39 protein-coding genes are annotated in these 44,902 nt (G+C 68.3%); 24 read left to right on the plus strand and 15 right to left on the minus strand.

Annotation, left to right across the window (positions count from 1 at the left end):
- The first annotated feature begins 26 nt into the window (after window positions 1–26).
- Window positions 27–1,114, plus strand: a protein-coding gene (locus GQ57_RS32965; protein WP_152603422.1) for an IS3 family transposase whose coding sequence is annotated in 2 segments (ribosomal slippage) — window positions 27–288 and window positions 288–1,114 — 1,089 coding nt in all. Because the reading frame shifts where the segments join, the coding sequence is not laid out codon by codon here.
- A gap of 625 nt (window positions 1,115–1,739) precedes the next feature.
- Here GQ57_RS32965 and GQ57_RS32970 read toward each other — a convergent pair.
- Both GQ57_RS32970 and GQ57_RS32975 read right to left on the minus strand, forming a co-directional pair.
- Window positions 1,740–2,519: an ABC transporter substrate-binding protein gene (locus tag GQ57_RS32970; RefSeq protein WP_031399285.1), complete on the minus strand. Its 780-nt coding sequence runs from the start codon at window positions 2,517–2,519 to the stop codon at window positions 1,740–1,742.
- Window positions 2,520–2,632: 113 nt separating this feature from the next.
- Window positions 2,633–3,811 carry a M20 aminoacylase family protein gene (locus GQ57_RS32975; RefSeq protein WP_152603423.1) on the minus strand — a complete coding sequence of 393 codons (1,179 nt, stop codon included), beginning with the start codon at window positions 3,809–3,811 and terminating at the stop codon, window positions 2,633–2,635.
- A 126-nt stretch (window positions 3,812–3,937) separates the two neighbouring features.
- On the opposite strand from GQ57_RS32975, the gene GQ57_RS32980 reads away from it, so the two are divergent.
- Together GQ57_RS32980 and GQ57_RS32985 are read left to right on the plus strand one after the other, a co-directional pair.
- The gene (locus GQ57_RS32980) at window positions 3,938–4,891 is read left to right on the plus strand and encodes a LysR substrate-binding domain-containing protein (protein ID WP_034200074.1); all 954 of its coding nucleotides are present in this window, start codon (window positions 3,938–3,940) and stop codon (window positions 4,889–4,891) included.
- Between the two features lie 323 nt (window positions 4,892–5,214).
- On the plus strand, window positions 5,215–7,149 hold the full coding sequence (locus GQ57_RS32985; RefSeq protein ID WP_034200075.1) for a SurA N-terminal domain-containing protein: 1,935 nt from the start codon (window positions 5,215–5,217) through the stop codon (window positions 7,147–7,149).
- Window positions 7,150–7,219: 70 nt separating this feature from the next.
- Here GQ57_RS32985 and GQ57_RS32990 read toward each other — a convergent pair whose 3' ends face one another.
- Window positions 7,220–7,891: an arylesterase gene (locus GQ57_RS32990; protein ID WP_034200076.1), complete on the minus strand. Its 672-nt coding sequence runs from the start codon at window positions 7,889–7,891 to the stop codon at window positions 7,220–7,222.
- On the opposite strand from GQ57_RS32990, the gene GQ57_RS32995 reads away from it, so the two are divergent.
- The gene (locus GQ57_RS32995; protein ID WP_031399280.1) at window positions 7,890–8,603 is read left to right on the plus strand and encodes an ABC transporter ATP-binding protein; all 714 of its coding nucleotides are present in this window, start codon (window positions 7,890–7,892) and stop codon (window positions 8,601–8,603) included. The genes GQ57_RS32990 and GQ57_RS32995 overlap by 2 nt on opposite strands.
- 60 nt (window positions 8,604–8,663) lie before the next feature.
- On the opposite strand, the gene pgi is transcribed toward GQ57_RS32995, so the two are convergent.
- From pgi to GQ57_RS33010, 3 genes are all read right to left on the minus strand, one after another.
- A complete protein-coding gene (gene pgi, locus GQ57_RS33000) occupies window positions 8,664–10,286 on the minus strand; it encodes a glucose-6-phosphate isomerase (RefSeq protein ID WP_034200077.1) in 1,623 nt (540 codons plus the stop codon).
- A 108-nt stretch (window positions 10,287–10,394) separates the two neighbouring features.
- Entirely contained in the window at window positions 10,395–11,939 is a 1,545-nt protein-coding gene (locus GQ57_RS33005; protein ID WP_034200078.1) for an NAD(P)H-hydrate dehydratase, read from the minus strand.
- Window positions 11,940–11,991: 52 nt separating this feature from the next.
- Entirely contained in the window at window positions 11,992–13,293 is a 1,302-nt protein-coding gene (locus GQ57_RS33010) for an FAD-dependent oxidoreductase (RefSeq protein ID WP_034200079.1), read from the minus strand.
- A 330-nt stretch (window positions 13,294–13,623) separates the two neighbouring features.
- Between GQ57_RS33010 and purL the strand changes: the two genes are divergently transcribed.
- Both purL and GQ57_RS33020 read left to right on the plus strand, forming a co-directional pair.
- Window positions 13,624–17,688 (plus strand): phosphoribosylformylglycinamidine synthase, encoded by a 4,065-nt coding sequence (gene purL / locus GQ57_RS33015; protein ID WP_031399276.1) that lies wholly within the window; start codon window positions 13,624–13,626, stop codon window positions 17,686–17,688.
- 5 nt (window positions 17,689–17,693) lie between these two features.
- On the plus strand, window positions 17,694–18,239 hold the full coding sequence (locus GQ57_RS33020; protein ID WP_031399275.1) for a GNAT family N-acetyltransferase: 546 nt from the start codon (window positions 17,694–17,696) through the stop codon (window positions 18,237–18,239).
- Between the two features lie 167 nt (window positions 18,240–18,406).
- Here GQ57_RS33020 and GQ57_RS33025 read toward each other — a convergent pair whose 3' ends face one another.
- The 5 genes from GQ57_RS33025 to GQ57_RS33045 all read right to left on the minus strand — a co-directional run bounded on the left by GQ57_RS33025 (window position 18,407) and on the right by GQ57_RS33045 (window position 22,220).
- Entirely contained in the window at window positions 18,407–19,189 is a 783-nt protein-coding gene (locus tag GQ57_RS33025) for a peptidylprolyl isomerase (RefSeq protein WP_031399274.1), read from the minus strand.
- An 18-nt stretch (window positions 19,190–19,207) separates the two neighbouring features.
- Window positions 19,208–19,516: a BolA family protein gene (locus tag GQ57_RS33030; RefSeq protein ID WP_031399273.1), complete on the minus strand. Its 309-nt coding sequence runs from the start codon at window positions 19,514–19,516 to the stop codon at window positions 19,208–19,210.
- 1 nt (window position 19,517) lies between these two features.
- Window positions 19,518–20,048 carry a septation protein A gene (locus tag GQ57_RS33035; protein ID WP_011352350.1) on the minus strand — a complete coding sequence of 177 codons (531 nt, stop codon included), beginning with the start codon at window positions 20,046–20,048 and terminating at the stop codon, window positions 19,518–19,520.
- Window positions 20,049–20,177: 129 nt separating this feature from the next.
- Window positions 20,178–20,609: a peptide-methionine (R)-S-oxide reductase MsrB gene (msrB, locus tag GQ57_RS33040; RefSeq protein WP_031399272.1), complete on the minus strand. Its 432-nt coding sequence runs from the start codon at window positions 20,607–20,609 to the stop codon at window positions 20,178–20,180.
- A 42-nt stretch (window positions 20,610–20,651) separates the two neighbouring features.
- Window positions 20,652–22,220, minus strand: coding sequence for a protein adenylyltransferase SelO (locus tag GQ57_RS33045; RefSeq protein WP_031399271.1), 1,569 nt, complete (start codon window positions 22,218–22,220; stop codon window positions 20,652–20,654).
- A gap of 152 nt (window positions 22,221–22,372) precedes the next feature.
- On the opposite strand from GQ57_RS33045, the gene GQ57_RS33050 reads away from it, so the two are divergent.
- The 9 genes from GQ57_RS33050 to GQ57_RS33090 all read left to right on the plus strand — a co-directional run bounded on the left by GQ57_RS33050 (window position 22,373) and on the right by GQ57_RS33090 (window position 32,731).
- The gene (locus tag GQ57_RS33050) at window positions 22,373–24,016 is read left to right on the plus strand and encodes a 3-(methylthio)propionyl-CoA ligase (RefSeq protein ID WP_031399270.1); all 1,644 of its coding nucleotides are present in this window, start codon (window positions 22,373–22,375) and stop codon (window positions 24,014–24,016) included.
- 190 nt (window positions 24,017–24,206) lie between these two features.
- Complete coding sequence (locus GQ57_RS33055) at window positions 24,207–26,291, plus strand: 3-hydroxyacyl-CoA dehydrogenase NAD-binding domain-containing protein (RefSeq protein WP_031399269.1); 2,085 nt, start codon at window positions 24,207–24,209, stop codon at window positions 26,289–26,291.
- Window positions 26,292–26,334: 43 nt separating this feature from the next.
- Window positions 26,335–26,967 carry a bifunctional nicotinamidase/pyrazinamidase gene (pncA, locus tag GQ57_RS33060; RefSeq protein WP_031399268.1) on the plus strand — a complete coding sequence of 211 codons (633 nt, stop codon included), beginning with the start codon at window positions 26,335–26,337 and terminating at the stop codon, window positions 26,965–26,967.
- 51 nt (window positions 26,968–27,018) lie between these two features.
- The gene (locus GQ57_RS33065) at window positions 27,019–28,197 is read left to right on the plus strand and encodes an acetyl-CoA C-acyltransferase (protein WP_034200080.1); all 1,179 of its coding nucleotides are present in this window, start codon (window positions 27,019–27,021) and stop codon (window positions 28,195–28,197) included.
- A gap of 261 nt (window positions 28,198–28,458) precedes the next feature.
- On the plus strand, window positions 28,459–29,859 hold the full coding sequence (locus GQ57_RS33070; protein WP_034200081.1) for a sensor domain-containing diguanylate cyclase: 1,401 nt from the start codon (window positions 28,459–28,461) through the stop codon (window positions 29,857–29,859).
- A 434-nt stretch (window positions 29,860–30,293) separates the two neighbouring features.
- Complete coding sequence (locus GQ57_RS33075) at window positions 30,294–30,608, plus strand: Dabb family protein (RefSeq protein ID WP_034200082.1); 315 nt, start codon at window positions 30,294–30,296, stop codon at window positions 30,606–30,608.
- The gene (locus tag GQ57_RS33080; protein ID WP_031399264.1) at window positions 30,605–31,084 is read left to right on the plus strand and encodes a PaaI family thioesterase; all 480 of its coding nucleotides are present in this window, start codon (window positions 30,605–30,607) and stop codon (window positions 31,082–31,084) included. Before GQ57_RS33075 ends, GQ57_RS33080 begins: the two co-directional genes overlap by 4 nt.
- A gap of 204 nt (window positions 31,085–31,288) precedes the next feature.
- Complete coding sequence (locus GQ57_RS33085) at window positions 31,289–32,248, plus strand: alpha/beta hydrolase (RefSeq protein WP_034200083.1); 960 nt, start codon at window positions 31,289–31,291, stop codon at window positions 32,246–32,248.
- A gap of 42 nt (window positions 32,249–32,290) precedes the next feature.
- The gene (locus GQ57_RS33090; RefSeq protein ID WP_034200084.1) at window positions 32,291–32,731 is read left to right on the plus strand and encodes a GNAT family N-acetyltransferase; all 441 of its coding nucleotides are present in this window, start codon (window positions 32,291–32,293) and stop codon (window positions 32,729–32,731) included.
- 33 nt (window positions 32,732–32,764) lie between these two features.
- Here the strand turns inward: GQ57_RS33090 and GQ57_RS33095 are convergent, their stop codons facing one another.
- Complete coding sequence (locus GQ57_RS33095) at window positions 32,765–33,610, minus strand: NRDE family protein (protein WP_031399261.1); 846 nt, start codon at window positions 33,608–33,610, stop codon at window positions 32,765–32,767.
- Window positions 33,611–33,686: 76 nt separating this feature from the next.
- On the minus strand, window positions 33,687–34,721 hold the full coding sequence (gene ygfZ / locus GQ57_RS33100; RefSeq protein WP_034200085.1) for a CAF17-like 4Fe-4S cluster assembly/insertion protein YgfZ: 1,035 nt from the start codon (window positions 34,719–34,721) through the stop codon (window positions 33,687–33,689).
- 77 nt (window positions 34,722–34,798) lie between these two features.
- On the opposite strand from ygfZ, the gene mltG reads away from it, so the two are divergent.
- The 9 genes from mltG to GQ57_RS33145 all read left to right on the plus strand — a co-directional run bounded on the left by mltG (window position 34,799) and on the right by GQ57_RS33145 (window position 43,364).
- Window positions 34,799–35,818 carry an endolytic transglycosylase MltG gene (mltG, locus tag GQ57_RS33105; RefSeq protein WP_031399259.1) on the plus strand — a complete coding sequence of 340 codons (1,020 nt, stop codon included), beginning with the start codon at window positions 34,799–34,801 and terminating at the stop codon, window positions 35,816–35,818.
- Window positions 35,818–36,438: a dTMP kinase gene (tmk, locus tag GQ57_RS33110; protein WP_031399258.1), complete on the plus strand. Its 621-nt coding sequence runs from the start codon at window positions 35,818–35,820 to the stop codon at window positions 36,436–36,438. The genes mltG and tmk overlap by 1 nt, the downstream gene beginning before the upstream one ends.
- A gap of 19 nt (window positions 36,439–36,457) precedes the next feature.
- A complete protein-coding gene (locus tag GQ57_RS33115) occupies window positions 36,458–37,486 on the plus strand; it encodes a DNA polymerase III subunit delta' (protein ID WP_031399257.1) in 1,029 nt (342 codons plus the stop codon).
- Window positions 37,487–37,610: 124 nt separating this feature from the next.
- On the plus strand, window positions 37,611–38,390 hold the full coding sequence (locus GQ57_RS33120; protein WP_031399256.1) for a TatD family hydrolase: 780 nt from the start codon (window positions 37,611–37,613) through the stop codon (window positions 38,388–38,390).
- A 43-nt stretch (window positions 38,391–38,433) separates the two neighbouring features.
- Entirely contained in the window at window positions 38,434–39,144 is a 711-nt protein-coding gene (locus tag GQ57_RS33125; protein ID WP_034200086.1) for an ankyrin repeat domain-containing protein, read from the plus strand.
- 130 nt (window positions 39,145–39,274) lie between these two features.
- On the plus strand, window positions 39,275–39,631 hold the full coding sequence (locus GQ57_RS33130) for a Rap1a/Tai family immunity protein (RefSeq protein ID WP_031399254.1): 357 nt from the start codon (window positions 39,275–39,277) through the stop codon (window positions 39,629–39,631).
- Window positions 39,632–39,721: 90 nt separating this feature from the next.
- Window positions 39,722–40,894: a mechanosensitive ion channel family protein gene (locus tag GQ57_RS33135; protein ID WP_031399253.1), complete on the plus strand. Its 1,173-nt coding sequence runs from the start codon at window positions 39,722–39,724 to the stop codon at window positions 40,892–40,894.
- A 35-nt stretch (window positions 40,895–40,929) separates the two neighbouring features.
- A complete protein-coding gene (locus GQ57_RS33140; RefSeq protein ID WP_031399252.1) occupies window positions 40,930–42,105 on the plus strand; it encodes an AAA family ATPase in 1,176 nt (391 codons plus the stop codon).
- A 194-nt stretch (window positions 42,106–42,299) separates the two neighbouring features.
- Window positions 42,300–43,364, plus strand: coding sequence for a glycosyltransferase family 4 protein (locus GQ57_RS33145; protein ID WP_031399251.1), 1,065 nt, complete (start codon window positions 42,300–42,302; stop codon window positions 43,362–43,364).
- A 91-nt stretch (window positions 43,365–43,455) separates the two neighbouring features.
- Here GQ57_RS33145 and GQ57_RS33150 read toward each other — a convergent pair whose 3' ends face one another.
- Both GQ57_RS33150 and GQ57_RS33155 read right to left on the minus strand, forming a co-directional pair.
- Window positions 43,456–44,043, minus strand: a complete 588-nt coding sequence (locus tag GQ57_RS33150; RefSeq protein ID WP_031399250.1) for a BPSL1445 family SYLF domain-containing lipoprotein — start codon at window positions 44,041–44,043, stop codon at window positions 43,456–43,458.
- 254 nt (window positions 44,044–44,297) lie between these two features.
- On the minus strand, window positions 44,298–44,747 hold the full coding sequence (locus GQ57_RS33155; RefSeq protein WP_034200087.1) for a membrane protein: 450 nt from the start codon (window positions 44,745–44,747) through the stop codon (window positions 44,298–44,300).
- Window positions 44,748–44,902: the final 155 nt, after the last annotated feature.

Here is a 44,902-nt window from a genome sequence, read left to right on the forward strand (position 1 = left end):
TTTTCTCGTTGAGGGAGTTCTACAGCATGAAGAAATCGAGATTCACGGACAGCCAGATCATGGACGCGCTCAAGCGCGTGGAATCGGGGCTGTCGGTGCCGGACCTGTGCCGGGAACTGGGCATCAGCACGGCGACGTTCTACAAATGGCGCTCGAAGTACGGTGGCATGGACGTCTCACTGATCGCGCGGATGAAGGAGTTGGAGGCCGAGAATGCTCGGTTGCGCAAGATGTACGTCGAGGAGAAGATCAAGGCCGAGATCGTGGCGGAGGCGCTCGCAAAAAAAGACTGAGGCCATCTTGCCGGCGTGAGATGGCCATGCATGCGGTGTCCAGCCGGGGCATTTCGATCCGGCTGGCATGTGAGGCATTTGGGATCAGCCAGGCCTGTTATCGGTACGTCAGTCGGCGCAGCGCCGAGAACGACGAGATTGCAAACTGGCTGCTGCGCCTGACGGACAACCATCGGAACTGGGGCTTCGGGTTGTGCTTCCTGTACCTGCGCAACGTGAAGGGCTTCTGCTGGAATCACAAGCGCGTGTACCGGATCTATCGCGAACTGGAACTGAACCTGCGGATCAAGCCGCGCAAGCGGCTGGTCAGGCAGGTACCGCAGCCGCTGGCGGTGCCGTGCGCCGTCAACCAGGTCTGGTCGATGGACTTCATGCACGACCAACTGTCCGACGGACGCAGTATCCGGCTGTTCAATGTGATCGACGACTTTAACCGAGAGGCACTCGGTATCGAGATCGACTTCTCATTGCCATCGGAACGCGTGATCCGTGCGTTGCGGCAGATCATCGGATGGCGCGGCAGACCCAAGGCGATTCGGTGCGATAACGGGCCCGAGTACCTGAGCGCAGCGATCATCGAATGGGCCCGACAGTATGGCATCAGGCTCGACTACATCCAGCCGGGCAAGCCGCAGCAAAATGCGTATGTCGAACGATTCAACCGGACCGTGCGGTACGAATGGCTGTCGCAGTACCACTGGGAAGACTTGGACCACGTGCAGCGCTTCGCGACCGATTGGATGTGGACTTACAATCACGACCGCCCGAACATGGCCCTGGGCGGATTTACCCCAAAGCAGCGGTTGGCAATGGCCGCTTAGTTTCTACTTTTGAACCCCGTGGAAAACGGGGGGATTACCTAGACACCGGGGTGCTTGGCTCGCGATACTTGAAGCACGGTGAGCCGATTGAGTGTTCGCATACCAATCTCCTAACTGGTCAAATGACCAGCAAATGGTTCCGAGCTTCCCGTGGCTCTGACAGGATGTTTATGGAATCAGCGCTACCCGGATTCCTTGCTACATCCTTGATGCCAAAGGACTTTTGGAACTCGGTGGAGGTTGGTGGATTTCACAATGTGGGACTCTCTCTCCGCCAGTATTACGTCCGCTCCGCCAGAAAATGAAGAAGCCCGCCTTGTGCGGGCTTTTTCATTTGCGTTTCCGGTTGCGCACGCTGATGGGCAGCGAGGCTGCGGTGTGGAGCAAGCTGCCGACGGGCTGAGCACCTGCATGCGCAGCCGTAGCCGCTGCCTGCGGGACGCAGGCGAGACTGGCGTCAGGTTCGTCGCGCGTTAGGCACATGCCTGCACGGCATACCCGCTGATCTGTCGTCCGAACACGGCGCGCGAATGCATGGCGCATTTGTCGAGCCGTCCGCCGCATGCCGTGATGGATGCCGCGCTTCGATACCTTCCTTCCGTCGCCCCGAGGGGCGGGCGCCGCCTCAGTTGCCGTAGATGTCGAACGAGAAGTACTTGCGTGCGAGCGTGTCGTACTCGCCGTTCTTGCGAATTGCGGCGATCGCCCGGTTGATCCTGTCGGCCAGCGCCTTGTCGTCCTTGCGGATGCCGATCGCGACGCCGTCTCCCGATGCTCGCCTGTCGTCGATCTCCGCGCCGGCGAACGCAAATGCCTTGCCGCGCGGCGTGCGCAGGAAGCCGATGTCCGCCTGGATCGCCGTCTGGAACGAGGCGTCGAGGCGGCCGGTCGCGAGGTCCTGGTAGAGCTGGTCGGTGCCCGGGTAAGCAATCACCTGGACGCCTTTCGACGCCCATTCGGCCATCGCATAGCTTTCCTGCACCGAGCCTTGCTGTACGCCGATCCGGCGGCCTTTCAGGGATTCCGCCGTCGGTTGCAGGCGGGAGCCCGCGCGGGCGATCAATCGTGGCGCCCCGGAATACAGGCGATCCGAGAAATCGATCTGTTGACGGCGCGCGGGCGTGGCCGTCATCGCCGACAGGATCGCGTCGAACTTGCGCGCCTTCAGCGCAGGAATCATGGCATCGAAACTCTGCTCGACCCAGATGCAGCGCACATGCAGGTTCGCGCAAATCGCGTTGCCGAGATCGACGTCGAAGCCGACGAACGACCCGTCCGGGCGCTTCGATTCGAACGGCGGATACGTCGGGTCGATGCCGAAGCGCAATGTTTGAGGATCGGCGGCCGACGCCATGAGCGGAATGGCGCAGAGCGCCAGCAGGCTGCGAAATATCAGGGATTTCATGGTGTCTCCATACCGGGGGCGCATCGGCCTGTGTTTCCCGGATAGCTTGCCGTCGACGCTTGGCACAACCGCAAGCAGGCGACGGCGTCTGCCTGCGTCGTTCGTGTCCGGGGTTAGCCGAGGAAGCGCTCGACGAGGCGAACCCAGTAACTTGCACCGATCGTCAGGATGTCGTCGTTGAAGTCGTAGCCCGGGTTGTGCACCATGCATCCTCCCTTGCCTTCACCGTTGCCGATCAGCAGGTAACATCCGGGGCAGCGTTCGAGCACGTACGCGAAATCCTCGCTGTTCGTGATCGGATTCATGTCGCCGACGAGGCCGTCCGCGTCGAGCCAGTTGCGTGCGACCGATTCCGCCAGGCGGGTAGGCTCGGGATGGTTGACGAGCACCGGGTAGCCGCGCGCGTAATCGACTTCCGCCCGTGCGCCGTAACCCTCCGCATGAGCATGGGCCAGTGCCGTGATGCGCGCTTGCAGCAAGTCGCGTATGCCCGGGTCGAGGGCGCGCACCGATAGCTCGATGGCGGCAGTGTCGGGAACGATGTTCGGTGCGCTACCGGCATGAATCGACCCGACCGTCACGATGGCGGTTGCGAGCGGATCGACGTTTCGGGCGACGACCGTTTGCAGGGCCATGACCAGTGACGCGGCCGCGACGACCGGATCGATCGTCTTGTGCGGAACGGCGCCGTGCCCGCCGTAGCCGACGATTCTGATCCTGACCGTATCGGCCGACGCCATGAACGCGCCGCTCCGGAAGCCGAAGCGACCGGCCGGCAGCCCGGGCATGTTGTGCATCGCGAATATCGCGTCGCACGGGAATCGGTCGAGCAATCCGTCTTCCAGCATCCGTAGCGCGCCGCCGCCGCTTTCCTCGGCCGGCTGGAAAATCATGCAAACGGTGCCGGCGAAGCCGCGGTTCCGCGCGAGGTATTGCGCGGCGGCGAGCAGCATCGCCGTATGGCCGTCGTGACCGCATGCATGCATGACGCCGACGTTGGTGCTCGCATAGGGCAACCCGGTGGCCTCCACGATCGGCAGCGCATCCATGTCGGCGCGCAGGCCGATCGTGCGGCCTGCGCCGTTGCGCAGCATGCCGACCACCCCGGTGCCGCCGATGCCTTCGTGCACTTCGTATCCCCAGCGCGTCAGGCATTCCGCGACCAGCCGGCTCGTATCGAATTCCTCGAAACTCAATTCGGGACGCGAGTGAATCAGCCTGCGCAAGGCGATCATCTCGTGTTCGATGTCGCGCATGCCTTGCGGCACGAATTCGTCGATCGGGGTAGGCATGGCGTTTCCGGATGCGTTGGAGGGTCGAGACGGCGCCCATCATAGGCAGCGCGCTTTTCCGCCGGAAGCCGCAATATGGTTATATAGACAACCAATAGTTATCACCGTGATTTGCGCGGACGTCGTATGAAAATTCACCAGATCCAGGCGTTGGTGGCGGTTGCCGACGCAGGCAGCATCCGGGCGGCCTCCAGGCTGCTCGGGGTGTCCCAGGCGGCGGCGACCAAGGCGTTGCGGGAGCTCGAGAACGAGCAGAAGCTCACGCTGCTCTCGCGCAGCTCGAGCGGCGTGAGCTTCACCGACGCCGGGCATGCGCTGCTGCGCCACGCACGGCTGATCGTCGGGCAGCTCGACCGGGCGGACGACGAGCTGGCCCGGCTGCGGGGCGACCAGTCCGGCAAGCTGACGGTCGCGGTGACGCCGCTGGTCATGCTGACGTTCATGAGCGAGGCGGTCAGGCTGTTTCGCGCGCAGATGCCGCGGGTGCAGCTCGAGATGTTCGAGGGCCTGACGGCCGTCGCGTTGCCGCGGCTCCGGGAGGGCACGCTGGATCTGTCGGTCGTGCCGCTCACGTCGGTGGTGTCGAGTCGGGAGTTCGATCACGAACGGCTGTTCTCGTACGAATCGTGCGTGGTCGCCCGACGCGGGCATCCGCTGGCGGACCGGCGCTCGATTCACGACCTGCTCGATCACGACTGGGCCGTGAACTATACGGCGAGCAGCTACGACGGCATGATGCACAGCATCTTCTGGCAGCACGGCGCCGCGATTGACCGCTCCCGCCTGTATTGCGCGCATTCGAATTCGTTGCTGCTGCAGCTGGTTCGCCACAACGACATGCTCAGCCATTGCCCCAGGCCGTTGCTGCTCACCGATACGATGCATGGCTGGGCGCAGCCGCTCGAACTGGGCGAGCGCTTCGAGGCCAACCAGGTCGCGATCATCGGTCTGCATAACGCCATGCGCAGCACGGCAAGCCAGTGTTTCGTCGACTGTCTGTCCCAGGCCATCCGCAAGCGCAGCCGTTCCGCGGCGCTCGAGAACCGAAGGCTCTTCGAGCATATCGAATTGCTTTTCTGAGCGGGCGGCGGGCGGCGGGCGACGCCGGCGCGCCCCGGATTCCCGGCTACGCCCTTGATGCCAAAGGATTTCAGGGCGCGACGGCGGTCGGTGGCGTGGAGGATGCGAGGCGTGCGCCGTGCCGGTATCGCCGTGGCTCCGGCGGACCTCGGGGCCGCGACCGCCTCGCGCGGGCACGTTCTTTGGCGTCCCATCCCGTCGTGCGCGAACCCGTTGCCGGGCCGCCGCGCGGCGCCGGTCGCCGGGCGGCGGGGCAGTCCGTTTCGCTTTTTGGGGGCCTGCTGTTGTAATATCAGGCGTTTTGTCCAAATTACCCGTCACGCATGCTCGATTTCTTTCGTAACCACCAGCGCCTGATGATGGCTCTCCTGCTCCTGATCGTGTTGCCGGGGTTGGGTTTCGTCGGGATTCAAGGCTTCCGCGGCTTCTTCGACGACAGCGCGAACGTCGCGGCAGTCAACGGGCACAAGATCACGCGGGTCGAATTCGACGGCGCCTTCCGTCAGCAGATCGACCAGGCGCGTCAGGCGCTCGGCGGGCAGTTCGACATCAAGATGCTCGACACGCCCGAACACCGCAAGCAGGTGCTCGACGGCCTGATCCAGCAACGCGTGCTGGCCGACGAGACCCAGCGCCTGCACCTGACCGCCTCCGACAATGCCGTGCGCGAAGCGCTGATGAGCGACCCGATGATCGCGTCGCTGAAGAAGCCCGACGGTTCGATCGACGTCGAGCGCTACGCCCAGTTGCTGTCGTTCCAGGGGATGACGCCCGAGCAGTACCAGGAGCGCGTGCGCTACAGCCTCGCGCTGCAGCAGATTCCGGCCAGCATCGTGTCGAGCGCGTTCACGCCTAAGAGCCTCGCGCAACGCCTGTCCGAACTCGCCGCGCAGCAGCGCGAAGTGCAGGCGCTCGTGCTGAAGACGAGCGATTTCGCTGCGAAGGTCCAGCCGACCGACGCGCAGCTCGCCGCATACTATGACGCGCACAAGCAGAGCTTCGCGACGCCCGAGACGGCAACGATCCAGTACCTCGTCTATTCGCCGGCCGCGGCGGCCGCCGGTGCGCAGCCGACCGATGCGGACATCAAGAAGTTCTACGACGACAATCCGACGCACTTCCGCACCGAAGCGCAGGTTCGCGTGAGCCACATCTTCATCGCCGCGCCCGGCAGCGCCAGCGCGGCCGACAAGGCTGCGGCGAAGGCCAAGGCCGATCAGCTGCTGGCCGACGTGAAGGCGCATCCGGACCAGTTCGCGCAGATCGCGCAGAAGAACTCGCAGGACGCGCCGTCGGCCGCGAAGGGCGGCGACCTCGGCTTCATCGCGCGTGGCTCGACCGCGGGCGGCAAGGCGTTCGACGACGCCGCGTTCGCGCTCAAGCAGGGCGACGTGAGCGGTGTCGTGCAGTCGGATCTCGGCTTCCATATCCTGAAGGCGACCGAAGTGAAGCCGGCGGCCGTCAAGCCGTTCGCGGACGTGAAGGACCAGATCGCAGCCGACCTGAAGCAGCAGTACGCGGCGAAGGCGTTCTCGGACAACGCGGAAGGCTTCACGTCGACCGTCTATGAAAAGGCGAAGACGCTGCAGCCGGCCGCGGACAAGTACAAGCTGACGATCCAGACGGCCACCGTCACGCCGACGCCGAATCCGCAGTTGCCGCCGACGAGCCCGCTGAACTATCCGAAGTTCCTGGCCGCGGTGTTCGCGAACGACGCGGTGAAGGGCCAGAACAACACGCAGGCGATCGACGTCGGCAACAACACGCTGATCTCGGCGCGCGTGACCGACTACAAGCCGGCAGCCGTGCCCGCGCTCGACGCGATCAAGGATGCCGTGCGCCAGAAGGTCGTCGCCGAGCAGGCCGCTGTGCTCGCGAAGAAGGACGGTGTCGCGAAGCTCGCCGAGCTGCAGAAGTCGAAGTCGGCCGACGGGTTTGCCGCCGCGCAGAAGGTATCCCGCACGCAGTCGCAGGGCCTGACGCCGGCTGCGCTGAGCGCCGTGTACAAGGTCGATGCGAAGACGCTGCCGGCCTATGTCGGCGTCGATCTCGGCGCGGACGGCTATGCGATCTACCGCGTGAACGCAGTGATCCCGGGCTCGGCGGTCGATCCGCAGCAACTGGCGGCCGCGCAGCAGCAGATGGCGCAGGTCGATGCGCAGAGCGAAGGTGAGGCGTACCTTGCCGCGCTGCGCGATCGCTCGAAGGTGAAGCTGTACGGTTCGACGGCCAGCCAGTCGCAGGACGGCGACAACTGAGCCGCGTTTCGCACGCAACGAAAAGCCCCGCTTCGCGCGGGGCTTTTTGTTTTTGGGCGGCGCGGTGCGCTCAGCCGCGCGGCTTGCCGAGCAGCGGCTTCAGCGCCGGCCAGACGTTGTCGAGCAGGATGCCCTGTGCCTGTTGCGCGGGATGCATCTGGTCGGCCTGGAACATCTCGGGCCTGTTCTCGATGCCGGCCAGCAGGAACGGCACGAGTGGCACGGCAAGGTCCTTCGACAGCCGCGCGTAGACGGCATGGAACTTCTGCGTGTAGTCGGGGCCGTAATTGGGCGGCACGTACATGCCGACCAGCACGACCCTGGCCTGCGCCTGCCGTGCGCCGGCGATGATGTCGCGCAGGTTCTGCTCGGTGGTCGCGAGCGGCACGCCGCGCAGCGCATCGTTCGAGCCGAGCTCGACGACGACGATCGACGGCTTGAGCCGTTGCAGCACCGCGGGCAGCCGCGCGCGGCCGCCGCTCGTGGTGTCGCCGCTGACGCTTGCGTTCGCGACGCTATAATCGATTCGCTCGGTCGTGAGCCGTTGCCGCAGCAGCGCCACCCAGCCGGTGTCGCGCGGCAGCCCGTATTCGGCCGACAGGCTGTCGCCGAGTACGACGATCACGGGCTGGCCCGAGGTCGCCGCCGGCGTCGCGGCGTGTGACGGCGCGGTGGCGGCCAGCAGGGTGCCCAGCAGCGCGGCGAGTGCCGCGCGTCTTTTCCAGCGAAATGTCGTGTCCATGTTCAAGATTACCGATCCGATCATCGAAGTCCATGACGTGTGCAAGCGGGTCGCCGATGCGACGGGCGAGCTGACGATCCTCGACGGCATCTCGCTCGCCGTGCGGCCGGGCAGCAGCCTGGCGATCGTCGGCGCATCGGGGTCGGGCAAATCGACGCTGCTCGGCCTGCTTGCGGGGTTGGACAGCGCGACGAGCGGCACGGTTCGCCTGCTCGGCCGCGCGCTCGACCAGCTCGACGAGGATGCGCGCGCCGCGCTGCGCAACGGCGCAGTGGGATTCGTGTTCCAGTCGTTCCAGTTGATGCCGCACCTGACCGCGCTCGAGAACGTGATGCTGCCGCTCGAGCTGCAGGGCGGCATCGGCGCGCGCGATGCCGCCGAGCGCGCACGGGCGCTGCTCGTGCAGGTCGGTCTCGGCGAGCGCACCGCGCACTATCCGAAGCTGTTGTCGGGCGGCGAACAGCAGCGTGTCGCGCTCGCGCGCGCGTTCGTCACGCGTCCGGCGGTCCTGTTCGCCGACGAACCGACCGGCAGCCTCGACGCGGCGACGGGGCATGCCGTCATCGACCTGATGTTCGAACTGAACCGCACGCACGGCGCAACACTCGTGCTCGTCACGCATGATGCCGAACTCGCGCGTCGCTGCGCGACGACCGTGACGCTCGACGCCGGGCGTATCGTCGAGCCGCACGCCGAGCAGCGCGGCGCGTGAATCTTTTCGCCGGCCGCGCGGTTCCTGCCGTGCGGCCGGCAAGCACGCGACGCCGTCGCGTCAGCGCTTGAGCGCCGAGCGTGCGCGCTCGATCAGCGCGGTGGTCGACGAGTCGTGCTTCGCGGGATCGAGCGACCCGGCCGTCAGATCGGCTTCGACGACCTTGCCGAGGATCTTGCCGAGTTCCACGCCCCACTGGTCGAACGGGTTGATGTCCCAGATCGTCGCCTGCACGAGCACCTTGTGCTCGTAAAGCGCGATCAGCGCGCCGAGCGTGCGCGGCGTCAGCGCGTCGACGAGCAGCGTCGTGGTCGGGCGGTTGCCGGGGAACGTCAGGTGCGGCGCGAGCGCCTCCTTGCCGGGCCCGGCAACCTCGCGCGCTTCCTCGAGCGTGCGGCCGAGCATCAGCGCCTCGCTCTGCGCGAAGCAGTTCGCGAGCAGCTTCGGATGATGGCTCGCGAGCGGGTGCTCGGGCGTCAGCACCGCGATGAAGTCGATCGGCACGATCGTCGGCCCCTGGTGCAGCATCTGGAAGAACGCATGCTGGCCGTTGGTGCCCGGCTCGCCCCACGTGACCGCCGAGGTGGGGTAGTCGACGAAGGTGCCGTCCAGGCGCGCGGATTTGCCGTTGCTTTCCATCTCGAGCTGCTGCAGGTACGACGGCAGGTAGTGCAGCGCTTCCGAATACGGCGCGACGAGATAGCTCTGCGAACCGAAGAAGTTCCGGTACCAGATACCGATCAGGCCGAGCAGCACCGGCAGGTTGCGCTCGAGCGGCGCTTCGCGGAAATGGCGGTCCATGTCGTTCGCGCCGGCCAGCAGCTCGTCGAACTGCTCGGGGCCGATCGCGATCATGATCGACAGGCCGACCGCCGACCACAGCGAATAGCGGCCGCCGACCCAGTCCCACATTTCGAACACGTTGTCCGCGGCGATGCCGAATTTCACGACTTCGGCCGGGTTCGCCGAAACGCCGACGAAGTGCTTCGCGAGCGCGTCCTCGGGGCAGCCGCGCGCGATGAACCAGTCGCGCAGCGAGCGTGCGTTGGTCATCGTCTCGAGCGTCGTGAAGGTCTTCGACACGATGATCGCGAGCGTTTCCTCCGGGTCGACCTGCTCGAGCACGCGCGCGAGATCGGCGCCGTCGACGTTCGATACGAAGTGGGTGGAGATCTCCGGCGTCGCGACGTGGTGCAGCGCGTGCACGACCATCTTCGGCCCGAGATCGGAACCGCCGATGCCGATGTTGATCACGTGGCGGATGCGCTTGCCGGTGTAGCCCGTCCACGTGCCGCCGCGCACGGCGCGTGCGAAGGTCGCCATCTTCGCGCGCTCGGCGCTGATCTGTGCGTGGAACGGCGCGTGCGGGTCGGTCGCGCGCAGCGCGGTGTGCAGCGCGGCACGGCCTTCGGTCGGGTTGACGATCTCGCCCGCGAACATCGCGTCGCGGCGCGCTTCGACGCCCGCATCGCGCGCGAGCTGCACGAGCAGGCGCAGCGTGTCGTCGTTGATGCGGTTCTTCGAGAAGTCGGCCGCGAGACCGCCGCCCGCGAGCGTGAAGCGCTCGGCGCGGGTCGGCGCACGGTCGTTTTCCGGCGCGAACCAGTCGCGCAGCCGGGCGTGGCGGATCTGCCCGAAGTGGGATTGAAGGGCAGTCCAGGCGGGGAACGAATTCAGCGTCATGGCGGTTCGAGTGAGGCGTGAATCGGGAAATGCCGCGCCGGCCCGGCGGAATCGGAAGGCCGGCGGACAAGGGGGCCGCCGTGCGGCGGGGCAGTCAGTATAGCGGCGTTATGTGTCGGCGCGCGGCGACGGGTAAAAAAGGCGGTTGATCAGCGCGCGCACCGCCGGCGCGAGTTCGCCGGCCGTGAGCCCGGCCGGGCCGGTGCCCTGCGCGGTCAGCGTGTCGGCCGCGAGGCCATGCAGGTAGACGCCCGCAAGCGCCGCCTCGTAGGGGGCGACGCGTTGCGCGAGCCATGCGCCGATCAGGCCGCCGAGTACGTCGCCGGTGCCGCCCGTGGCAAGCGCCGCGTTGCCGGTCGGGTTGATCGTCACGCGGCCGTCGGGCGCCGCGATCACCGTGCCCGAGCCTTTCAGCACGACGATGGCCGCATGGCGCGCGGCGAGCGCCTGCGCGGCCGCGATGCGGTCGCGCTGGACCGTTGCGGTATCGCTGCCGAGCAGCCGAGCGGCTTCGAGCGGATGCGGCGTCAGTACACAGGGATTGCCGCGCGCACCGCGCGCGGCGACGGCGGCCGCGAGATCGGCATGGGTCGCCACGAGGTTCAGCGCATCGGCATCGAGCAGCGTCGCGGCGTCGTGCGCAAGCACGTCGCGTACGAGGGTCGCCGCGGCTTCGCGCGTGCCGAGCCCGCAGCCGGCCGCGATCGCGGTCATCGCGTCGAGTGCAAGGCTGTCGGCCGGATGCAGCATCAGTTCGGGGAACGGCGGATCGTAAGGCGGTGCGCCGGCGCCGAGGAAGCCGACGTGCACCTTGCCGGCGCCCGTGAACAGCGCCGCGCGCGCGGCGAGGATCGGCGCGCCGCACATGCCCGTGTCGCCGCCGAGCACCGCGAGGCTGCCGTACGTGCCCTTGTGGGACGCGAAGGCGCGTGCGGGCAGCGCCGCGGCGAACCGCGCGGGTGCATTCAGCACGATGGCCGGCGCGGCGGGCGGCGCGACGTCGAGTGAGGCGACCTCGATCTCGCCGGCGAGATCGCGGCCTTCGCCGGTGTAAAGGCCCGGCTTCGCGCCGATGAAGGTGAGCGTGTGGGTGGCGGCGACGGCGGCGCCCGCGCCGACGATCTGCCCCGTGTCGCCGTCGAGCCCGCTCGGGACGTCGAGCGCGAGCACGCGGCCGCCGCTGCGCGCATGCGCGGCGATGCGGGCGGCCTGCACGGCGAAGGCGCCGTCGAGCGCGCGGCCGAGGCCGATGCCGAACAGCCCGTCGACGACCCACGCATAACCGTCCAGCGATGCGGGCGGCGTGACCGACAACGGCACGCCGGCCGCGCGTGCGAGGCCGAGCGCCCATTGCGCATCGTCGGGTTTCACCGGCGCGGGCATCCAGGCCTGGGTCGCGACGCCGAGCTGCTGAAGATGCGCGGCGGCAACCAGCGCGTCGCCGCCGTTGTTGCCGGGGCCGACCGCGAACCACACGGGGCGGTCGTCGCCGGCGGCGCGCTCGGACAGCCAGCGCGCGGCGGCCGCGCCTGCGCGCCCCATCAGCGTGTGCGGCGGCAGCGCCGCGGCGGCGTCGGCTTCGGCCGCACGCAGGTCGGCGACGCGCAGCAGCGCGATCGGATCGGAATCGGGAAGCGGGCGGGTCGTGGTCATCGCGGGGTCGTGGCGGCTGGCAGGGCGGCTGCCGGGGACGAGCCCGCGGCGCTCAGGTCGTGAAGCGCCCGACGCGCAGCGCGGCGAGCGTATCGGCGGGCCAGTGCTGCACGTCGCCGCCGAGGTAGTCGGTCACCACTTTAGCAGACCCGCACGCGAGCCCCCAGCCGGCCGGGCCATGCCCGAAGTTGACGAACACACGCGGATGCGGGGTCGGACCCACGACCGGCAGGCCGTCCGGGGACAGCAGCTGCGTGCCTTGCCAGGACAGGGCGGCCGAGATCCTCGCGGCACCGGGCGCCCAGTCGTGGACGGCCTGACCGAGCAGCGCGAGCGCGGCCTCGGACAGCGGCTCGGCGAGCGGTTTCGCGGTGTCTTGCCGGCTCTGCAGCACGGCGCCTCCGCCGACGCGTAGCCGCTGATGGGTGCGCGTGATCGAGATTCGCTTGATCGAATCGACGACGTTCATGTGCGGCGCGTATTCTTCGTAGGCGATCGGCGCGGTGAGCGTATGGACCCGCACCGGATGCAGCGGCGGGCGCCAGCCCAGCCGTTCGAGCAGCGGCAGGCTGCCGACGCCCGCGGCGACCACGATCGCGTCGGCGGAAATCACGTCGACCGCGCGCGCGTTCGACGCGTTGCGGTGGCCCGGTGGCACGAGCTCTACCGCGGCGCGGCCGGTGTCGACACGGATCGCGGCGACGTTGGCGCCGAAGCGGAACTGCACGCCATGCTCGTCGAGGGTCTGCTTGACCAGTTTCGTGAACAGCGGGCAGTTCCCGGTGCGTTCGGTCTCGAGCAGCACGCCGCCGGCGAAGCCGGGTTCGGCGGGCACCGACGGCTCGAGCGCCGCGCATTCGTCGGCGGTGAGCGGGCGGTACGGCTGGTCGAGCGTGCGCAGCAGGTCGAGCGCGGGCTGCAGCGCTTCCCAGTCGCGCGGGTTGCGCACGACGTGCAGGATGCCGGCTTTCTGCTCGAATTCGAGCTTGAGGCGCGCCTCGATGTCGGCGAGTGCGTCGCGCGATGCGTCGATCAGCGGGCGCAGCCGCGCGTACTGGGCGGCGAACGCGTCGGGTTCGCGCAGCGCGCCGAGTTGCTTGACGAAGCGGCGCACACCGCCGTTGAAGCCCGGCTTGTAGATGATGCCGCTGTCGCGCGGCTGGCGCTGGCGCATGAAGGTCGGGCCGAACCAGACGTCGAGCGGGCTCGGCAGCAGCGCGCCGCCGTCGCCGTAGGTCGAACCCTGCGCGACGGTCGCGTGGCGCTCGACCACGCACACGTGGTGGCCGGCCGCGCGCAACTGGTAGGCGGTGGCGACGCCGCTGATTCCGCCGCCGATGACGATGACATCCATGGATTGCTTCGATGACGGGCGGCGCGCATGCGCCGTCCGGTGAGAATTCGCTGAGGGCCCCGGCCCGGTGAACCCGGAATGATAGCGCCAAAATCGCGGGAACCGGCGCCGCGCGAGCACGCGCCGGGCCATCGCGCCGCGCGCCCCGGCCGCCGCGCCTGCGCGGGCCGGCCCGGCGGCCCGCCGGGCGCGGCGCGCGGCGCGGCACCGTTGCGGTGCATGCGGGCCGCCGATCGGCCGGTCTTGGGCGACCGACTTCCGGGTATAATTACGGCCTTCCTTTCGCCCCACGTCGCCACCTCGCGCGACTCATCGACGTCAGTCCAGCCCATGGCTCACTTCTCGTGTTTTCCCGGCGCTTCGGCCCTCTCCGATTTCCGTCAAACCCGTCTGCTCGACACGCTCAGGCAAATCGACGGCAACATCGTCGCGGTGCGCGGCCAGTTCCTGCACTTCGTCAATGCTGCCGAGCCGCTGACGGCCGACGACAGCGCGCGCATCGACGCGCTGATGCACTACGGCGCGCCGTTCGTGCCGGCGGCCGAGAAGGGCGCGGCCGAGACCTTCGTCGTACTGCCGCGCTTCGGCACGGTTTCGCCGTGGGCGAGCAAGGCGACCGACATCGCGCAGCACTGCGGCCTCACGCGCGTGCGCCGCATCGAGCGCGGCGTCGAGTTCACGGTCACGCTGAAGTCGGGCTTGCTCGGCGGCAAGAAGGCGCTGTCCGACGACGCGCGCGCAGCCGTCGCGGCCGCGCTGCATGACCGGATGACCGAAAGCGTGGTCGCGGCGCGCGACGACGCGAAGCACCTGTTCGACGAACTGCCGGCCAAGCCGCTGACGAGCGTCGACGTGCTGGGCGTGGGCCGCGGCGCGCTCGAACGCGCGAACGTCGAGCTGGGCCTGGCGCTCGCCGACGACGAGATCGACTACCTGGTCGACGCGTTCCGCAAGCTCGAACGCAACCCGACCGACGTGGAACTGATGATGTTCGCGCAGGCGAACAGCGAGCACTGCCGCCACAAGATCTTCAACGCGCAATGGACGATCGACGGCGAGGCGCAGGACATGTCGCTGTTCGCGATGATCCGCAACACCGAGAAGCTGAGCCCGCAGGGCACGATCGTCGCGTATTCGGACAACTCGTCGATCATGGTCGGCGCCGAAGCCGAGCGCTGGTTCCCGCGCAACGCGGGCGCGACCGGCGAGCCGGGCGAGCGCTACGGCCGCCACACCGAGCTCACGCACACGCTGATGAAGGTCGAGACGCACAACCACCCGACGGCGATCTCGCCGTTCCCGGGCGCGGCGACCGGCGCGGGCGGCGAGATCCGCGACGAAGGCGCGACGGGCCGCGGTGCGCGCCCGAAGGCCGGCCTCACGGGCTTCACCGTGTCGAACCTCGATCTGCCCGACGCACGCCAGTCGTGGGAAAACGCACGCGATGCGGCCCAGCCGGTCGGTGAGCGCAACCCGAACGACGCACACGGCCCGTACGGCCGTCCGGACCGCATCGCGTCGCCGCTGCAGATCATGATCGACGGCCCGCTCGGCGGCGCCGCGTTCAACAACGAATTCGGCCGCCCGAACCTCGGCGGCTACTTCCGTGTGTACGAGCAGAACGTCGACGGCCAGGTGCGCGGCTATCACAAGCCGATCATGATCGCGGGCGGCCTCGGCAACATCGCCGATCAACATACGCACAAGCACGACGTGCCGGCAGGCTCGCTGCTGATCCAGATCGGCGGCCCCGGCATGCGGATCGGCATGGGCGGCGGCGCCGCGAGCTCGATGGCGACCGGCGCGAACACGGCCGAACTCGACTTCGACTCGGTGCAGCGCGGCAACCCCGAAATCGAGCGGCGCGCGCAGGAAGTGATCAACGGCTGCTGGCAGCTCGGCGCGGACAACCCGATCCTGAGCATCCACGACGTCGGCGCGGGCGGCCTGTCGAACGCGTTCCCCGAAATCGTCGACGGCGCCGGCAAGGGCGCACGCTTCGAGCTGCGCAAGGTCGCGCTCGAGGAATCGGGCCTGTCGCCGCGCGAAATCTGGTCGAACGAAGCGCAGGAGCGCTACGTGCTGGCGATCGCGCCGGCCGACCTGCCGCGCTTCGAGGCGATCTGCGTACGTGAGCGTTGCCCGTTCGCGGTGGTCGGTGTCGCGACCGACGAACGCCAGTTGAAACTCGTCGACGACGAGGCGACCGGCGCCGACGAATACCCGGTCGACATGCCGATGGAAGTGCTGCTCGGCAAGCCGCCGCGCATGCATCGCGACGTCGCGCGCGTGGCGACCGAGCGCGCGCCGGTCGACGTGACGGGCATCGCGCTGTCGGAAGTCGCGGTCGACGTGCTGAAGCACCCGACGGTCGGCAGCAAGTCGTTCCTGATCACGATCGGCGACCGTTCGGTCGGCGGCACGTCGGTGCGCGACCAGATGGTGGGCCCGTGGCAGGTGCCGGTGGCCGACTGCGCGGTCACCGCGCTCGACTACAAGGGCTTCAAGGGCGAGGCGATGACGATGGCCGAGCGCACGCCGCTCGCGGTGATCGACGCGCCGGCATCGGGCCGCATGGCGGTCGGCGAGGCGATCACGAACATCGCGAGCGCGCCGATCGCGTCGCTCGACAAGCTGAAGCTGTCGGCCAACTGGATGGCCGCATGCGGCACCGCCGGCGAGGACGCCGCGCTGTTCGACACGGTCAGGGCGATCGGCATGGAGCTGTGCCCGGCGCTCGGGATCGGCATCCCGGTCGGCAAGGATTCGCTGTCGATGAAGACGAAGTGGGACGAGCAGGGCGTCGCGAAGGAAGTCGTGTCGCCGGTGTCGCTGATCATTTCCGCGTTCGCGCCGGTCGAGGATGTGCGCCGTCACCTGACGCCGCAACTGCGCCGCGCCGCCGATGCCGGCGACAGCGTGCTGATCGCGATCGATCTCGGCCGCGGCAAGAACCGGATGGGCGGCAGCATCTTCGCGCAGGTCACGCAGCAGGTCGGCGACGCCACGCCGGACGTCGACGACGCGCAAGACCTGAAGCGTTTCTTCGACGCGATCCAGTCGCTCAATGCGCAGGACAAGCTGCTGGCGTACCACGACCGCTCGGACGGCGGCCTGTGGGCGACGGTGTGCGAAATGGCGTTCGCGGGCCACACGGGCGTGTCGCTGAACGTCGACATGCTGACGCTCGACCCGAATCACGAATCCGACTACGGCGACGCGAAGGACTGGGCCAAGCAGACGAGCGGCCGCCGCGACGACCGCACGCTGCGCGCGCTGTTCTCCGAGGAACTCGGCGCCGTCGTGCAGGTGCGTTCGGCCGACCGCGACGCAGTGCTCGGCGTATTGCGCGAGTTTGGCCTGTCGACGTGCTCGCACGTGATCGGGTCGGTGAACGATCGCGACGTGATCGAGGTGTACCGCGATGCGAAGAAGGTCTTCGACGCACCGCGCGTCGAACTGCATCGCGCATGGAGCGAAGTGAGCTGGCGCATCGCGCGCCTGCGGGACAACCCCGCGTGCGCGGATGCCGAATACGACGCGCTGCTCGACGCGGCCGATCCGGGCATTTCGCCGGTGCTGGGTTTCGATCCGGCCGACGACGTCGCCGCGCCGTTCATCGCGACGGGCGCGCGTCCGCGCGTCGCGATCCTGCGCGAGCAGGGCGTGAACTCGCATCTCGAGACGGCTTACGCGTTCGACCGCGCGGGCTTCGATGCGCACGACGTGCACATGAGCGACCTGCTCGCCGGCCGTGCGACGCTCGCCGATTTCGCGGGCGCGGTCGCATGCGGCGGCTTCTCGTACGGTGACGTTCTGGGCGCGGGCGAAGGCTGGGCGAAGACGATCCGCTTCAACGCGAACCTCGCCGACATGTTCTCGGCATTCTTCGCGCGTCCCGACACGTTCGCGCTCGGCATCTGCAATGGCTGCCAGATGCTGTCGAGCCTCGCATCGATGATCCCGGGCGCCGAAGCATGGCCGAAGTTCACGCGCAACAAGTCCGAGCAGTTCGAGGCGCGTTTCTCGTTCGTCGAGGTGCAGCAATCGCCGTCGATCTTCTTCGCGGGGATGGAAGGCTCGCGGATTCCGGTCGCGGTCGCGCACGGCGAAGGCTATGCGGACTTCTCGCAGCAGGGCGACATCGATCGCGTCGCGGTTTCGATGCGTTTCGTCGACCATCGCGGCGAAGCGACCGAGCGCTATCCGTTCAATCCGAACGGGTCGCCGGCCGGCATCACGTCGGTCACGACGGCCGACGGCCGCTTCTCGGTGCTGATGCCGCACATGGAGCGCGTGCACCGTACGGTCGCGATGAGCTGGCACCCGGAAGGCTGGGGTGAGGCGAGCCCGTGGATGCGCGTGTTCCGCAACGCGCGCCGCTGGATCGGCTGACACGGATGATGGTCGATCCGAACGCACCCGTCGAGGTCGTCACGTTGCGCGACGAGCGCAAGCGCGACGTCGATGCGATCGGCCGCGTGATCGTCGCCGCGTTCGCGGGCGAGCCGCAGGGCGGCGAGTTCGAGCGGCGGATCGTCGACGCGCTGCGCGCGGACGGTGCGTTGAGCGTCTCGCTCGTCGCGGAGCGCGACGGCCGCATCATCGGTCACGTCGCGTGCTCGCCGGTGTCGATCGGCGGCGAACCGTCCGGCAACCAGGGCTGGTACGGGCTGGCGCCGCTCGCGGTGCTGCCCGAATGCCAGCGGCAGAGCGTCGGCGCGGGGCTGGTGCGCACGGCGCTCGACGCGTTGCGCCGGCTGGGCGCGCGCGGCTGCGTCGTGCTCGGCGATCCCGCGTACTACGCGCGGTTCGGGTTCGAGCCGTCCGGCGACATCGTGTTTCCGGACGTGCCGCCCGAGTATTTCCTCGCGCAGTCGTTCGACGCAGTCGCTCCGCGGCCGTCGGGTGCCGTTCGCTATCACGACGTGTTCTATCCCGCTTAGCGAACGCGGCGGGGCGGCCGGTTGCCGGCCGGTGTGACGATGGCCGCTCTTCGGAGCGGCTTTTTTATTGCACGGCGGCCAAGGCGGCCGCACGCACGCCGCGCGCCAAAACAAAAAGCCGCTCCGAGGAGCGGCCTTTCGATCTGCGCGTACGGCGTGCGCGGGCGTTACTGGATCTTCGCCTGCTGGCGCAGGCCTTCCTCGAACGCCTGCAGCTTCTGCTGCACGAGTTGCTGCGCGATCTGCGCCTTCACCTGCTCGAGCGGCGGCGGTGCGATGTCGCGGATGTCGTCGACGCGGATGATGTGCCAGCCGAACTGCGTCTTCACCGGGGCATCGGTCATCTGGCCTTTCTGCAGCTTCTGCGCGGCCGCCGCGAATTCCGGCACGTACGCCTTCGGGTCCGACCAGTCGAGATCGCCGCCGTTCTTGCCCGAACCCGGATCCTTCGAGTATTGCTTCGCGAGATCCTCGAACTTCGCGCCGGCCTTGATCTTCGCGATCAGGTCCTTCGCCTGCTGCTCGTTGTCGACGAGGATGTGGTGCAGGTGATATTCGCGGTTGCCGCCGACGCCCTTGACGAGCTCGTCGTAACGCGCCTTCACCTCGGCGTCGGTCGGCTGGTTCTTCTTCAGGAAGTTCTCGATCATCGAACGCAGCACGACGGTCTGCTGCGCGACTGCCACCTGCGCCTTCACGTCCGGACGGTTCGGGATGCCTTCGCGGATCGCTTCCTGCATCAGGATTTCGCGGTTCACGAGTTCCTGGCGCACGGCCTGCTGCAGTTGCGGGCCGTCGGTCTGTCCTTGCTGGACGAGCTGCGCGACCATCGCGTCGGCGCGCGATTTCGGAATCGGCGTGCCGTTGACGACGGCGATGTTCTGGGCAAATGCCGGTGCCGCCGCGAATGCGGCCGCCGCAACCCACAGGCGGGGGGATTTCAGGATCATCGGGAATTCCTAATGAGACTAGATTGAAGATTCGTTGAATTCTTCGGGCGTGTAAGCCACGATCGCAAGCGCGTGAATGCCGCGCTGCATCGCATCGGCGAGCGCATCATACACCAGCCGGTGCCGCGCGACGCGCGGCTTGCCCGCGAAGGCGGCCGACACGATCGTGACCGTGTAATGGCCGCCGGAGGACGCGCCGGCGTGGCCCGCGTGCTGCGCGCTGTCGTCGCGCACGGCGAGCGACAGCGGGGCGAGCGACGCGGTGAGGCGCGCTTCGATCAGGGCGATGCGCTCGTCGGGCGAGGCGTGGAGAAAGGCGTCCGTCATGTCACTCGTCCTTCAGGTACTTCGTGAGCCACAGGCTCTGCAGGATGATGAACACGACCATTGCGCCCGTCGTGCCGAACAGCTTGAAGTTCACCCACTGCGATTCGGTAAAGTTGTGCACCACGTACAGGTTCGCGACGCCGAGCACCGCGAAGAACAGCGCCCATGCGACGTTCAGCTTGTCCCACACGGGGTGCGGCAGCGTGAGCTGCTTGCCCATCATCTTCTCGATCAGGTTGTTGCCGAACGCATAGCGCGCGGCGAGCAGCCCGATCGCAAACAGCCAGTACAGCACAGTCGGTTTCCATTGAATGAATTTCTCGTCATGCAGGACGAGGGTGGCGCCGCCGAAGACGACGATCACGCCGAGGCTGACCCACAGCATCGTGTCGACCTTCCGGTGCCGGAAGGCCACCCACGCGACCTGGGCCAGCGTCGCGACGATCGCGACAGCCGTGGCGGTGAAGATGCCCCAGACCTTGAAGGCGGCAAAAAACAGGATGATCGGAAACAGATCGAACAGGAATTTCATGGCGCTCGCAGCTGCGTGAAAGGCCGCTTGCGCGGCCTTTCACCGTTGTAGGGACCCGCCAGGCATCGCCGTCGCGGATCGGGGCGGCCGGCCCGAGGCTGGCCGCCCGGCAGATCCGCCCGGCGCCGCTCATTCGTTTTCGGGTCGGGACTCGAAGTTTAACGCAGCCGAATTGATGCAGTAGCGCAAACCGGTCTGGTCGCGCGGGCCGTCCTCGAACACGTGGCCGAGATGCGCGCCGCAATGGTTGCAGCGAACCTCCACGCGCACCATCCCGTGCGAGTAGTCGACCTTTTCGTCGATCACTTCGCCGTTGAGCGGCTTGAAGTAGCTGGGCCAGCCGCAGCCCGAGTGGAACTTGGCGCCGGATTCGAACAGCGGCGTGCTGCAGACGACGCATTTGTAGATGCCGGCGTCCTCGGTGTCGGTGTACTCGCCGGTAAAGGCGCGCTCGGTCGCCGCGTGCTGCGTGACCTCGTACTGCATCGGCGTGAGCCGGCGGCGCAGCTCGGCGTCGTCCTTCCGGTACGGGAAGGTCTTGTCGTCGGAATCGTGGGACATGGGGGTTCTCCTGATCGGTCGGTCGATACGCGCGGGTTGGGTTCAGGACGAGCAGCTCACTTCGAGCGACCCGGCCCAGTCGGGCGGCAACGCCGCGTACGCTTCATGCTCGGGCTGTTCGTCGAACGGCCGGCGCAGGATCTGCGCGAGCCGCTCGACTTCCGAAAAATCCTTCTCCTTCGCGCGCCGGATCGCCACTTCGGCCAGATGGTTGCGAAGCACGTATTTCGGGTTCGCGCGGTTCATCGCGGCCGCGCGTGCCGCGTCGTCGCGTGTTTCCTCGGACAGCCGCGCGCGGTAGAGGTTCGCCCACGCATCGAATGCGTCGCGGTCGATGAACAGGTCGCGCACCGGCGCGTCGCGGCTCGCGTCGTGCTTCGAGATCTGCGCGAGCCGGCGGAACGTCAGCGTGAAATCCGCGTGGCTCGCGTGCATCGTCTCGAGCAGCTTGTTCGCGAGTTCGGCGTCGTTCTCGCGTTCGAGCGCGAGGCCGAGCTTCGCGCGCATCGCGCGTTCGAGCGCGGGGCCGAACCGTTCCGGGAACGTCGCGAGCACGGCCTGCGCATCCTCCACGGCCCGCTCGGCGCGCGCGTCGTCGTCCGCGATGCCGTGCTGCAGCGCGATCAGCGGCAACAGCGCCTGCGCGAGGCAGTAGCAGTTCCAGTGCGCGATGCGCGGCTGCATCCGGTACGCGTAGCGGCCGCTGGTGTCCGAGTGGTTGCAGATGTGGTTCGCGTCGAACGCATCGACGAAGCCGAACGGCCCGTAGTCGATCGTCACGCCGAGGATCGACATGTTGTCGGTGTTCATCACGCCGTGACAGAAACCGACCGCCTGCCATTGCGCGACGAGGTCGGCCGTGCGCAACGTCACGGCCTCGAGCAGCGCGAGGTAAGGATCGTCCGCATCGCGGCAATCCGGATAGAAGCGGTCGATCACGTGGTCGGCGAGCTGGCGCAGCAGGTCGGGGCGATCGTTCGAGAAGAAGTGTTCGAAGTGCCCGAAGCGCACGAAGCTCTCCGACACGCGCGTGACGACGGCCGACGTCTCGATCTCCTCGCGCACCACCGGCTGGTCGGAGCCGATCACCGTCAGCGCGCGGGTGGTCGGGATGCCGAGATGATGCATCGCTTCCGAGCACAGGAATTCGCGGATCGACGAGCGCAGCACCGCGCGGCCGTCGCCCATGCGCGAGTACGGCGTGCGGCCGCTGCCTTTCAGTTGCAGCTCGTAGCGGCGCCCGTCGGCACCGGTGCGTTCGCCGATCGTCAGCGCGCGGCCGTCGCCGAGCTGGCCGGCCCACACGCCGAACTGATGGCCGGAATAGACCGACGCGTACGGCAGTGCGTTCGCGGGCCAGTCGCGCGTCGGGTTGCCGGCGAACAGCTCGGCGAACCCGGGCTGCGCGGCGATCGATGGCGGCAGGCCGAGCAGTTGCGCGACTTCGTCGGAATGGCCGACGACGTACGGCGCGGCGAGCGGCGCGGCCGGCAGCCGTGTATGGAACGCGGCGCCGAGCGCGACGAACGCGCCTTCGGCGGGCGCGCCGAGCGTGGCGGCGAGGTCGGGGAGGGTGTCAGCCGCATCGGCTGCGCTTCGGGAAAACGACATGTTGAGCGCCTCTGGGTAAGCCGATATTGTAAGGCGGCGCCGCGCCGCCCGCATGGCGGCGCGCGTGCCGTGCGCCGCGGCCCGTCCGGGGCCGTTGGCGGGCGCGCGGCACAGGCTGGTCACCGATTCGCATCCTCACGGAGAACAAGACGATGGGTAAGCCGTTGCTGGGCCAGATGATGGACGTGCCGCTGCTGGTCTCCTCGCTGATCGCGCATGCCGCGCGGCACGCGGGCGACACCGAGATCGTGTCGAAGCGCATCGAGGGCGATCTGCATCGCTACACGTACCGCGATTGCGAACGCCGCGCGAAGCAGCTCGCGCAGGCGCTGGCACGGCTCGGCGTCGAACCCGGCGATCGCGTCGGTACGCTGGCGTGGAACGGCTACCGGCACCTGGAGGCGTATTACGGCATCGGCGGCATGGGCGCGGTGTGCCACACGATCAACCCGCGCCTGTTTCCCGAGCAGATCGCGTACATCGTCAATCACGCGGAAGACCGCTACGTCTTCTTCGACATCAATTTCGCTCCGCTCGTCGATGCGATCGCGCCGCAGTGCCCGCACGTGAAGGGCTGGGTCGCGATGACGGACGCCGCGCACCTGCCGTCCGGCGCGACGCCGTTCCTCTGCTACGAAACGCTCGTCGAAGCCGAGGACGGCCGCTACGACTGGCCGCGCCTCGACGAGCAGCAGGCGTCGGGGCTCTGCTACACGTCGGGCACGACCGGCAACCCGAAGGGCGTGCTGTATTCGAACCGCTCGACCGTGCTGCACGCGTACGGCGCCGCGCTGCCCGATGCGATGAACCTGTCCGCGATGGACGCCGTGCTGCCGGTCGTGCCGATGTTTCACGTCAACGCGTGGGGGCTGCCGTACGCGGTGCCGCTCACGGGCGGCAAGCTGGTGCTGCCCGGCAAGGATCTCGACGGAAAATCGCTGTACGAGCTGATGGAGGCCGAGCGCGTGACGTACTCCGCGGGCGTGCCGACGGTATGGCTCGGCCTGCTCAACTACATGCGCGAAGCCGGCGTGCGCTTCTCGACGCTGAACCGCACGGTGATCGGCGGTTCCGCGTGCCCGCCCGCGATGCTGCGCACGTTCGAGGACGAGTACGGCGTGCGCGTGATCCATGCGTGGGGGATGACCGAACTGTCGCCGCTCGGCACGCTCGCGAAGCTCAACTGGGCGCAGTCGCAGCGGCCGCTCGACGCGCAGCGCGCGCTGCTCGAGAAGCAGGGGCGCGTGATCTGCGGCGTCGACATGCGCATCGTCGGCGAGGACGGCCACGCGCTGCCGTGGGACGGCGTCGCGTTCGGCGAACTGCAGGTGCGCGGGCCGTGGGTGATCGACCGCTACTTTCGCGGCGATACGTCGCCGCTGTCGGATGGCTGGTTCCCGACCGGCGACGTCGCGACGATCGATCCCGACGGCTTCCTGCAGATCACCGACCGCAGCAAGGACGTGATCAAGTCGGGCGGCGAGTGGATCAGCTCGATCGACATCGAGAACGTCGCCATCGCGCACCCGGGGGTGGCCGAGGCGGCCTGCATCGCGTGCGCGCACCCGAAATGGACCGAGCGCCCGCTGCTCGTCGTGGTGCCCCGCGAAGGCGCGAACCTGAGCCGCGACGCGCTGCTCGCGTTCTACGAAGGCAAGGTCGCGAAATGGTGGATTCCCGACGACGTCGTGTTCGTCGAGTCGCTGCCGCACACCGCGACCGGCAAGCTGCAGAAGCTGAAGCTGCGCGAGACGTTCCGCGATTACGTGCTGCCGACGGCGGCCTGCGAGCCGTAATTGTTGCGCCCGGGCCGGCGGCGGCCCGCGAGCCGGTCGCCCGATCCGTCCCCGGATCGGGAACAAAATTCAAATTGAACGACCGTGCTTTTTCGTTGTATGCTGCCTCCGTTCGATCCGGACATGCGGCCGTTCGACCGCGCACAATGAAGCGCAGCCACCCCGGCGCGCGATGCATGGAGGCAGGCAGATGGCAGTGGATTACTCGACTCGCGACGGCGTGGCCGTCCTCACGCTCAACAATCCGCCCGTCAACGGGCTCGGCCTGTCGACCCGCCGGGGCCTCATGGACGGGCTCGAGCGCGCCGCGCAGGATCCGTCGGTCACGGCCATCGTGCTGACCGGCGCGGGACGCGCATTCTCGGGCGGCGCCGACATCACCGAATTCGGCACGCCGAAGGCCCTGCAGGAGCCGACGCTGCACACCGTGATCCGCGCGGTGGAGGCGAGCGCGAAGCCCGTCGTCGCGGCGCTGCACAGCGTCGTGATGGGCGGCGGCCTCGAGCTGGCGCTCGGCGCGCATTACCGCGTCGCGGCGCCCGGCGCGCAGGTCGCGCTGCCCGAGGTGAAGCTCGGCCTGCTGCCGGGCGCGGGCGGCACGCAGCGCCTGCCGCGAGCGGTGGGGCTCGAAACCGCGCTGAACATGATCGTGTCGGGCGCGCCCGTGCCGTCGGAGCAACTCGCGAAGAGCGGGCTGTTCGACGCAATGGCCGATGGCGACCTGCTCGACGCGGCCGTCGCGCTCGCGCGCCAGGCCGGCGCCCGGCAGGGGCCGCATCCGCGCGTGCGCGATCGCGAGATCGTCCACGCGAACGCCGCGGGCTTCATCCAGTTCGCGCGCAATTCCGCGCAGGCCGCCGCGCCGAATTTCCCCGCGCCGCACAAGTGCATCGACGCGATCGAGGCCGGCGTGCTGCACGGTTTCGACAAGGGCAGCATTGCCGAGCGCGAGGGTTTCATCGCGCTGATGATGACGCCGGAAAGCCGCGCGCTGCGGCACGCGTTTTTCGGCGAGCGCGCGGCGAGCAAGATTCCCGATGTGCCGGCCGATACGCCGCTGCGCGAGATTCGCCGCGTCGGCGTGATCGGCGCCGGCACGATGGGCGGCGGGATCGCGATGAATTTCGTCAACGCGGGCCTGCCCGTCACGCTGCTCGAGACGAAGCAGGAGGCGCTCGAGCGCGGCGTCGCGACGATCCGCAAGAACTACGACGCGCAGGTGAAGAAGGGCAAGCTCACGCAGGAGAAGCTCGACGCGCGCATGGCGCTGATCACGCCGACGCTGTCCTACGACGACCTGAAGGACGCCGACCTGATCGTCGAGGCCGTATTCGAGGAACTCGGCGTGAAGGAGCAGGTGTTCCGCCGCCTCGACGAAGTCGCGAAGCCGGGCGCGATCCTCGCGTCGAACACGTCGACGCTCGACGTCGACCGGATCGCGGCGTTCACGAAACGTCCCCAGGATGTCGTCGGCATGCACTTCTTCAGCCCGGCGAACGTGATGAAGCTGCTCGAGGTCGTGCGCGGCGCGCAGACCGCGAAGGACGTGCTCGCGACCGTGATGGCGGTCGCGAAGAAGATCCGCAAGACGGCGGTCGTGTCCGGCGTGTGCGACGGCTTCATCGGCAACCGGATGATCGAGCAGTACATCCGTCAGGCGCTGTTCATGCTCGAGGAGGGCGCGCTGCCCGCGCAGGTCGACCGCGCGATCGAGAAGTTCGGCTTCGCGATGGGCCCGTTCCGGATGAGCGACCTCGCCGGCAACGACATCGGCTGGGCGATCCGCAAGCGCCGCTACGTCGAGCAGCCCGACCTGCATTACTCGAAGATCGCCGACCGCCTGTGCGAGCAAGGCCGCTTCGGCCAGAAGACGGGCGCCGGCTGGTACGACTACGTGCCGGGCGAGCGCAAGGCGAAGCCGTCGTCGGTCGTCGACGAGCTGGTCGTCGCGTATGCGAAGGAGCGCGGCGTCGAGCGGCGCAAGATCGGCGACGACGAGATCGTCGAGCGGCTGGTGTTCGCGCTCGTCAACGAAGGCGCGAAGATCCTCGAGGAGAAGATCGCGTCGAAGGCGTCCGACATCGACATGGTCTACCTGACCGGCTATGGCTTCCCGCTGTGGCGCGGCGGCCCGATGCTGTACGCGGACACGGTCGGCCTCTACAACGTCGAGCGCGCGATTCGCCGCTACGCGGCCGCGCCGAACGGCGACGCGTGGCAGCTCGCACCGTCCATCGCGGCGCTGGCGGAAGCCGGCCGCGGGTTCAACGGCTGACGCACCGCATGGCGGCGCGGCCGATTCCGTCTGGAGACATGCGATGAAACGCACCGACGACGTACTGCTCGTGATCGACGTGCAATACGACTTCATGCCGGGCGGCGCGCTCGCGGTGCCGGACGGCGATGCGGTCGTGCCGGCGATCAACGCGCTGGCCCGGCGCTTCGACCAGGTCGTGCTGACGCAGGACTGGCATCCGCGCGAACACGTGTCGTTCGCGGCGAACCATCCGGGCCGCGAGCCGTTCTCCACGCTCGCGCTGCCGTACGGCGAGCAGGTGCTGTGGCCCGTGCACTGCGTGCAGGACACCGACGGCGCGGCGCTGCATCGCGACCTCGACATTCCGCATGCGCGGCTCGTGATCCGCAAGGGCGGCGACGCACAGGTCGACAGCTATTCGGCGTTCGTCGAGGCCGACCGCACGACGCGCACGGGGCTCGCGGGCTATCTGCGCGAGCTCGGCGCGAAGCGCGTGTGGTGCTGCGGGCTCGCGACCGACTATTGCGTCGCGTGGTCGGCGCTCGATGCGCGCGCGGCCGGTTTCGAGGCCGCGGTGATCAACGATGCGTGCCGTGCGATCGACCTGAACGGGTCGCTCGCGCGCGCATGGCAGCAGATGCAGGCGGCGGGCGTCGCACACGTGACGTCCGCGGGCGCGCGCCCGGCGGCGTAGCGCATTTCCCCATCCGAATCAGGACATGAAGCAGGACCGAAGGAGACTCGCATGACCGAAGCCGTAATCGTATCGACTGCCCGCACGCCGCTCGCGAAATCCTGGCGCGGCGCCTTCAACATGACGCACGGCGCCACGCTCGGCGGCCATGTGGTCGCGGCCGCGCTCGAGCGCGCAAAGCTCGACCCGGCCCGCGTCGAGGACGTGATCATGGGCTGCGCGAACCCCGAGGGCGCGACCGGCGCGAACATCGCGCGGCAGATCGCGTTGCGCGCGGGGCTGCCCGTGACGGTGCCGGGGATGACGGTGAACCGTTTCTGTTCGTCGGGGCTGCAGGCCATTGCGCTGGCCGCGCAGCGGATCGTCGCGGGCGAAGGCGACGTGTATGTCGCAGGCGGCGTCGAATCGATCTCGTGCGTGCAGAACGAGATGAACCGGCACATGCTCCGGGAAGGCTGGCTCGCCGAGCACAAGCCCGAGATCTACTGGAACATGCTGCAGACGGCCGAGAACGTCGCGAAGCGCTACGGCATCGCGAAGGAGCGGCAGGACGCGTACGGCGTGCAGTCGCAACTGCGTGCCGCGGCGGCGCAGGAAGCCGGGCGCTTTCGCGACGAGATCGTGCCGATCACCGTGCTCGCGGGCATCGCCGACAAGGCGACGGGCCGCCTGTTCACGAAGGAAGTGACGGTGTCGGCCGACGAAGGCATCCGTCCCGATACGACGCTCGAAGGCGTGTCGAAGATCCGTTCGGCCGTGCCGGGCGGCGTGATCACCGCCGGCAACGCGAGCCAGTTCTCGGACGGCGCGTCGGCATGCGTCGTGATGAGCGCCGATGCCGCGCAGCGCGAAGGGCTGCAGCCGATGGGCGTGTTCCGCGGCTTCGCGGTGGCCGGCTGCGAGCCGGACGAGATGGGCATCGGGCCCGTGTTCGCGGTGCCCAAGCTGCTCAAGCAGGCAGGGCTGACGGTCGACGACATCGGCCTGTGGGAACTGAACGAAGCGTTCGCGGTACAGGTGCTGTACTGCCGCGATACGCTCGGGATTCCTGAGGATCGCCTGAACGTGAACGGCGGCGCGATCGCGGTCGGCCATCCGTACGGCGTGTCGGGTGCGCGCCTGACGGGCCATGCGCTGATCGAAGGCAAGCGGCGCGGCGTGAAATACGTGGTCGTCACGATGTGCATCGGCGGCGGGCAGGGCGCGGCCGGCCTGTTCGAAATCCTCTGATCTTTGGTGCCGGGCGGCCGCGGTTTCGCTTCGGCGAGGCCGGCGGCCGCGATGTGAATCGGTGCGATCGACGCGCGATTCGAAACGATGGGGAAGTAAAAGGCATGCGCCGGACAATGCCGTTTCCCCTGACTTGTCAAACGAATTGCCCCACCTATACTTGCTCTGACATTTGCCTTTCGGCACGATGGGCCGGATCGCGCGTTGCGCGAGCCGTGCCGCCAAGGCGCGAACCCACGCAGCAGACCGACCGGGGATCGAATGAGTACGACCTATGCAGCCGGGGAACCGCCGCGTGTCGTCAGCGCAGCCGCGCGGCTCTATGCGAAATGCCTGCTGGTCGGATTCGCGCTGCTGCCGGCTTATCTGATCGCCTATCTGTGGTTCTTCAGCGACCCGGGCGTCGTGTTCGAGAATCACGCGTTCCATGAAATCGCGATTGCGGCCGCGACCCTCGAGGGCGCGTTCGTCACCTACGTGACGTGGGTGTGCTACCGGTCGTCCGGCGAGCCGCTGCTGCGCTGGTTGACGCTAGGCTTCCTCGGCTTCGCGATGATCTATTCGCTGCACGGCGCCTTCACCGGGATGGCGCACCACAATATCTGGCTGTTCCTGCTGTACGGGCCCGCGTCGCGGCTCGTGATGTCGATCCTGCTGCTGACGGGCCTGCTGTCGTATTCGCGTCCGCCCGACCGTATCGAGAAGCGCACGAGCGTGAGCACGTGGCTGCCGTGGATCGTGTTCTTCCTGATCGTCAACGTGGCCGTGGCGTACGTCGCGTATTCGCCGGTTGCGGGCGCGCCGGGCACGCGGCTGTCGATGGAGGGCGGTGCGCTCGTGTTTTCGTTGCTGAACGTCGCCGTGCTGCTCGCGCGGCGGATCCGCTCGCCGCTCATGGTGATCTACGGCGTGTCGATCATGGCGTTCGCGCTGTCGTCGCTCGCGTTCATTCTCGGCAAGCCGTGGAATCACATGTGGTGGCTTGCGCACGCGATCTTCGCGGGGGGCTTCTTCCTGCTCAGCTACGGCGTCGTGCAGGCGCTGCAGACCACGCGCTCGTTTTCAGCGATCTACAGCCAGGAAGACCTGATGAGCCGGTTGTCGGAGTCGATGGCGCGCACCGAGAGTGCGCTGCAGGAACTGCGACGCACGAACCAGAAGCTCGAATACATGGCCGCGACCGATCCGATGACGGGCGCGTCGAACCGCCGGCAGTTCATCGCGCAGGTCGAGCGCGAAATGGTGCGGGCCGAGCGCGACGGCACGCCGTTTTGCCTGCTGGCGCTCGATCTCGACAATTTCAAGAACATCAACGATGCGTACGGGCACCAGATCGGCGACGAGGTGCTGCGCGGCGTCGTGCGCCAGTGTCTCGATGCGATCCGGCCGGCGGGCGGGCTCGCGCGCGTCGGCGGCGAGGAATTCATGGCGCTGCTGCCGGAAATGCCGCTCGAAGGCGCGCGGATGACGGCCGAGCGCGTGCGCTCGTCGATCGCGAGCTCACCGTTCGGGCTCGATTTCAAGCGCGTGCAGGTGACGGTCAGCGTCGGCGTCGCGCAATACGGGACCGACGGCAGCACCGTCGATGCATTGCTGCGCGTGGTCGACGAACGGCTGTACCAGGCGAAACGGGAAGGGCGGAATCGGGTTGTGTCGCGGTGATGTGCTGTCGCGCGTTGTGATGCGAGGTCGTCGTCGCGATCGCTGGTCGTGCAAGGGGCTATATGCGCGTTTTGGCGGCGCGTGGCCGGGTATTCGTCGTTCTCGCATGGATTCTTCGGTGCGGTCATCCTGTTTCAGTATGTCCTGAGCCCGGCGCCGGGCGGACGCACTTCAAGATACAGTCCATCGATATCGGTAAGTTTGGTAGGCTTGTTGCCTGCCTTCGCTTGTCGCGCCTTGACGTCGGCAAGCGGCATGGCGAAAAAGCGGGGGGGCGTTGGGCGGGGTAACGTGATACCCGCTTTCCCGCCCGCGTTTTCCCGGCCGCGTGCAATTTCAGGCGAACGCGAGCGAACGGCAAGAGGGCCGAAGGTGCCCGACCGACAAGGGTTGCAGGGTCAATCCCGGCGCCAAAACGAACTGGAGCGAACGAAGTGATCAGACATATCGTCATGTGGAAGTTGAAGGAATCGGCCGAAGGCGCGACGCGCGCGCAGAACGCGCTGAAGCTGAAGGAAAAGCTCGAAGGCTGCCGCGACCTCGTGCCGGGCACCCTGCAGATCGACGTCGGCGTGGCAACGCCTGGCCTCGACGCGACCGCCGACATCGTGCTCGTGTCCGATTTCTCGGACAAGGCGGCGCTCGATGCCTACCAGGTGCACCCGGTTCACCAGGAAGTGAAGAAATTCGTCGTCGCGGTGGCCGAGTCGCGCGAATGCGTCGACTACATCGTCGACATCGCACGATGAGCGACGCGGCAACCCCGACGGACGGCCCGTCGATCGAAAGCCCGTTCGTCGACCTGCTCGGCGTGCAGCTCGTGTCCGCGAAGGACGGCGCGAGCGAGCTCATGCTGCCGCTCGAAGAGCGGCACATGAACACGTGGAGCATCGCGCACGGCGGCGTGACGATGACGCTCGCGGACATCGCGCTCGCGATGGCCGCACGCAGCCTGACCGACGACGGCGTCGGCGTCGTGACGGTCGAGATGAAGGTGAACTTCATGCAGCCGGGGCGCGGCGAGTTGCGCGCTTACGGGCGCGTGATGCACCGCTCGACGACGATGGCCTACTGCGAAGGCGAAGTACGCGACAGCGACGGCAATTTCGTCGCGAAGGCGCTCGGCACGTTCAAGTACATGCGGCGGCTCGCGGTGGGCCGCGACATCAAGCGGCAACGCTCGCGCACGGCGCCCGACGCCCAGCCCGGCCCGAGCGACGCGTAAGTGCCGGAACGCACGGCCCTGCCTCGTTGCTACTGGCAGGGCCGTTCTGTTTTGCGGAGCGCATGTGTACGTCGAGCGCGTTCACGGCAGGCCGAAGGAGGGCCGGGATTGCGACGCGCGAAGCGCACCACGCCCGCGCGCCGCGGGCGTGGCATCATGTGACGCTTGTCCGTTCACGGCGTCGCACCGGCGCCGTCCCAATCGATGCCGCTGAATCCGAAGATCGCCCAGGTGCTCGACATGATCGAGCGTGCGAAACGTCCGTCCTATCACCGGCAGACGCCGCAGCAGGCGCGCGCCGCATACGAGAAGAGCGCGCCGATTCTCGATGTCGCGCCCGCGCCGATGCACTCGGTCGAGGAATGCGTCGTGCCGACGCGCGACGGCGGCACGATCGGCGCGCGGCTGTACCTGCCGGTCGCGCCGAGCCTTGCGGAGCCGCTTCCTGCGTTCGTCTATTACCACGGTGGCGGCTTCACGGTCGGCAGCGTCGATACGCACGATGTGCTGTGCCGGATGTTCGCGCACGAGGCGCAGTGCGCGGTGCTGTCGGTCGGCTACCGGCTCGCGCCCGAGCACCGGTTCCCGACCGCGGTGAACGACGCCGACGACGCGTTGCGGTGGCTGCATCGCGAGGCCGCGGCGTTCGGCATCGATGCCGCGCGATTGGCGGTCGGCGGCGACAGCGCGGGCGGCACGCTCGCGACCGTCTGCGCGGTGCTGGCGCGCGACGCCGGCATTCCGCTGGCGCTGCAACTGCTGATCTATCCGGGCGTAACGGGCTTCCAGGACACCGAATCTCACGCGCGGCTCGCGAACGGCTACCTGCTGACGCAGGACACGATCCAGTGGTTCTTCACGCAATACGTGCGCAACGACGCCGACCGCGACGACTGGCGCTTCGCGCCGCTCGACGGCACGCGCGATGCGCCGTCGTTCGAGGGCGTCGCGCCGGCGTGGATCGCGACGGCCGAGTACGATCCGCTGAGCGACGAGGGCGCCGCGTATGCGGACAAGCTGCGCGCGGCCGGCAACGCGGTCACGCTGGTCTGCTATCCGGGGATGATTCACGAATTCTTCAAGATGGGCGGCTACGTGCCGGAGGTGCGGGCCGCGCATGTCGACGCGGTCGCGGCGCTGAAGGCCGCATTCGACGACGTCTGACGGTGGGCGCTTGGCGGCCTGCGTGCCGCGTGGAGGGCTGCGATGACGAACGGCGGGGTGGAAACGGGCCACTGGACGGTACTGGGCGGCGACGCTGCGCGGATCCGCGACGCGGTATTCGTGCGCGAGCAGCGGATTCCGCCCGAATGGGAGCTTGACGACGACGATCCGCTGTCGCTTCACGCGGTGGCGTACCGGGTCGAAGCGGCAACCGGCGCACGTCGCGCGGTCGCAACGGGGCGGCTGCTGCCGTCCGGCACGATCGGCCGCGTCGCGGTGCTGGCCGATATGCGCGGGCAGGGCGTCGGGTCGGCCGTATTGACCGCGTTGCTGGCGGCGGCGCGGTACCGTGGCGAGCGTGTCGTGCGGCTTTACGCGCAGGATTCGGCCGTGTCGTTTTATCTGCGGCACGGTTTCGCCACGGTCGGCGAACCGTTCGTCGAAGCGGGCGTGCCGCACGTCGAGATGGCGCGCGCACCGTAGCGCGGCGCGCGCCCGATCAGCGCGCCGGCACGTTCAGCGCGGCCGCGTCGCGTCGAGATCGAACGTGAACGCGCGCTCGAACGTGCCGGGGCGGACGGTGCGGTGCGAACCGTCGTCGTCGCAGCGTTCCTTGATCTCGACCGTCAGCCGCACGCCTTCCTTCATCGTGACGCGCAGCGCGGTCGTGCCGCGCGTGCCGTATTCGGGTGTCTCGATGAACGCGGCCGACAGCGCCCGCTCACGCTCGATCGGAATGCCGGTGTGCGGCAGCGCGTCGTCGTCTGCGACATGCGGGTCGCGCATCAGCGCGATCAGTTCATCGAGCGGCGGGGCCGGATTGTCGGTGAGCAGCGTGCCGAGCTCCGCGCGCTTGCGCACCACTTTCGGCCAGGGCGTATCGAGCCGCGCATTCGACAGCGCGTGCACGCCGGGTGCGATGGCGACGGGCGCGGCGACACTGCTTTCGCCGTCAGGCGCGCGGTTGCAGAACCACGCGAGTTCGCGCCGTTTCCAGTCGCCGACGAGCAGGTTGAAGCCGTTGTAGACGGCCGCATGCTCGGCCAGCTGCCCGAGATAGTCGAGCGGCCCAACCGGCTGGCCGCCGAGGAAATCGGACACGAGCTTGCCGCGGGTCGGCGCGCCGGCGCGGATGTCGAACGGCGCGCGGTAGTTCGTCAGCGCGGCGAAGCGGCCGTCGCGCGACACGCCGAGCCACGTGCCGCCGGCTTCGAGATCGCGGCCGGCCAGTACGCCCGGTACATCTTCCCACCACGAGAGCGGTGCACTCGTCCGGCGAAAGAACTCGTCGCGATTGGCGGCGAGGGTAAAGACGGGACCGGCGGCGGCATCGGGCTGCCAGTCGAAGGCAATCAGACACATCGGGCGAATCTCTCGCAGGAAACATCGGGTGCCGGCTGCGACTTGCCAGCCGGCGCGCGAACGGGTTGTCAGTGCGTCACACTTCCGTCGGCCATGCGTACGGCAGCGTGTCGAATGCAAGCACCGGACCGTCGGCCGAACCGAGGTGCACCGTGCCGTTGTCGAGCGCCGCGAGCTTGATTTCGACGAGCGCGTCGACGCCGCCCGCGGGCGCGGCCGCCGCGTTTACGATCATCCCGCACGGCTGGCCGGGATCGTCGCTGTGAAACAGCTCGACGCCGGCATGCACGGCGTCGGTCTCGCCGGCGACATGCGCGAGCGCGGTGCGGCGCTTGATCGTGCCGCGGTACTGGCTGCGCGCAACGATTTCCTGGCCCGGGTAGCACCCCTTGCGAAAGTTAACGGCACCGATCACGTCGAAGTTGACCATCTGCGGCACAAACTGCTCGACCGCCGGCTGCGTGATGCGCGGTTCGCCCGCGCGGATGTCGAGCCAGTCCCAGACGGCCGGCGACACGACCGGCAGCGTGCCGGCGAGCGCAGCGATGCGCGCATCGACTTCCGCGCGCGAGCCGATCCACAGGTAGCGCTTGCGGCCGGCCGCATCGGGCACGCGGATCAGCGTGCCGGCCGGGCCGTCGACCTTCACGTGCACGCCGTCCGGCAGCGCGTCGAAGATGCCGGACAGCGCGTCGCGCACGTCGCCCGCGAAACCGGCCACCGCGAGCGTATCGCTCGCATCCGTCAGCTTCGCCTTCGCGCGCAGCACGAACATCGACAGCCGCTTCTGCACGGCCCGCTGCACGTCCTTCGACACCAGCAGGCGCACGCCGTGGCCGGCCCGCCACGCGAGGAACGACCCGAGGAGGCGCCCCTTCGGCGAACAATAGCCGGACAGCCGCGCGCTCGCGGCGTCGAGGTGCTCGATATCGTTGGTGAGCTGGCTGTGCAGGAACGTCGCGGCGTCGTCGCCGGCCACGTCGATCACGCCGAACTGCGGAAGCGGCATGCAGGCGCCCGGCGCGTCGAAATCGGCGGCGGACGGGCGAGGGAACACGGGGAGCGAGGCGGGCGCGGCCGGGACAGCCGGTGAAGCGAACGGTGTACTCATGGAATGAGGGAACAGTCAACCCTGACTTTGACGAAGGCGAGCAAGTATTATATGGGTCTTACCTGAGTCACGTTTCCATGTCCCTACTGAAGAAATGCGCCGCGACGATCGTGGCGCTGGCCGTTGTTGTGGCCGCTGCCGGCGCGGGCGGCGGATATTACTGGGCAACCCGGCCGCTGTTGCTGGGCTCGGCGTCGCTCGACGTCACGATCAAGCCGCGCAGCAGCGTGAAAAGCGTTGCGCTGCAGCTCAGGCGCGGCGGCGTGCCGGTCGAGCCGCTCGGCTTCGTCGCGATGACGCGCGTGCTCGGGCTGTCGAGCCGCCTGAAATCCGGCAACTACGAATTCAAGACCGGCATCACGCCTTACGAGGTGCTGCAGAAGATCGCGCGCGGCGACGTGAACGAGTACGTCGCGACCGTCATCGAAGGCTGGACCTTCAAGCGGATGCGCGCGGAACTCGATGCGAACCCGGATCTTGCGCACGCGACGTCCGGCATGAGCGACGCCGAGCTGCTGCGCGCGATCGGGGCGTCGGACAACGCGGTGCGGCGCGGCAGCGGCGAGGGACTGTTCTTCCCCGATACCTATCTGTTCGACAAGGGCACGAGCGACCTGAACATCTACCGGCGCGCCTACCATCTGATGCAGACGCGTCTCGACGAGGCCTGGGCCGCACGCGCGCCGGGCCTGCCGTACCGGACACCTTACGAAGCGCTGACGATCGCGTCGATCGTCGAGAAGGAAACGGGGCATGCGGCCGACCGCGCGTTCGTCGCGGCCGTGTTCGCGAACCGGTTGCGCATCGGCATGCCGCTGCAGACCGATCCGTCGGTGATCTACGGGCTGGGCGACGCGTACGACGGCCGTCTGCGCAAGCGCGACCTGCAGGCCGACACTCCCTACAATACTTACACCCGACGCGGCCTGCCGCCGACGCCGATCGCGTTGCCGGGCGTTGCCGCGCTGCAGGCGGCGATCAATCCGGCCCAGACGAGCGCGCTCTATTTCGTGGCGAAGGGCGATGGCACGAGCGTGTTCTCGGACACCCTCGGCGACCACAACAAGGCCGTGGACAAGTACATACGAGGTCAATAATGGCGAGCGGTAAATTCATCACGTTCGAAGGCATCGACGGGGCGGGGAAAACCACCCACCTGCAATGGTTCTGCGAACGTCTCCAGGGCAAGCTGGCCGCGGCCGGCCGGCAGGTCGTCGTGACCCGCGAGCCGGGCGGCACGCAGCTCGGCGAGAAACTGCGCGAGATCCTGCTGAACCAGCCGATGGATCTCGAAACGGAAGCGCTGCTGATGTTCGCCGCGCGCCGCGAGCACCTGGCGCTGGTGATCGAGCCGGCGCTCGCGCGCGGCGACTGGGTCGTGTCCGACCGCTTTACCGACGCGACGTTCGCGTACCAGGGCGGCGGCCGCGGGCTGCCGCGCGACAAGCTGGAGGCGCTCGAGCGCTGGGTGCAGGGCGGCTTCCAGCCCGACCTGACGGTGCTGTTCGACGTGGCGCCGCAGATCGCGAGCGAGCGGCGCGGCGCGGCGCGCATGCCCGACAAGTTCGAAAGCGAATCCGACGCCTTTTTCGCGCGCACGCGCGGCGAATACCTGCGGCGCGCGGAAGAGGCGCCGCACCGTTTCGCGATCGTCGACGCGACGCAGTCGATTCCCGAGATCCGCCAGCAGCTGGAACGCGTGCTCGCCGCGCTGTAATTCGCAAGGAACGCACCCCATGATCTATCCGTGGCAGACCGACGACTGGAACCGCCTGCAGCAATTGCGCGCGCAATGGCCGCACGCGCTGCTGCTGCATGGCCAGGCCGGGATCGGCAAGCTGCAGTTCGCGCAGCATCTCGCACAGGGCTTCCTGTGCGAATCGCCGCGGCCGAACGGCGAGCCGTGCGGCGCCTGTGCGGCCTGTACCTGGTTCTCGCAGGGCAACCACCCGGACTACCGGATCGTGCTGCCCGAGGCGCTGGCGGGCGAAGCGCCGGGCGCCGCGGACGACGCGAAGCCGGCCGACGCGGACGAAGGCGGCAAGAAGACGCGCGCGCCGAGCAAGGAAATCAAGATCGAGCAGGTGCGCGCGCTGCTCGACTTCTGCGGGGTCGGTTCGCACCGCGGCGGCGCGCGCGTCGTCGTGCTGTATCCGGCCGAGGCGCTGAACGTCGCCGCGTCGAACGCGCTGCTGAAGACGCTGGAAGAGCCGCCGTCCGGCGTGGTGTTCCTGCTCGTGTCGGCGCGCATCGACCGCCTGTTGCCGACGATCATCAGCCGCTGCCGGCAGTGGCCGATGAGCGTGCCGGCGCCGGATGCGGCCGCGGCCTGGCTCGCGGCGCAGGGCGTCGACCACGCGAGCGCGCTGCTTGCCGAGGCCGGCGGCGCGCCGCTCGCCGCGCTGGCGCTCGCGAGCGACGAGAATCGCCCGTTGCGCGACTACACGCTCGGGCAACTCGCGGCCGGTGCGGCGTGCGACCCGTTCGCGTGCGGCGAGGCGCTGCAGAAGCTGCCGGTGCCGCTGGTGCTCGGGTGGCTGCAGCGCTGGCTGTACGATCTGCTCGCACAGCGCATGGCGGGCACGCCGCGTTATTTCCCGACGCACGCCGCGGCGCTCGCGCGCTGCGCGGAATCGGTCGACGCGAACGCGTTCGCGCGCTTCATGAAAGCCGTGACGCGGCAGCGGACGGTCGAGAACCATCCGCTCAACGCGCGGCTCGTATTCGAGGAATTGTTTCTCGGATACCGGGATATGTTCGCGTGATCCCGCCATTATTTCGCCATGGTTGTGAAGCGATGACCGGGCCGTGCCGCCGCGCGACCGTGGCCGGCCGTTGCCACCTGCCGGCGAGCGCATGAGCGCGCGCCTTACGAATTCAGGAAACACGATGTTCGTCGACTCTCACTGCCACATCAATTTCAAGGGCCTGGCCGACCGCCTGCCGGCCGTGCTCGAAAACATGCGCGAGCACGACGTCACGCACGCGCTGTGCGTGTCCGTCGATTTCGAGACGCTGCCCGAGGTGCTCGCGATCGCCGAAGCGCACGACAACGTCTATGCGTCGGTCGGCGTGCACCCCGATCACGAGGATGCGCACGATCCGACGCTCGCGGAGCTCGTCGAGCTGGCCGCGCACCCGAAGGTCGTCGCGATCGGCGAGACGGGCCTCGACTACTACCGCCTCGAAGGTCGCTCGATCGCCGACATGGAGTGGCAGCGCGAACGCTTTCGCACCCACATCCGCGCGGCGACCGCGACGATGAAGCCGCTGATCATCCACACGCGCTCGTCGTCTGAGGATACGTTGCGGATCATGGCCGAGGAGCGGGCCGACGTGCCGGGCGGCGTGATGCACTGCTTCACCGAGCCGTGGCCGGTTGCCGAGCAGGCGCTCGCGCAGAACTTCCATATCTCGCTGTCGGGCATCGTCACGTTCAAGAGCGCGACCGACGTGCAGGACGTCGCGCGGCGCGTGCCGCTCGACCGGCTGCTGATCGAGACCGACTCGCCGTACCTCGCGCCGGTGCCGTACCGCGGCAAGCCGAATGAACCTGCGTACGTCAGCCATGTCGGACGCTTTATCGCGTCCGAGCGCGGGATCGCTGTCGAGGCGCTCGCCGACGCGACGACGCAGAACTTTTTCCGGCTGTTCAAGATCGCCCGCTGACGACGCGCGCACAGCCGACAACCCAGGGAAGGAGCCCACAACAATGACGAAGTCGACCCATCATTTCTCGAAGCGCGCCCTCGTTGCCGCCGCGCTCGTCGCGAGCGGCCTGTTCGCCGCGGCCGGCGCGCATGCCGAGTCGCTCGACGCGATCGTGAAGGCCGTCAAGTTCGACGACATCGCCGACATCGGCAAGCAGCTCAAGAGCGGCAAGCTCGACCCGAACACGATCGCGCCGAACGGCGATCCGCTGCTGGTGATCGCGGCGCGCGAGAAGTCCGACAAGGTCGCGGCGGCGCTCGCCACGACGCCGAACGTCGACCTCGAGAAGGAAGACAAGGCTGGCGAGAACGCGCTGATGCTCGCGTCGCTGAACGGCGACCTCGGCCTCGCCAAACTGCTGATCGACAAGGGTGCGGAAGTCAGCAAGAAAGGCTGGGCGCCGCTGCACTACGCGGCGACCAACGGCCAGGACGCGGTCGTGAAGCTGCTGCTCGACCACGACGCGTACATCGATACCGCATCGCCGAACGGCACGACGCCGCTGATGATGGCCGCGCGCGGCAATCATGCGTCGACGGTCACGCTGCTGCTCGACCAGGGCGCCGATCCGCAGGTGAAGAACCAGCTCGGCATCACCGCGCTCGAGTTCGCGAAGCACTACAACGCGCCGGACGCGATCGACATCCTGAGCAAGCGCACGGTGCGCGTCGGCGCATCGGCGCCGGCCGATGGCCAAAAGAGTGCAAAATAACGGCTTTGGGTGCGACCGGCCGGGGGGCAGACGGCGTCCGCCCGGCCGGATTCGGGCCGGGGCGCGGCGTCCGGCGTCGCGCCGGCCAGGACAGCAGGCGGTCTCGGGCCGCATAAACATAAGGAACACCATGTTGCGCGCAATGTTTTGTGCCGCGGCGTTTGCCGTGCCGTTGTCGGCGGCGGCTTTCACGGGCGCGGATCTCGACCGGCTGTGCGCGAAGACGGACGTCAAGTCGCGGGCGTCGTGCGCGGCCTACATCGAAGGCGCCGCCGACGGCGTCTACAACACGATCGATGCGATCGGCGGCACGACGGGGCCGCGCGTCGGCCAGTATTTCTGCCTGCCGCCCGACATCCGGGCGCAGCAGATGACCGACGCGGTGCGCAAGTACATCGCGGAAAATCCGAAGCTGGCCGACTACAACGCGAGCACCGCGGTGTCGCTCGGTCTCGGCAAGGCGTTTCCCTGCAAGGGCGGCAACTGATTTGACGCCGTGTCCGGGCGCAGACGTTGCCCGGACGCCGCCGACGCATCCAGGACGAGGCGCGAGCGCCTCATCAGCCACGGGGCGCCGATGATTTCAATCGAGGAACTGCAGCGCATCGCCGATGCGCCGCTGCATTCATGGCTCGGCACGCTGGCGGTGTCGGTCATCGTCGTGCTGGTCGTCTCGATCGTGCACCGCCTCGGCGCGCGGATCGTCCGGCGCGTCGCGCAGCCGTATCCGCTGACGAGCGCGATCCTGCGCTACATCGACAGGCCGTCGCTGGTCGTGCTCGCGCTGCTGGCGCTCGAATTCCTGTGGGTCCAGGCGGACGACGGCATGTCGTTCGTGCGCGGCATGCGCACGGCGGCGGCAGTCGGCTCCATCGTGGCGCTGACGTGGCTGCTGGTGCGGCTCGCGGCCGGCGTCGGCGACGCGATCATCCAGGCGCATCCGATCGATACGGCCGACAACCTCCAGGCGCGGCGCATCCATACGCAGGCCCGGGTGCTCGTGCGGACCGTGATGGTGCTGATCGTGATCGTCGGCACCGGCGCTGCGCTGATGACGTTCCCGAACGTGCGCCAGGTCGGCGCAAGCCTGCTGGCGTCGGCCGGCGTCGCGGGCCTGGTCGCCGGCATCGCCGCCCGGCCGGTGCTCGGCAACCTGATCGCCGGGCTGCAGATCGCGCTCACGCAGCCGATCCGGCTCGACGACGTGGTCGTGATCCAGGGCGAGTGGGGGCGCATCGAGGAAATCACCGGTTCGTTCGTGTCGGTGCGGCTGTGGGACCAGCGGCGCCTCGTCGTGCCGTTGCAGTGGATCATCGAGAACCCGTTCACGAACTGGACGCGCAGCAGCGCGGAGATCATCGGCACGGTCTACCTGTCGGTCGATTACCGCACGCCGCTCGCGCCGCTGCGCGATGCGCTCGCGCGGCTCGTCCAGGCGGCACCCGAGTGGGATGGCCGCGTGCAGGTGCTGCAGGTGACCGACGCGACGGAGCGCACGATGCAGTTGCGCGCGCTCGTCAGCTCGGCCGATTCGTCGTCGTGCTGGGATCTGCGCTGCCGCGTGCGCGAAGGCCTGATCGCCTACCTGCAGGATCACTACCCGCAATGCCTGCCGCGCAGCCGCATGGAGTTGTATCCGCACGAATCGGCGCAGGACGCGCCGAACCCCGAACGGCCGCATGCGCGGCCGCCCGCCGCCAGCACGGCGGCCAACACGGCAGCCGATCCGCAGGCCGCCGAACGCCGCTGAACGCGGCCCGGCACCTGTCCGCCATTCCGATCTCCATGACCGCGCTGAACACGCTCGCCATCGCCAATTACCGCTCGCTGCGCGAGCTGATCGTGCCGCTCGCGGCGCTCAACGTCGTCACGGGGCCGAACGGCAGCGGCAAGTCGAGCGTGTACCGCGCGCTGCGGCTGCTTGCCGACACCGCGCAGGGGCGCGTGATTCCGTCGCTCGCCCGCGAGGGCGGATTGCCGTCGACGCTGTGGGCCGGCCCCGAACGCTTCTCGCGGGCGATGCTGGCCGGCGACGCGCCGGTGACCGGCACGGTGCGCACCGGGCCCGTGGCGCTGAAGCTTGGTTTCGCATGCGACGATTTCGGTTACGCGATCGATCTCGGTTTGCCGACCCCGAGCCGGTCGCAGTTCTCGCTCGACCCGGTCGTCAAGCGCGAGTGCATCTGGGGCGGCCCGTTGCTGCGCCCGTCGACGCTGCTGGTCGACCGGCAGGGCGCGCAGATCCGTGCGCGCACCGCGTCGGGCGACTGGCGGACGATTCCGCAGCCGGTCGCCAGCTTCGACAGCATGATGACCGAGTTCGCCGATCCGACCGGCGCGCCCGAGATGATCGCGGTGCGCGAGCGGATCCGCTCGTGGCGTTTCTACGACCATTTCCGGACCGATGCGCAGGCGCCGGCTCGGCAGTCGCATATCGGCACCCATACGCCGGTGCTCGCGGACGACGGGGCCGACCTCGCCGCCGCGTTGCAGACGATCCGCGAAATCGGCGACGGCGCGGCGCTCGATGCGGCGCTCGACGATGCGTTTCCCGGCGCGTCGGTGCTGATCGACAATCCGGGCGGGCGCGGCCGTTTCGACGTGCTGATGCGCCAGCCCGGGCTGCTGCGGCCGCTCGCGGCGGCCGAGCTGTCCGACGGCACGCTGCGCTACCTGTTGCTCGCGGCCGCGCTGCTGACGCCGCGGCCGCCGGCGCTGATGGTGCTGAACGAGCCGGAGACGAGCCTGCATCCCGATCTGTTGCCGGCGCTCGGGCGCCTGATCGCACAGGCCGCGCGGCGTTCGCAGGTGCTCGTCGTGTCGCATGCGGCGCGGCTCATCGCGACGCTCGAGCGCGAGGCCGGCTGCGAATCGCTGGTGCTCGACAAGCAGCTCGGCGCGACCGCGCTCGTCGATGCCGACACGCGCGACCTGCCGGCATGGAAGTGGCCGTCGCGCTGACGCGCAACGTGGTGTGCGTGCCGGCGCGATCGGGCCTGGCGGGCGGAATGTATCCTGGCTGTAACAACACCCATAAAATGAAAGACGGGCGGTTCCGGGCGCCGGGATCGCGAATAATGAACGGATCGCCGGCGGGCGGCGAAGGCGCCCGCCGGCCGTGCCGCAACGGACCGGACACAGGAGAGACGTGGACCATGAGAATTGCCCAGATCGCGCCGCTGACCGAATCCGTGCCGCCGAAACTGTACGGCGGCACGGAGCGCGTCGTGTCCTACATCACGGAGGCGCTGGTCGAGCTCGGCCATGACGTGACGCTGTTCGCCAGCGGCGATTCGACGACGCGGGCGAAGCTGGAGCCCGTCTGGCCGCGCGCGTTGCGGCTCGACGCGTCGATCCGCGACCGGGTCGCGCCGCACATGTTGCTGATGGAGACCGTCGCACGCCGCGCGAAGGCGTTCGACGTGCTCCATTTCCACATGGACTACTACTCGTTTTCGGTCTTCAACCGGCAGGAGACGCCGTTCGTGACGACGCTGCACGGCCGGCTCGACCTGCCCGAGCAGCAGCCGGTGTTCGACACGTTCAACACGGCCCCGGTGATTTCGATTTCGAATTCGCAGCGCCAGCCGCTGCCGCAGGCGAAATGGCTGACGACCGTCTACCACGGGCTGCCCGAAACGCTGTACCTGCCGCAGCCGATCGAGCCGCGCTATCTCGCGTTCCTCGGGCGCATCTCGCCGGAGAAGCGCGTCGACACGGCGATCCGCATCGCCGCCCAGTGCGGGCTGCCGATCAGGATCGCCGCGAAGATCGACGCGGCCGACCAGGAATACTTCGAGCGCGAGATCAAGCCGCTCTTCGCGTTGCCGCATGTCGAATACATCGGCGAGATTGCCGATCACCAGAAGGCCGAATTCCTGTCGGGCGCGCACGCGCTGCTGTTTCCGATCGACTGGCCCGAGCCGTTCGGCCTCGTGATGATCGAGGCGATGTCGTGCGGCACGCCGGTGATCGCGTTCAATCGCGGCGCGGTGCCCGAAGTGGTGGACGAGGGCGTGTCGGGTTTCATCGTCGAGGATGAAATCAGCGCGGTGGCCGCCGTGCACCGGCTGCACCTGCTGCCGCGTGCGCGCGTGCGGCAGCGCTTCGAGGAGCGCTTCACGTCGCGCCGGATGGCGCAGCAGTATGTCGACGTCTACCAGTCGGTGATCCGCGCCCGGAAGCGCTCGCGTTTCAAGGTGATCGACTCGACGACCTGACGCGTGTCGCGCGCAAAAAAAACGGCGATGCCCGCGAGGACATCGCCGTTTGCGCAGGGCCCGCGCATCGCGCGCGGGCGGTGCGCCAGCGTCAGATCTTGAGCTTCGTGACCTTCGTGCCGTTGATCGACACGTCGCCCATCAGGCCCGCGTTCGTCAGCACGACGACCTGGACCGGCGCGGTGGCCGTGGTCGTGTCGATTGCGCCGTTCGCACCCATCTTCACGAGCGCGACCGAGGCGCCGGCGCCGGCTGCCCAGCCGTCCGAGCCGCGGAATTCGTCGAGCGAATCCTGCGTCATGAACAGGAACACGATCGCCTTCGACTGCGCGCCGGCCTGCAGGCCGACCGACAGCGACGACGTGTTGAAGTAGCCGACCGTGCTGCCGCCGACGCGCAGCGCGCCGTTGCCGGACTGGCCGCCGACGATGAAGCCGGCCTGGATCACGTCCGGGAACACGAGCACGCCGCGCGACTTCGCGACGAGCTCGCGCGAACCCTTGACCGTCGAATACAGGCGCGACAGCGTCGCGTCGACGCTCGAATCGATCGCCTGACGCTTCGACGCGTTGGTGGCGGCATTGTCCGGCTTGTCCGGGGTGGTGGTGCAACCGGTGAGCGCGAGGCTACCGACGATGAGCGCTGCGGCAGCTTTCAGCACAAGATTCCGTTTTTGCATCGTTCTTCTCCATCGGATGACGTTCGGAGTGAGTCCCGCTCTGGGAGCGGATCACGTCGGCATTTATATCACAGCGGATTACACCCCCTTTTCGTCGGCGCGTGAAAAAGCGTCAAATCGCCCGGGGATGTCGCGGCGCGCCAACGGACGAACCGGTGCGCGCGCGTCGACCCGCCCCCGCACCGGCGGGCAAGCGCCGGCCAGTCGGGCGCAAGCCGCGCTTGCGGGCGCAGCGGTGCCTGGTCGATGTGCGATCAGTGCGTGACGGGCGGGACGGGAGGCTTGATCGGCGGGCGGCGCAGCGCCCGGCGGATCAGCGCGATCACGACGCCGCAGGCGAACAGGAACGCGGCCGGGACGACCCAGTAGCCGACGAACGCATGCCACAGGTAGCCCGCAAGCGTGTTGCGGCGCAGCACGTATTCGTCGCGGGCGGCCTGCTGGCGCGGCGCATTGGCGGCGAGCACGTCGGCCGGACAGCCGGCCGCGCGGGCTTCGTCAGGTTCACCGTGGCACTTCGCGGCGGCACCGGCGGCCTGCTGAGTGTCGGTGAGCTGCCAGGTGGTCAGGGCGAGCTGCAGATCCGCCTTGTTGTAGGCCATTTCCTCGCGGATCTCGCGAACGGCAACGATCGCGACAGGCACGGCCCAGAATACGATCACGATCAGCCAGCGGCGGAACCAGCGGTGTTGTCTCCATGCCATCCAAGCCTCCGTTTGACGCGTGGGCGCGTCTGTCTCGAGGGCGGCCCGATGGCGCTTCTTTTACTTGGGTGGGCCGCATTGCAGCCATCATAGAAGAAAACGCGGCGAATTGCCGCACCATGTCGCGGGGCCGGTACGGCGGACGGGAAGGCGGG

The organism is Burkholderia sp. MSh2, from assembly GCF_000731655.1.
In the GTDB taxonomy this organism is placed as follows: domain Bacteria; phylum Pseudomonadota; class Gammaproteobacteria; order Burkholderiales; family Burkholderiaceae; genus Burkholderia; species Burkholderia paludis.

Coding starts and splice junctions, on each gene's coding strand:
- GQ57_RS32970 (WP_031399285.1), bottom strand. CDS start 2,519: ATGAAATCCCTGATATTTCGCAGCCTGCTGGCGCTCTGCGCCATTCCG.
- GQ57_RS32975 (WP_152603423.1), bottom strand. CDS start 3,811: ATGCCTACCCCGATCGACGAATTCGTGCCGCAAGGCATGCGCGACATC.
- GQ57_RS32980 (WP_034200074.1), top strand. CDS start 3,938: ATGAAAATTCACCAGATCCAGGCGTTGGTGGCGGTTGCCGACGCAGGC.
- GQ57_RS32985 (WP_034200075.1), top strand. CDS start 5,215: ATGCTCGATTTCTTTCGTAACCACCAGCGCCTGATGATGGCTCTCCTG.
- GQ57_RS32995 (WP_031399280.1), top strand. CDS start 7,890: ATGTTCAAGATTACCGATCCGATCATCGAAGTCCATGACGTGTGCAAG.
- GQ57_RS32990 (WP_034200076.1), bottom strand. CDS start 7,891: ATGGACACGACATTTCGCTGGAAAAGACGCGCGGCACTCGCCGCGCTG.
- pgi (WP_034200077.1), bottom strand. CDS start 10,286: ATGACGCTGAATTCGTTCCCCGCCTGGACTGCCCTTCAATCCCACTTC.
- GQ57_RS33005 (WP_034200078.1), bottom strand. CDS start 11,939: ATGACCACGACCCGCCCGCTTCCCGATTCCGATCCGATCGCGCTGCTG.
- GQ57_RS33010 (WP_034200079.1), bottom strand. CDS start 13,293: ATGGATGTCATCGTCATCGGCGGCGGAATCAGCGGCGTCGCCACCGCC.
- purL (WP_031399276.1), top strand. CDS start 13,624: ATGGCTCACTTCTCGTGTTTTCCCGGCGCTTCGGCCCTCTCCGATTTC.
- GQ57_RS33020 (WP_031399275.1), top strand. CDS start 17,694: ATGATGGTCGATCCGAACGCACCCGTCGAGGTCGTCACGTTGCGCGAC.
- GQ57_RS33025 (WP_031399274.1), bottom strand. CDS start 19,189: ATGATCCTGAAATCCCCCCGCCTGTGGGTTGCGGCGGCCGCATTCGCG.
- GQ57_RS33030 (WP_031399273.1), bottom strand. CDS start 19,516: ATGACGGACGCCTTTCTCCACGCCTCGCCCGACGAGCGCATCGCCCTG.
- GQ57_RS33035 (WP_011352350.1), bottom strand. CDS start 20,048: ATGAAATTCCTGTTCGATCTGTTTCCGATCATCCTGTTTTTTGCCGCC.
- msrB (WP_031399272.1), bottom strand. CDS start 20,609: ATGTCCCACGATTCCGACGACAAGACCTTCCCGTACCGGAAGGACGAC.
- GQ57_RS33045 (WP_031399271.1), bottom strand. CDS start 22,220: ATGTCGTTTTCCCGAAGCGCAGCCGATGCGGCTGACACCCTCCCCGAC.
- GQ57_RS33050 (WP_031399270.1), top strand. CDS start 22,373: ATGGGTAAGCCGTTGCTGGGCCAGATGATGGACGTGCCGCTGCTGGTC.
- GQ57_RS33055 (WP_031399269.1), top strand. CDS start 24,207: ATGGCAGTGGATTACTCGACTCGCGACGGCGTGGCCGTCCTCACGCTC.
- pncA (WP_031399268.1), top strand. CDS start 26,335: ATGAAACGCACCGACGACGTACTGCTCGTGATCGACGTGCAATACGAC.
- GQ57_RS33065 (WP_034200080.1), top strand. CDS start 27,019: ATGACCGAAGCCGTAATCGTATCGACTGCCCGCACGCCGCTCGCGAAA.
- GQ57_RS33070 (WP_034200081.1), top strand. CDS start 28,459: ATGAGTACGACCTATGCAGCCGGGGAACCGCCGCGTGTCGTCAGCGCA.
- GQ57_RS33080 (WP_031399264.1), top strand. CDS start 30,605: ATGAGCGACGCGGCAACCCCGACGGACGGCCCGTCGATCGAAAGCCCG.
- GQ57_RS33085 (WP_034200083.1), top strand. CDS start 31,289: ATGCCGCTGAATCCGAAGATCGCCCAGGTGCTCGACATGATCGAGCGT.
- GQ57_RS33090 (WP_034200084.1), top strand. CDS start 32,291: ATGACGAACGGCGGGGTGGAAACGGGCCACTGGACGGTACTGGGCGGC.
- GQ57_RS33095 (WP_031399261.1), bottom strand. CDS start 33,610: ATGTGTCTGATTGCCTTCGACTGGCAGCCCGATGCCGCCGCCGGTCCC.
- ygfZ (WP_034200085.1), bottom strand. CDS start 34,721: ATGAGTACACCGTTCGCTTCACCGGCTGTCCCGGCCGCGCCCGCCTCG.
- mltG (WP_031399259.1), top strand. CDS start 34,799: ATGTCCCTACTGAAGAAATGCGCCGCGACGATCGTGGCGCTGGCCGTT.
- tmk (WP_031399258.1), top strand. CDS start 35,818: ATGGCGAGCGGTAAATTCATCACGTTCGAAGGCATCGACGGGGCGGGG.
- GQ57_RS33115 (WP_031399257.1), top strand. CDS start 36,458: ATGATCTATCCGTGGCAGACCGACGACTGGAACCGCCTGCAGCAATTG.
- GQ57_RS33120 (WP_031399256.1), top strand. CDS start 37,611: ATGTTCGTCGACTCTCACTGCCACATCAATTTCAAGGGCCTGGCCGAC.
- GQ57_RS33125 (WP_034200086.1), top strand. CDS start 38,434: ATGACGAAGTCGACCCATCATTTCTCGAAGCGCGCCCTCGTTGCCGCC.
- GQ57_RS33130 (WP_031399254.1), top strand. CDS start 39,275: ATGTTGCGCGCAATGTTTTGTGCCGCGGCGTTTGCCGTGCCGTTGTCG.
- GQ57_RS33135 (WP_031399253.1), top strand. CDS start 39,722: ATGATTTCAATCGAGGAACTGCAGCGCATCGCCGATGCGCCGCTGCAT.
- GQ57_RS33140 (WP_031399252.1), top strand. CDS start 40,930: ATGACCGCGCTGAACACGCTCGCCATCGCCAATTACCGCTCGCTGCGC.
- GQ57_RS33145 (WP_031399251.1), top strand. CDS start 42,300: ATGAGAATTGCCCAGATCGCGCCGCTGACCGAATCCGTGCCGCCGAAA.
- GQ57_RS33150 (WP_031399250.1), bottom strand. CDS start 44,043: ATGCAAAAACGGAATCTTGTGCTGAAAGCTGCCGCAGCGCTCATCGTC.
- GQ57_RS33155 (WP_034200087.1), bottom strand. CDS start 44,747: ATGGCATGGAGACAACACCGCTGGTTCCGCCGCTGGCTGATCGTGATC.